Origin of the sequence: Kribbella sp. NPDC049584, from assembly GCF_040675555.1 — a bacterium.
GTDB lineage: Bacteria > Actinomycetota > Actinomycetes > Propionibacteriales > Kribbellaceae > Kribbella.
Map to the genome: position 1 here is coordinate 115,344 of NZ_JBFAPF010000017.1, position 55,566 is coordinate 170,909.

General features: G+C 68.8%; 56 protein-coding genes and 1 tRNA gene (2 of these 57 running past the window's edge). 25 read left to right on the plus strand and 32 right to left on the minus strand.

Features of this window, described 5'->3' with window-relative positions; genetic code table 11:
• Together acs and AB0J62_RS39490 are read right to left on the minus strand one after the other, a co-directional pair.
• On the minus strand, window positions 1–1,751 hold the 5' portion of the coding sequence (gene acs / locus AB0J62_RS39485; RefSeq protein ID WP_363882889.1) for an acetate--CoA ligase. It extends 184 nt beyond the left edge of the window; the window shows 1,751 of its 1,935 coding nt (coding positions 1–1,751); the start codon lies at window positions 1,749–1,751; its stop codon lies off the left edge, out of view.
• A 405-nt stretch (window positions 1,752–2,156) separates the two neighbouring features.
• Window positions 2,157–2,600, minus strand: coding sequence for a MarR family transcriptional regulator (locus AB0J62_RS39490; protein ID WP_363882672.1), 444 nt, complete (start codon window positions 2,598–2,600; stop codon window positions 2,157–2,159).
• Between the two features lie 166 nt (window positions 2,601–2,766).
• Here AB0J62_RS39490 and AB0J62_RS39495 point away from each other — a divergent pair, with 166 nt between their 5' ends.
• On the plus strand, window positions 2,767–3,441 hold the full coding sequence (locus AB0J62_RS39495) for an SIS domain-containing protein (RefSeq protein ID WP_363882675.1): 675 nt from the start codon (window positions 2,767–2,769) through the stop codon (window positions 3,439–3,441).
• A gap of 6 nt (window positions 3,442–3,447) precedes the next feature.
• The gene (locus tag AB0J62_RS39500) at window positions 3,448–3,999 is read left to right on the plus strand and encodes an ATP-binding protein (protein WP_363882678.1); all 552 of its coding nucleotides are present in this window, start codon (window positions 3,448–3,450) and stop codon (window positions 3,997–3,999) included.
• An 82-nt stretch (window positions 4,000–4,081) separates the two neighbouring features.
• Here the strand turns inward: AB0J62_RS39500 and AB0J62_RS39505 are convergent, their stop codons facing one another.
• Entirely contained in the window at window positions 4,082–4,840 is a 759-nt protein-coding gene (locus AB0J62_RS39505) for a GntR family transcriptional regulator (protein ID WP_350853015.1), read from the minus strand.
• 200 nt (window positions 4,841–5,040) lie between these two features.
• Here AB0J62_RS39505 and AB0J62_RS39510 point away from each other — a divergent pair, with 200 nt between their 5' ends.
• On the plus strand, window positions 5,041–5,988 hold the full coding sequence (locus AB0J62_RS39510) for a glutathione S-transferase C-terminal domain-containing protein (protein WP_363882682.1): 948 nt from the start codon (window positions 5,041–5,043) through the stop codon (window positions 5,986–5,988).
• On the opposite strand, the gene AB0J62_RS39515 is transcribed toward AB0J62_RS39510, so the two are convergent.
• Window positions 5,981–6,562 carry a helix-turn-helix domain-containing protein gene (locus AB0J62_RS39515; RefSeq protein ID WP_363882685.1) on the minus strand — a complete coding sequence of 194 codons (582 nt, stop codon included), beginning with the start codon at window positions 6,560–6,562 and terminating at the stop codon, window positions 5,981–5,983. The two genes, AB0J62_RS39510 and AB0J62_RS39515, sit on opposite strands and share 8 nt — an antisense overlap.
• Window positions 6,563–6,611: 49 nt before the next feature.
• Between AB0J62_RS39515 and AB0J62_RS39520 the strand changes: the two genes are divergently transcribed.
• From AB0J62_RS39520 to AB0J62_RS39535, 4 genes are all read left to right on the plus strand, one after another.
• Window positions 6,612–7,292: a haloacid dehalogenase type II gene (locus tag AB0J62_RS39520; RefSeq protein ID WP_363882688.1), complete on the plus strand. Its 681-nt coding sequence runs from the start codon at window positions 6,612–6,614 to the stop codon at window positions 7,290–7,292.
• Between the two features lie 68 nt (window positions 7,293–7,360).
• On the plus strand, window positions 7,361–8,575 hold the full coding sequence (nhaA, locus tag AB0J62_RS39525; protein ID WP_363882691.1) for a Na+/H+ antiporter NhaA: 1,215 nt from the start codon (window positions 7,361–7,363) through the stop codon (window positions 8,573–8,575).
• A gap of 54 nt (window positions 8,576–8,629) precedes the next feature.
• Window positions 8,630–9,073, plus strand: coding sequence for a phage holin family protein (locus tag AB0J62_RS39530; protein ID WP_363882694.1), 444 nt, complete (start codon window positions 8,630–8,632; stop codon window positions 9,071–9,073).
• 80 nt (window positions 9,074–9,153) lie between these two features.
• Complete coding sequence (locus AB0J62_RS39535) at window positions 9,154–9,978, plus strand: alpha/beta hydrolase (protein ID WP_363882697.1); 825 nt, start codon at window positions 9,154–9,156, stop codon at window positions 9,976–9,978.
• On the opposite strand, the gene AB0J62_RS39540 is transcribed toward AB0J62_RS39535, so the two are convergent.
• From AB0J62_RS39540 to nth, 6 genes are read right to left on the minus strand one after another with little or no spacing between them, the layout of a single operon-like run.
• Window positions 9,935–10,630, minus strand: coding sequence for a hypothetical protein (locus tag AB0J62_RS39540; protein WP_363882700.1), 696 nt, complete (start codon window positions 10,628–10,630; stop codon window positions 9,935–9,937). The two genes, AB0J62_RS39535 and AB0J62_RS39540, sit on opposite strands and share 44 nt — an antisense overlap.
• Before the next feature lies 1 nt (window position 10,631).
• Complete coding sequence (locus tag AB0J62_RS39545; RefSeq protein ID WP_363882703.1) at window positions 10,632–11,126, minus strand: SigE family RNA polymerase sigma factor; 495 nt, start codon at window positions 11,124–11,126, stop codon at window positions 10,632–10,634.
• 42 nt (window positions 11,127–11,168) lie between these two features.
• Entirely contained in the window at window positions 11,169–12,341 is a 1,173-nt protein-coding gene (locus AB0J62_RS39550) for a MarP family serine protease (protein ID WP_363882707.1), read from the minus strand.
• Window positions 12,338–13,042, minus strand: coding sequence for a CoA pyrophosphatase (locus tag AB0J62_RS39555; protein ID WP_363882710.1), 705 nt, complete (start codon window positions 13,040–13,042; stop codon window positions 12,338–12,340). Before AB0J62_RS39555 ends, AB0J62_RS39550 begins: the two co-directional genes overlap by 4 nt.
• Entirely contained in the window at window positions 13,039–13,638 is a 600-nt protein-coding gene (locus tag AB0J62_RS39560; RefSeq protein ID WP_363882713.1) for a TlpA disulfide reductase family protein, read from the minus strand. The genes AB0J62_RS39555 and AB0J62_RS39560 overlap by 4 nt, the downstream gene beginning before the upstream one ends.
• Window positions 13,635–14,411 (minus strand): endonuclease III, encoded by a 777-nt coding sequence (gene nth, locus AB0J62_RS39565; RefSeq protein WP_363882716.1) that lies wholly within the window; start codon window positions 14,409–14,411, stop codon window positions 13,635–13,637. Before nth ends, AB0J62_RS39560 begins: the two co-directional genes overlap by 4 nt.
• Window positions 14,412–14,545: 134 nt before the next feature.
• Between nth and AB0J62_RS39570 the strand changes: the two genes are divergently transcribed.
• On the plus strand, window positions 14,546–15,223 hold the full coding sequence (locus AB0J62_RS39570) for a Crp/Fnr family transcriptional regulator (protein ID WP_130445909.1): 678 nt from the start codon (window positions 14,546–14,548) through the stop codon (window positions 15,221–15,223).
• Here AB0J62_RS39570 and AB0J62_RS39575 read toward each other — a convergent pair whose 3' ends face one another.
• From AB0J62_RS39575 to AB0J62_RS39590, 4 genes are read right to left on the minus strand one after another with little or no spacing between them, the layout of a single operon-like run.
• Complete coding sequence (locus tag AB0J62_RS39575) at window positions 15,224–15,985, minus strand: MBL fold metallo-hydrolase (protein WP_363882719.1); 762 nt, start codon at window positions 15,983–15,985, stop codon at window positions 15,224–15,226. It lies immediately after the preceding gene.
• On the minus strand, window positions 15,982–16,821 hold the full coding sequence (locus AB0J62_RS39580) for an NUDIX hydrolase (RefSeq protein WP_363882722.1): 840 nt from the start codon (window positions 16,819–16,821) through the stop codon (window positions 15,982–15,984). The genes AB0J62_RS39575 and AB0J62_RS39580 overlap by 4 nt, the downstream gene beginning before the upstream one ends.
• Window positions 16,822–16,828: 7 nt before the next feature.
• Window positions 16,829–17,290 carry a RidA family protein gene (locus tag AB0J62_RS39585; RefSeq protein ID WP_134106008.1) on the minus strand — a complete coding sequence of 154 codons (462 nt, stop codon included), beginning with the start codon at window positions 17,288–17,290 and terminating at the stop codon, window positions 16,829–16,831.
• Entirely contained in the window at window positions 17,287–17,448 is a 162-nt protein-coding gene (locus AB0J62_RS39590) for a hypothetical protein (protein WP_165553378.1), read from the minus strand. The genes AB0J62_RS39585 and AB0J62_RS39590 overlap by 4 nt, the downstream gene beginning before the upstream one ends.
• Before the next feature lie 49 nt (window positions 17,449–17,497).
• Here AB0J62_RS39590 and AB0J62_RS39595 point away from each other — a divergent pair, with 49 nt between their 5' ends.
• The 4 genes from AB0J62_RS39595 to AB0J62_RS39610 all read left to right on the plus strand — a co-directional run bounded on the left by AB0J62_RS39595 (window position 17,498) and on the right by AB0J62_RS39610 (window position 24,552).
• The gene (locus AB0J62_RS39595) at window positions 17,498–18,448 is read left to right on the plus strand and encodes an ArsA-related P-loop ATPase (protein ID WP_363882726.1); all 951 of its coding nucleotides are present in this window, start codon (window positions 17,498–17,500) and stop codon (window positions 18,446–18,448) included.
• Window positions 18,445–19,566 carry an ArsA family ATPase gene (locus tag AB0J62_RS39600; protein ID WP_363882729.1) on the plus strand — a complete coding sequence of 374 codons (1,122 nt, stop codon included), beginning with the start codon at window positions 18,445–18,447 and terminating at the stop codon, window positions 19,564–19,566. Before AB0J62_RS39595 ends, AB0J62_RS39600 begins: the two co-directional genes overlap by 4 nt.
• A gap of 103 nt (window positions 19,567–19,669) precedes the next feature.
• On the plus strand, window positions 19,670–22,021 hold the full coding sequence (gene lon / locus AB0J62_RS39605) for an endopeptidase La (protein WP_363882732.1): 2,352 nt from the start codon (window positions 19,670–19,672) through the stop codon (window positions 22,019–22,021).
• Between the two features lie 191 nt (window positions 22,022–22,212).
• Entirely contained in the window at window positions 22,213–24,552 is a 2,340-nt protein-coding gene (locus AB0J62_RS39610) for a transglycosylase domain-containing protein (RefSeq protein WP_363882735.1), read from the plus strand.
• A 152-nt stretch (window positions 24,553–24,704) separates the two neighbouring features.
• Here AB0J62_RS39610 and AB0J62_RS39615 read toward each other — a convergent pair whose 3' ends face one another.
• Window positions 24,705–25,172, minus strand: coding sequence for a GatB/YqeY domain-containing protein (locus AB0J62_RS39615; RefSeq protein ID WP_363882738.1), 468 nt, complete (start codon window positions 25,170–25,172; stop codon window positions 24,705–24,707).
• Window positions 25,173–25,198: 26 nt separating this feature from the next.
• Here AB0J62_RS39615 and AB0J62_RS39620 point away from each other — a divergent pair, with 26 nt between their 5' ends.
• The 10 genes from AB0J62_RS39620 (at window position 25,199) to AB0J62_RS39665 (ending at window position 32,954) form a co-directional block, all read left to right on the plus strand.
• Window positions 25,199–26,158: a metallophosphoesterase gene (locus tag AB0J62_RS39620; protein WP_363882741.1), complete on the plus strand. Its 960-nt coding sequence runs from the start codon at window positions 25,199–25,201 to the stop codon at window positions 26,156–26,158.
• Window positions 26,159–26,167: 9 nt separating this feature from the next.
• Window positions 26,168–26,244: transfer RNA gene (locus AB0J62_RS39625), tRNA-Pro, on the plus strand.
• 70 nt (window positions 26,245–26,314) lie between these two features.
• Window positions 26,315–27,610, plus strand: coding sequence for a J domain-containing protein (locus AB0J62_RS39630; protein WP_363882744.1), 1,296 nt, complete (start codon window positions 26,315–26,317; stop codon window positions 27,608–27,610).
• A gap of 9 nt (window positions 27,611–27,619) precedes the next feature.
• Window positions 27,620–28,240, plus strand: a complete 621-nt coding sequence (lipB, locus tag AB0J62_RS39635; RefSeq protein ID WP_363882747.1) for a lipoyl(octanoyl) transferase LipB — start codon at window positions 27,620–27,622, stop codon at window positions 28,238–28,240.
• A gap of 9 nt (window positions 28,241–28,249) precedes the next feature.
• Window positions 28,250–28,729: a hypothetical protein gene (locus AB0J62_RS39640; RefSeq protein WP_134106016.1), complete on the plus strand. Its 480-nt coding sequence runs from the start codon at window positions 28,250–28,252 to the stop codon at window positions 28,727–28,729.
• Window positions 28,722–29,420, plus strand: coding sequence for a carbohydrate-binding family 9-like protein (locus AB0J62_RS39645; protein ID WP_363882751.1), 699 nt, complete (start codon window positions 28,722–28,724; stop codon window positions 29,418–29,420). Before AB0J62_RS39640 ends, AB0J62_RS39645 begins: the two co-directional genes overlap by 8 nt.
• A gap of 52 nt (window positions 29,421–29,472) precedes the next feature.
• Window positions 29,473–30,408 (plus strand): tetratricopeptide repeat protein, encoded by a 936-nt coding sequence (locus AB0J62_RS39650; RefSeq protein WP_363882754.1) that lies wholly within the window; start codon window positions 29,473–29,475, stop codon window positions 30,406–30,408.
• A gap of 109 nt (window positions 30,409–30,517) precedes the next feature.
• Entirely contained in the window at window positions 30,518–31,276 is a 759-nt protein-coding gene (locus AB0J62_RS39655) for a CoA transferase subunit A (RefSeq protein WP_363882757.1), read from the plus strand.
• A 1-nt stretch (window position 31,277) separates the two neighbouring features.
• Window positions 31,278–31,907, plus strand: coding sequence for a CoA transferase subunit B (locus tag AB0J62_RS39660; protein WP_363882760.1), 630 nt, complete (start codon window positions 31,278–31,280; stop codon window positions 31,905–31,907).
• Window positions 31,908–32,036: 129 nt separating this feature from the next.
• Entirely contained in the window at window positions 32,037–32,954 is a 918-nt protein-coding gene (locus AB0J62_RS39665) for a carbohydrate kinase family protein (protein ID WP_363882763.1), read from the plus strand.
• 22 nt (window positions 32,955–32,976) lie between these two features.
• On the opposite strand, the gene AB0J62_RS39670 is transcribed toward AB0J62_RS39665, so the two are convergent.
• Window positions 32,977–33,654 (minus strand): NUDIX hydrolase, encoded by a 678-nt coding sequence (locus AB0J62_RS39670; RefSeq protein ID WP_363882766.1) that lies wholly within the window; start codon window positions 33,652–33,654, stop codon window positions 32,977–32,979.
• Window positions 33,655–33,733: 79 nt separating this feature from the next.
• Here AB0J62_RS39670 and AB0J62_RS39675 point away from each other — a divergent pair, with 79 nt between their 5' ends.
• Entirely contained in the window at window positions 33,734–34,726 is a 993-nt protein-coding gene (locus AB0J62_RS39675; protein WP_363882768.1) for an SPFH domain-containing protein, read from the plus strand.
• The gene (locus AB0J62_RS39680) at window positions 34,723–35,598 is read left to right on the plus strand and encodes a hypothetical protein (protein WP_363882771.1); all 876 of its coding nucleotides are present in this window, start codon (window positions 34,723–34,725) and stop codon (window positions 35,596–35,598) included. Before AB0J62_RS39675 ends, AB0J62_RS39680 begins: the two co-directional genes overlap by 4 nt.
• A 14-nt stretch (window positions 35,599–35,612) precedes the next feature.
• Here AB0J62_RS39680 and AB0J62_RS39685 read toward each other — a convergent pair whose 3' ends face one another.
• The 16 genes from AB0J62_RS39685 to AB0J62_RS39760 all read right to left on the minus strand — a co-directional run bounded on the left by AB0J62_RS39685 (window position 35,613) and on the right by AB0J62_RS39760 (window position 54,218).
• Entirely contained in the window at window positions 35,613–36,584 is a 972-nt protein-coding gene (locus tag AB0J62_RS39685; RefSeq protein ID WP_363882774.1) for a hypothetical protein, read from the minus strand.
• A 59-nt stretch (window positions 36,585–36,643) separates the two neighbouring features.
• A complete protein-coding gene (locus AB0J62_RS39690; protein ID WP_363882777.1) occupies window positions 36,644–37,996 on the minus strand; it encodes a hypothetical protein in 1,353 nt (450 codons plus the stop codon).
• 113 nt (window positions 37,997–38,109) lie between these two features.
• Complete coding sequence (locus AB0J62_RS39695) at window positions 38,110–39,249, minus strand: glycosyltransferase (RefSeq protein ID WP_363882780.1); 1,140 nt, start codon at window positions 39,247–39,249, stop codon at window positions 38,110–38,112.
• 12 nt (window positions 39,250–39,261) lie between these two features.
• Window positions 39,262–41,886: a glycosyltransferase gene (locus tag AB0J62_RS39700; protein WP_363882783.1), complete on the minus strand. Its 2,625-nt coding sequence runs from the start codon at window positions 41,884–41,886 to the stop codon at window positions 39,262–39,264.
• The gene (locus AB0J62_RS39705) at window positions 41,883–43,184 is read right to left on the minus strand and encodes a nucleotide sugar dehydrogenase (protein ID WP_363882786.1); all 1,302 of its coding nucleotides are present in this window, start codon (window positions 43,182–43,184) and stop codon (window positions 41,883–41,885) included. The genes AB0J62_RS39700 and AB0J62_RS39705 overlap by 4 nt, the downstream gene beginning before the upstream one ends.
• 25 nt (window positions 43,185–43,209) lie before the next feature.
• Window positions 43,210–44,418, minus strand: a complete 1,209-nt coding sequence (locus AB0J62_RS39710; RefSeq protein ID WP_363882790.1) for an acyltransferase — start codon at window positions 44,416–44,418, stop codon at window positions 43,210–43,212.
• Window positions 44,419–44,422: 4 nt separating this feature from the next.
• Window positions 44,423–45,487, minus strand: a complete 1,065-nt coding sequence (gene wecB / locus AB0J62_RS39715) for a UDP-N-acetylglucosamine 2-epimerase (non-hydrolyzing) (RefSeq protein ID WP_363882792.1) — start codon at window positions 45,485–45,487, stop codon at window positions 44,423–44,425.
• 1 nt (window position 45,488) lies between these two features.
• On the minus strand, window positions 45,489–46,490 hold the full coding sequence (locus AB0J62_RS39720) for a Gfo/Idh/MocA family oxidoreductase (protein WP_363882795.1): 1,002 nt from the start codon (window positions 46,488–46,490) through the stop codon (window positions 45,489–45,491).
• A gap of 2 nt (window positions 46,491–46,492) precedes the next feature.
• A complete protein-coding gene (locus AB0J62_RS39725) occupies window positions 46,493–47,584 on the minus strand; it encodes a DegT/DnrJ/EryC1/StrS family aminotransferase (RefSeq protein WP_363882892.1) in 1,092 nt (363 codons plus the stop codon).
• Window positions 47,581–48,225 carry an acyltransferase gene (locus AB0J62_RS39730; protein WP_363882894.1) on the minus strand — a complete coding sequence of 215 codons (645 nt, stop codon included), beginning with the start codon at window positions 48,223–48,225 and terminating at the stop codon, window positions 47,581–47,583. Before AB0J62_RS39730 ends, AB0J62_RS39725 begins: the two co-directional genes overlap by 4 nt.
• Window positions 48,198–49,391: a hypothetical protein gene (locus AB0J62_RS39735; RefSeq protein WP_363882798.1), complete on the minus strand. Its 1,194-nt coding sequence runs from the start codon at window positions 49,389–49,391 to the stop codon at window positions 48,198–48,200. The genes AB0J62_RS39730 and AB0J62_RS39735 overlap by 28 nt, the downstream gene beginning before the upstream one ends.
• On the minus strand, window positions 49,384–50,115 hold the full coding sequence (locus AB0J62_RS39740) for a hypothetical protein (RefSeq protein WP_363882801.1): 732 nt from the start codon (window positions 50,113–50,115) through the stop codon (window positions 49,384–49,386). Before AB0J62_RS39740 ends, AB0J62_RS39735 begins: the two co-directional genes overlap by 8 nt.
• Window positions 50,112–51,434, minus strand: coding sequence for a glycosyltransferase (locus AB0J62_RS39745; RefSeq protein WP_238160048.1), 1,323 nt, complete (start codon window positions 51,432–51,434; stop codon window positions 50,112–50,114). Before AB0J62_RS39745 ends, AB0J62_RS39740 begins: the two co-directional genes overlap by 4 nt.
• Window positions 51,431–52,543 carry a glycosyltransferase gene (locus tag AB0J62_RS39750; protein WP_363882804.1) on the minus strand — a complete coding sequence of 371 codons (1,113 nt, stop codon included), beginning with the start codon at window positions 52,541–52,543 and terminating at the stop codon, window positions 51,431–51,433. Before AB0J62_RS39750 ends, AB0J62_RS39745 begins: the two co-directional genes overlap by 4 nt.
• Before the next feature lie 3 nt (window positions 52,544–52,546).
• Window positions 52,547–53,335 carry an ABC transporter ATP-binding protein gene (locus tag AB0J62_RS39755; protein ID WP_363882807.1) on the minus strand — a complete coding sequence of 263 codons (789 nt, stop codon included), beginning with the start codon at window positions 53,333–53,335 and terminating at the stop codon, window positions 52,547–52,549.
• A 16-nt stretch (window positions 53,336–53,351) separates the two neighbouring features.
• The gene (locus tag AB0J62_RS39760; protein WP_363882810.1) at window positions 53,352–54,218 is read right to left on the minus strand and encodes an ABC transporter permease; all 867 of its coding nucleotides are present in this window, start codon (window positions 54,216–54,218) and stop codon (window positions 53,352–53,354) included.
• 1,201 nt (window positions 54,219–55,419) lie between these two features.
• On the opposite strand from AB0J62_RS39760, the gene AB0J62_RS39765 reads away from it, so the two are divergent.
• On the plus strand, window positions 55,420–55,566 hold the beginning of the coding sequence (locus tag AB0J62_RS39765) for a helix-turn-helix domain-containing protein (RefSeq protein ID WP_363882813.1). 843 nt of this gene lie beyond the right edge of the window; the window shows 147 of its 990 coding nt (coding positions 1–147); the start codon lies at window positions 55,420–55,422; its stop codon lies off the right edge, out of view.

Consider the following 55,566-nt stretch of genomic DNA (forward strand, 5'->3'; position numbering starts at 1 on the left):
GCGATCGGGCCGATTTCCTTGGCTACGTGGTTGCGGAGTTCCTGGACCACGTCGGGGCCGCCGTCGCCGGCTTCGGAGCGCAGGATGACGAAGGCCGCGATCGCCTGACCTGTGGTCGGGTCGGACGCTCCGACGACGGCGGCCTCAGCCACCTTCGGGTGCGAGACGAGGGCGGACTCGATCTCGGTCGTGGACAGGCGGTGACCCGACACGTTCATCACGTCGTCGACCCGGCCGAGCAGCCACAGGTCGCCGTCCTCGTCCTTCTTCGCGCCGTCGCCCGCGAAGTACACGCCCGGCCAGCGGGACCAGTACGTGTCGATGAAGCGTTGGTCGTCGCCCCACAGCGTCCGGAGCATCGCCGGCCACGGCTTGGTGATCACGAGGTACCCGCCGGACCCATCAGGCACCGAGTTTCCCGCGTCGTCCACCACGTCGACCGACACACCCGGAATCGCCCGCATCGCGGCGCCCGGCTTGCCGGCGGTCACGCCCGGCAGCGGCGAGATCATGTGCATACCGGTCTCGGTCTGCCACCACGTGTCGACGACCGGCGCCTTGTTCCCGCCGATGTTCTCGCGGTACCAGATGTATGCCTCCGGGTTGATCGGCTCGCCGACCGACCCGATCACCCGCAGCGTCGACAGGTCGAACTTCGCCGGGATGTCCGCGCCCCACTTCATGAAGGTCCGGATCGCGGTCGGAGCGCAGTACAGGATCGACACCTTGTACTTCTGCACGATCTCCCACCAGCGGCCCTGGTGCGGGGTGTCCGGGGTGCCTTCGTACAGCACGGAGGTGGTCGCGTTCGCAAGGGCGCCGTACACAATGTAGCTGTGGCCGGTGACCCAGCCGATGTCCGCGGCTGTCCAGTACACGTCGGTGTCCGGCTTGAGGTCGAAGACACCCCACTGCGTGTACGACGTACCGACCAGGTAGCCGCCGGTCGTGTGCAGGATGCCCTTCGGCTTGCCCGTGCTGCCCGAGGTGTACATCACGTACAGCGGGTGCTCGGCGTCGAAGGCCTCCGGCGTGTGGTCCGCGGACTGCTTGCCGACGAAGTCCTCCCACCACAGGTCGCGGCCCTCGACCATCGCGGTCTCCTGGCCGGTGCGCTTCACCACAAGCACGTTGCGTACGTCGGGGCAGTCCTCCAGCGCGGCATCCACGGCGGGCTTCAGCGCCGCCGGCGCGCCCCGGCGGTAGCCGCCGTCCGACGTGATCACGACGCGGGCGTCACAGTCCAGGATCCGGTCCTTCAGCGCCTCGGAGGAGAAGCCGCCGAAGATGACCGTGTGCGGGGCGCCGATCCGGGCGCAGGCCAGCATCGCGACCACGGTCTCGGGGATCATCGGCATGTAGATCGCGACGATCTCACCGGCCTGGACGTTCAGCTCGAGCAGCGCGTTGGCGGCCTTGCTGACCTCGTCCTTGAGCTGCGCGTAGGTGATCTCGCGGGTGTCACCGGGCTCACCCTCGAAGTAGTACGCGACCTTGTCGCCGAGACCGTTCTCGACGTGGCGGTCGACGCAGTTGTACGCCGCGTTCAGCTTGCCGTCGGCGTACCACTTGGCGAACGGCGGGTTGCTCCAGTCCAGCGTCTCCGTCGGCTCGGTGGCCCAGGTGATCCGCTTGGCCTGCTCGGCCCAGAACCCCTCCGGGTCGGCCGCGGCCCGCTCGTACGCGTCCGCCTTGAGGTTCGCGTTCGCGGCGAGCTCGGCGGGCGGCTCGAAGCGGCGCTCCTCGTGCATCAGGTTCGACAGCGCGTCGGACTGCGCCTCGGGCTTGGGTGACTCTGCATTCGTCACGTCGACGACTCCTCATCGCTGGCTTCGGCGCGCCGGCGCGCCCGGTTACCTTTCTACCAACGCTGACCCTGCCACGGAACCGGTGTATCGCCGAGTCGTTTCGAATCTGCGCCGAACAGGACCAATTCCGGGCCCGGCGGGGCAGAAATCCGGCGTACGGCGGAACCATCGCGCCGGACCGTGCATCGGACAACATGTGAATGCGATCCAGACCGACTCCCAGCCGACCCCCGTGACCGAGGAACGCCGGAAGATCTCGCGAGCCGCTCGCCGGCGCGTTCACGCTCGCGAACTGCGCGTACGCCGTACCCAGCAGGCGGCTCGCGCCCAGCTGCCGAACAGGTAGTCCTACAGGTCCTGGTGATAGCCCAGGATCTTGGTGAGGATCGTGGTCAGCCGGGCACGGTCGGTGGCCGACAGGGGCGCGAAGATCTCCTCCTGCGCCTTGCCGACCAGGTTCGTGAGCCGCTTGTAGTGCCGCTTGCCGGCCGTGGTGATCGTGATGATGTTGCGTCGGGCATCGGTCGGGTCCGGGCTGCGCTCGACGTACCCGTCGCCCTCTAGCTCGTTGAGCGCGGCAACTACGTCGCTGCGGTCGATGCAACTGCGCCGCCCGAGCGTCGCCTGACTGGCCGCACCGAACTCCACCAGGGTCGCCAGCAGCCGGAAGTGGTACGCCCGCGCACCCCCGGCAGCGAACGACTCGGTGACGATCCGGTGCGCCTGGGCCGCGCTCTGGGTCAGCAGCCAGCTCGGCAACTGAGTCAGGGCGGTCGGAGTCTGCTCGTCCACCCGGGCAGTGTAAGCGGAGACAGGTTCGCCATCCGTGACCCCAGCGTTGGCAGCACCTACGATTCGCGCGCGGCCGTTGTTGCGGTGAGCAAGATTCCGGCCCCGGAGAATAGTGGTCTAGTCGGGGTGCTCGCGGGCCGGCGAGCGTGGGCGATAGGTTCGGCGTATGGCTGGGGCTGAGGAGTACTTCGGTAAGGCGTTGGCGATTGCGCACCAGGCGGCCGAGACGCAACTGGGGGCGATCCGGGTGGCGGCGGGACTGGTCGCGGAGGCGCTTGCCGGCGGGAAGCGGTTCTGGGTGTTCGGGACCGGCCACAGCCACGCGCTGGCCGAGGAGCTGTACGGACGCGCCGGCGGGCTGGCCGACGTACGGGCGATTCTCGAACCCGGGCTGATGCTGCACGAGGGGTTGCAGAAGAGTTCGCTGCTCGAGCGGCTGCCCGGGCTGGCCGCCGTACTGCTGGAGGTCAATCAACTGGCGTCCGGCGATGTCGTACTCATCGCGTCGAACTCGGGGCGGAACGCCGTACCGGTCGAGTTCGCTCTGGGTGCACGCGAGCGGGGCGCGCAGGTGATCGCGCTGACGTCTCTTGCGCACACGACCTCCACCACGTCCCGAGCGCCAGGTGGTCAGCGGTTGTTCGAGACCGCCGACGTGGTGATCGACAACTGCGGCGTACCGGGTGATGCCTTGATCGAGGTCCCGGGCTCGCCGGAACTCACCGGTGCCACGTCGACGACGGTCGGCGCGATGCTCGTGCAGGCGCTGACCGTCGAGATCGTGACGCGCCTGGCGGAGCGCGGCGAAACCCCGAACGTTCTCCGCAGTTTGAACGTCTAGGCAGCCATGAAGCAGTTTCTTCTGCAGATGTCCGGCCTTCCAGGATCCGGGAAATCCACGATCGCGCGTCACGTCGGCTCACGGTACGGCGCGGCCGTGGTGGATCTCGATGTCATCAGGAGCGCGGTTCTCGACGGCGGCGTCTCGATCGAGGCGAGCGGCCGGGTCGCGTATCCCGTCATGTATGAGCAGACGCGAAGTTTGTTGGCCCAAGGGTTCAGCGTGGTGATCGACAGCCCGTGCGGGTACGACGAGATTGTCGCGACGGGTCGGGCGATGGCGGATGAGCGGGGTGTCGCCTACAAGTACGTCGAGTTGGTCACGGACGATCTCGCGCTGATCGACGGCCGGCTGAAGGCCCGGGTCCCGCTACGAAGCCAACGCCGAGCCATCGGCCTGCACGCAATCGACGCAGGCGACACAGACCTTGACGGCGACCAGCTGTTCCAAACCTGGCTCCAACGAACCAAACGCCCACCCGAGGACTACCTACAAGTCGACGCCGCAAACCCAATAGCCCTAATCCTGACCGAGCTCGACACCTACCTCAATCTCTAGCCTCCGCGTACCTGGAGAAGTCGCCCCCGCGTGCTCTGCAGCCGGGGGCGGCTACCTCCCGTGTCCCGACGAGCTCCGGAGCTCAGGTGGCGCGGTAGGCGACCGTGATGTCGTAGCGGTCTGAGCGGTAGACCGAGCGGCCGAATTCGATGACCTGGTCGGTGGCGGTGCGGGGGGCGACGGTGATGATCAGGCAGGGGGTGGAGTTGTCGATCTCGAGGAGTTCGGCGTCGCCGGGTTCGGGCGGGGCGGCGACGATCGAGGCGGAGACCATGCCGAGCGTCACGCCGTACCGGGTGGAGAGTTCGGTGTAGAGCGACTTCTCGGCGAAGTCGATTTCGTCGAGGCCGGGGTAGCGCTGCAGGGACAAGGCGGTGCGTTCGATCGCCATCGGGTCGCCGTCGGCGGTGCGGAGGCGGACGAGGTGCAGGACGGGGGTGCCGATCGGCTCTTCGAGCTCGCGGGCGAGGTCCTCGTCGGCGGCGCCGACGCGGTGTTCGAGGACCTTGGCGCCGGGCTGGATGCCTCGGTTGATCATGTCCTGGCTGAACGACGAGGCGAGCATGCGCGACGGGCGCGGCTCGGCGACGAACGTGCCGCCGCCGGGTCGGCGGTTGGCCAGACCCTCGGCCACGACCCGGTCCACTTCCTGCCGGACCGTCATCCGGGCCACGCCGAAGCGCTCGGCCAGGACGCGCTCGGACGGCAGCACGGTGCCGACGGCCAGCGAGCGGGTCAGGTTCTCCAGAATCTCGCGAATCTGGTCACCCTTCGGACGATCGGGCCGGAGCTCGGTAGGGAGCTCGGCGAGATCGCCGGGGTTGTTCCGTGGGCGGGCCATGAGCTCAAGTATCCCTGGGAATCTGCCCGGCAAACCGGTTGCCGGGGTACGCGGGCCGCGGTCAGTCGTACCGCGCAAGACGCTCGCGACTACTTTGTCGCGAACGACCTTGTCAGCCCGACTGTAACGTCCAGTGCCGTCTCACGGCCAGTGACGATCCGCAGCCTCAGCCAATTGCCAGCAGGGGTAGTTTTACCGTTATGACCCCGGGACAGTTCGTGCAGGAGACGTCATCGGCCGGCGAATGGAAGCGGCAGGGCAACAGATTCACCGGCCGGATCACGCGGGACTCGAGCGCCGCACCCGGCGAGGGCCCGGACGACCAGGGCCGTTGGCCGGTCGAGCCGGGGCGGTACCGGCTGGTCGTCAGCCTGGCCTGCCCATGGGCGCATCGGTCCGTCATCGTCCGCCGGCTGCTCGGCCTGGAGGACGCGATCAGCCTGGCGATCGTCGACCCGATCCGCGACGAGCGCGGCTGGCGGTTCACCCTCGACGCGGATGACACCGACCCCGTCCTCGGCATCAAGTTCCTGTCCGAGGCCTACCTGCGCACAGACCCGACGTACGACGGACGCGTGACCGTCCCCGCGATCGTCGACACGTTGACCGGCGACGTGGTCACGAACGACTACCCGCAGATCACGCTCGACCTGTCGACCGAGTGGACCGACTTCCACAAGCCCGGTGCCCCGCAGCTGATCCCGCCGGATCGCGCGGAGATGGACGTTCTGATCGACGAGATCTACCGCGATGTGAACAACGGCGTGTACCGCTGCGGTTTCGCGACCAGCCAGGAGGCGTACGAGGAGGCGTACGACGCCCTGTTCGCCCGTCTCGACGAACTCGAGGAACGGCTCGCAGACCGTGAGTACCTACTCGGCGACACGCTTCGCGAGGTGGACATCCGGCTGTTCACGACGCTGGTCCGCTTCGACGCGGTGTACCACGGCCACTTCAAGTGCAATCGGCAGAAGCTGACCGAGTTCCCGAATCTGTGGGCGTACGCGCGTCGCCTGTACCAGCGGCCTGGCTTCGGCGAGACGGTCGACTTCGACCAGATCAAGCGGCACTACTACGTCACCCATCACAACATCAACCCGACGGGCATCGTCCCGAAGGGCCCCGATCCGCGCGTCTGGATCAGCTAACCAGCGCAGCCAGCGCCGCGGTGACCGCCGATCTGAGCTGCGCCCGCGTCGCACCAGCTCGTGACCGCAGGTTCACGGCGTACGCGAGCAGCGTCAGCAACTCCGCCGCGCCCTCGACCTCGACCCCGGACCGCAACTCCTCGTTGCTCTGAGCAACCGTCAACGCGGCCGCCAGCGAATCCCGCAGTACGGCATGATGCTCCGCGAGCACCGACCGTACGGCGTCGGGCGGGTTCTCTGCGTTCGCATTCGCCATCATGCAGCCCCACCCGGCGTACTCCCCCGACAGCCGCAGCCGCAGCAACCGGTCGAAGAACGCGCGTACTGCGGCCAGCCCACGACCGTCCGCAGCCAGCTGGTCGAACATCGGCCGCGACCGGTGCTCGAGGTAGCGCCGAGCCGCCGCCGCATACAGGTCGTCCTTGCCGCCGAAGGCGTTGTAGAGACTCGACCGGCTCAGCCCTGTCGCCGCGACCACGTCCTGGATCCCGGTGGCCGCGCTCCCACGACGCCAGAACAGCTGCTCGACGGTGGCCAGCGCCTCCGCCTCGTCGAAGTGTTTGACATCCGCCATACCCGGCATCATATCTTGGACCGACCGATCCAAGATATGAGGAGTCGTGATGATCGACGTACTGGTGCTCGACGTCAACGAGACCCTGACGGACATGGAGCCGCTGCGGGACGGGTTCGAGGCGGCGGGCCTGCCCAGGCACAGCCTCGACGCATGCTTCGCGGCGACGCTGCGGGACGGGTTCGCGCTGACCGCTGTCGATGCGTACGCCGACTTCCGCCAGCTCGCCGCCGAACTCCTGGAGGCACAGCTCATCGCCGCCGGGATCGAGCCGAACGACGAGACGGTCACGCGCGTGCTGTCCGGCTTCACCCGCCTGCCGCTGCACCCCGATGTCGCACCGGGACTGCGCCGGATCCACGACGCCGGCATCCGCATCATCACGCTGACGAACGGGTCGGCGGCGATGTCGAAGGAGGTCTTCGAGAAGGGTGGGATCATGCCGTTCCTCGAGCACCGCCTCGAGGTCGCCACCCCTCAGCGCTGGAAGCCGCATCCGGCCGCCTACCGCTACGCCGCCGAGGTGTGCGGGGTGCCCGTGGATCGGATGGCGCTCGCCGCAGTCCACCCGTGGGACATCGACGGAGCCCGCCGGGCCGGCCTCCAGGGGTTGTACATCGACCGGCGGAAGACGCCGTACCCGAAGTCATTCCTCGCACCGGACGTCGTCGCGGCCGACTTCGAAGCGCTGGCGACCGAGCTCACCGCGGGGGCAGACACCACCCGTTAGAATGTGGGCTGGTGCGCCGGGAAGTCTGGTCGGCAGTCGTCCGACCGACCCCGAACGAAGGGCCGTCCATGAGCGAGCACCCACGGATCCGGCAGCGAAAGCGCGCCTTCCCGCGCATTCTCGGCCGCGAGCGGGCCTTCCTCGCCGACACGTTGCGCGCCGAGACGACCGGCGGGTTGCTGCTGCTCGGGGCGGCCGTGATCGCGCTGGTCTGGGCGAACTCGCCGTGGCAGGACGCGTACCACCACCTGCGTGACGCCCAGCTCGGCCCACTGACGGTCGAGGCCTGGGCGTCGGACGGCGCGCTGGCGTTGTTCTTCTACCTGGCCGGTGTCGAGCTGAAGCGTGAGCTGGTGGTCGGCACGCTGTCGAAGCTCGCCGAGGCCGTCGTGCCGGTGGTCGCCGCCGTCGCCGGAATGATGCTTCCGGCAATCATTTACCTGATCACCAACCTGATCGCGAACGACGGCAAGCCCCACGGCTGGGCGGTGCCGACTGCGACCGACATCGCCTTCGCGCTGGCCGTTCTGGCGATCGTCGGATCGTCGCTGCCGAGCGCGCTGCGCGCGTTCCTGCTCACGCTGGCCGTGGTGGACGACTTCGGCGCGATCCTCGTCATCGCGGTGTTCTTCTCACACGGTTTCCATCTCCTCTGGCTGCTCGCCGCGATCGCCTTGATCGCGCTCTGGTACTTGCTCCAGCGACGTCGCGTCCGTACGCCGTTCCTCTACGTGCCGATCGCCGTGGCGGCGTGGTGGTTCATGCACGAGTCCGGGATCCACGCGACGATCGCCGGTGTCGCGCTGGGCCTCGTCACCCGCGTGGTCGCCGATCCCGGTGAGGAGCACGCGCCGGCCGAGCGGATCGAGCACCGGTTGCGCCCCTGGTCCGCGGGCGTCGCCGTACCGGTGTTCGCGCTCTTTGCCGCGGGCGTGACGCTGAGCGGCACCGCCGTACGACAGATGCTGACCGACCCGGTCGCGATCGGCGTGGTTGCCGGGCTGCTGGTCGGCAAGGCTGTCGGGGTGTTCGGCGGCTCCTGGCTGACCGCGCGCTTCACGCGGGCCGAGCTGAACTCCGACCTGGCCTGGCGAGATGTCGCCGCGGTGTCGGTGCTGGCCGGCATCGGCTTCACGGTCGCGCTGCTGATCGCACAGCTCGCCTTCGAGACCGATGCCGCCCAGGTCGAGCGCGCCAAAGCCGCCGTACTGGTCGCCTCGGTGCTGGCCGCGTTGATCGCCGCGCTCCTGCTGGCTCGCCGAAACCGCGCGTACGCCGATTGACGGCGGGTACGGACTGTAGTGTCAGGCTACGGACACGTGGGAAGGAGTTTTGCGATGTCGATGGGGCAGAACGGGAACGAGCCCACGGTCGGCCAGCTTGTCGCGAATGCCAGCAAGGAACTGTCCAGCCTGGTCCGCAGCGAGGTCGAGCTCGCCAAGACCGAGCTGAAGAAGACCGCGGTCGCGGCCGGCACCGGAGCCGGGATGTTCTCGGCGGCCGGATTCCTGGCGCTGCTCGCGGTCATCCTGCTGAGCATCTCCGCGGCGTACGGACTGACGGCGGCCGGCCTGCACCCGGCCATCGCGTTCCTGATCGTGGCCGGAGCCTTCCTGCTGATCGCCGCGATCCTGGTGTTGATCGGGAGGCGGGCGCTGAAGAGCGCCAAGGGTCCGGAGCGGACGATCGAGACCTCGAAGCAGTCGGTCGAGGTGTTCAAGGCGATCGGCAAGGGCGACGAGGAGCACGCGGCCTTGCCAGAGTCGGGCGTACGGCGCTGAGCCCGGCGGGAGTCGTCGACCTGCTGGTCGACGGCCCCTGGTCGCACTCGCTGGTCGCGGCCAACGGGGCCCGGTTCCATGTGGCCGAGTGCGGCGCGGCCGACGACCCACTCGTCCTGTTCCTGCACGGCTTTCCCGAGTTCTGGTGGGCCTGGCGCCACCAGCTGCCGGTCGTCGCGGCCGCCGGCTACCGCGCGGTGGCGATGGACCTGCGCGGGTACGGCGCCAGCGACAAGACACCCCGCGGCTACGACCCGTACACGGCTGCAGCTGACGTCTCGGGCGTGATCCGCTCCCTCGGTGCGACCGACGCGGCGGTCGTCGGGCACGGCTGGGGCGGCTTCATCGGCTGGTCAGCCGCAGTACTGGCCCCCCGACAGGTCCGTGGGCTGGCCGCCGTCTCGGCGCCGCATCCGCTCGTGCTGGCCCGCGCCGGCCGGGCCAAGGCGTTGCGCCGGACGGCCTGGTTCCAGCTGCCGATCTTTCCGGAGCGCCGATTGCTGGCGCAGGACGGCATCCACATCGAGGGCCTCCTCCGCGCCTGGGCCGCGCCAGCCAGCAGCTTCCCCGACGCGGAGGCGTCTCGCCGCTACCGGGCAGCGCTTCAGGTGTGGCCAGCGCCGCATTGCGCCCTCGAGTACCACCGCTGGTTCGTCCGCTCGCGACTCCGTCCGGACGGCCGCAAGTACTCGACCAGGATGCGTACGCCGGTCGCCGTACCCGTGCTGCAGGTCCACGGCGCGCAGGACTCCGCCGTCTCCCCCACCGCGACCACTCCGGCGCAGCTGGTCGCCGCACCCCTGCGCCACGAGCTGATCGCCCCGGCCGGCCACTTCCCCCACGAGGAGACGCCGGACCTGTTCAACAGCCTGGTCGTGGACTGGCTGAAGTCTTTACCGGCGTAGGACAGCCGCCGACAGGCTCGACACCCTCCGGATAGCCGATGGTCCCGGTGACCTTCCAGACCCCGTCGACCTTCTCGATGCGGTACTTCGGTAGGTAGCCGCGACCGCAGTCGTAGAAGATGCTGACGGCAACCTCCTGGTGATCTCCCTTGTCGACGATCGGACCGACCGTGACGCTCGCTACCCGCCGGCCGTCGCAGGAGTTTCCGGAGTCCCGGCCGTTCCAGACGACCGGCGCGACCGGCGTGACCACCTGCTCGATCCGCTTCCGGTCCTGGGCAGTCATCTGCACGACCGGGGTCGGGGTCGCGTCCGGCGGAAGGGACAGCGGGCGATCCCCCGGACCGTACACCTCGATCGACTGCCATCCACCGGCCGGAGCGAACTGCCGCGCGATGGTGACGATCGCGGCGCCCCAGATGTCGCCCGGCTCCGGTGCGGTCGCCACGGGTGGCGCGGGATCTGGCCGGTCGGCACGGTGCACGCCGTACAGAACGCCCGCGAGTACGGCGAGGATCACGGCCGCGGCGAGCAGGACCGGGGCAGGGTTGCGGCGTTTCGTCACCTCGGGCAACTGATCGGCCAGCGTCTCGCGGTCCGCGAAGGTTTCCCGGAGGAGGTCGCCGAGCTGTTCGTCGGTCAGCTTGGGCATGTCAGGCCTCCTCTTCGGGCAGACGATCGCGGAGCGTTGCCAGGGCTCGGGCGGCGTTGGAGCGGACGGTGCCGGGCGTGATGCCGAGAACCTCGGCGATCTCGCTGTCCGGTAGGTCCTCGTAGTACCGCAGAACCAGGACTGCGCGCTGTTTGCGGGGCAGGCCGGACAGGAGTTGCCAGGTGGCGTCGCGTTGGGCCTGACGGGCGCTGATGTCTTCGGTGGCCGGCTGCTCGATGGGCTCGGCGAGCGGGACCTCGCGGTTCTTAAGCAGGCGGCGCCAGCCGAGGTACTCGTTGACCACCATCCTGCGCAGGTAGGCCTCAGGGTGTTCGAGGGCACCGATCTGGTCCCAGCGGCAATGTGCGCGTGTGAGAACCGTCTGGACCAGGTCCTCTGCGCTGTGCACACTGCCGCTCAGCATCAGCCCGAGCCGCAGCAGCCGGCGTTCGCTCGACCGCACCAGCTCATCGAAGGGGAGCGACCTCGTCGTCACCGTCACGACCTTTCAATGCGGCGTACGACGGATTCCGCTGCATCACGTGCAGGATTGGGTGGAGACCTCTTGGGTGGCGGTGGTGCCGGTGCGGGCGTCGGCGGAGACCTGTTCGGCGGTCAGGACGTAGCCGGTGCGGTTGTCCTCGACGGAGGCGGCGAAGACCACGCCGTACACCGTGCCCTTGGCCGACAGCAGCGGTCCGCCGGAGTTGCCGGGGCGGACCGAGGCCCAGATCGAGAACGCGTCGCGGGTGACGGTCTTGTCGCCGTAGATGTCGGGGCCGCGGAGCCGTTCCTCGGAGCGGATCCGGGCCGGCTCGGAGTCGAACGGACCGTTCTCCGGGTAGCCGAGCACGACCGCCGAGTCGTCGGCCTTACCGGCGAAGTCGAAGGTCAGCGGCTGCTCTTTCAGGTTCGGCACGTACAGCACCGCGATGTCGGTCTCGGGGTCGAACACGACGACCCTGGCTTCGTACTTCTTCCCGTTCACCTCGACCTGCGGCGAGCTGACGCCGGCCACGACGTGTGCGTTCGTCATCACCCGCTGCGGCGCATACACGAACCCGCTGCCCTCGAGACCGCGCGAGCAGCTGGCGACCCCGGTCACCTTCGCGATCCGCGTGTACGCCGATCGCACCGGCAGCTGGCGCGCGATCGCGCTGTCCGGCGGCTGCGTGTCGCGGATCCGCTCCGGCACGAACGGGTCGAGGAACCGTGGGAACAGATCGGTGTTGACCACGTCGTTGAACGACTGCAGCGCGCGATCCGCGCTGCTCGGCAGGACCTCGTCGACCTTCGCCAGCACCTGCGAGCCGCGGACCGCCGACGTCACGCTGGGGATGCGAGCCCCACTCACGGCGACGCCGAGCACCCACGCGACGATCAGCACCGAGGCGGCCGCCAGCGCGGCACCACCGAGCGCGTCGAGGAACCGGATCGGTTTCCAGGACAGCCGGTTGCGCACCCTGGTACCGACCATCGCCCCGAGCATTCGGCCGAGCGCGGCCAGTCCCACCACCAGCACCAGCGCGGCGAACGACACCGTCACGCTCGGTGAGAAATGGTCGAGGATCCTCGGGACGCCCCAGACGCCGACCGCGGCGCCGCCGAGCAGGCCGAGCGTGGCGCAGGCGCCGAGCACGAACCCTTCGACGTACCCCGAGATCGCCACCAGTGCCGCGGTGCCGAGCACCGCCCAGTCGAGCCAGCTCATTCCACGCCTTCCGACTTGTCCCCATGCCTCCGCCAGGCCGCCTCGACCAGTCGGTCGGGCAACGGTACGACGACCGAGGGGTCCCAGTCGCGGCGCCATCCGCCGAGAAGGAGCACTTTATCCAGCAACCCCGCCGTGAAGCCCCAGATGTAGAGGTCGTCGACGACGAACGCCGGACCGGTGAAGCCGGACGGGTGCAGGCAGCTGATCCGGTTCGCCGGGTCGGCGAGCGCGCTGATCGGCACCTCGTGCACCGACGCGACCTCGGCCGGGTCGACCACCGCGACCGCCGACGGCTTCCGCCACCAGGCGAGCACCGGCGACACGCCGAAGTTGCTCACCGGCACCCAGAGCGCCGGCCAGATCGCGAACGGTACGACGCCGGCCGGGTCCAGCCCGGTCTCTTCCTCGGCTTCGCGCAATGCGGTCCGGACCAGACCCTCGTCACCGGTCCCGTCCTCGGGATCGGCGCCGCCGCCGGGGAACGCCATCTGCCCGGCATGGCTGCGCAGCGTCCAGGCCCGCTCGGTCAGCAGCACCTCGGGACCGTCGTTGCCCTCAGCAAGCAAGATGAGGACGGCGGACTTCCGCACCGACGGATCGTCCGGCGGCAGGAAGCGGGACAACTGGTTCGGGTCCACATCATCGGAGGCTTTCGCCAACGGACGCAGCCAGTCCGGGATCTCCACATCGAACGTCATCGCGCGTGCTCCTCCACCAGCTGATCGAGCTGGTGCTGCGAGGTGAGCACGCCGCGGTGCACGAAGGCGACCGCGCCGTCCTTGTCGATGAAAGCGGTCAGCGGCGGGCCGCCGATCTTCAACGCACGCTGGATCGCCTTGTCCCGGTCGACGACGTGCGGATACGTCAGCCCTTCGTCGGTCGCGAACTTCACCGCCAGCTCCGGCCGCGGGTCGTCGTAGTCGATCCCGAGCATCTTGACCGTCCCCGCCTTCGCCAGATTGGCCAGGTACGGCGCTTCGTCGCGGCACGGACCGCACCACTGCGCCCACACATTGATCACGAGCGGACCGCGGAGGTCGGCGAGCCGGATGTCCGGACCGCTGCCCAGACACGGAAGCGTGACGTCCGGCAATGCGCCGGTGGTGGGTGGTCTCGACGGCGTCGAGGGGCAGGCCGCCAGCTTGTCCGCACCCGCGACCGGAGTGGGCGTTGACGTGGCTCCCGGCTTCTCAGTGCCGCAGGCAGCCAGCAGGATCGCGAGCGCGACAGCCGTCACCGCACGGACCAGTGGCCGGCGGCGGGACGTCGTACGCGATCGTGCTGGACGGTTCACGCCGGGACCTTCACCAGCTTCGCGGCGACCTCGGGGTCGGTCGGGCCGGTGCCGAACGACGGGCACCACTGGGCGATCGGGCAGGCGCCGCAGGCCGGCTTCTTGGCGTGGCAGCGGCGGCGGCCGTGGAAGATCAGCCGGTGCGACAGCATCGTCCAGTCCTTCTTCGGGAAGAGCGCGCCGATGATGTGCTCGACCTTGACCGGGTCCTCTTCGGCGGTCCAGCCGAACCGGCGGACCAGGCGGCCGACATGCGTGTCGACCGTGATCCCGGGGATGCCGAAGGCGTTGCCGAGGACCACGTTGGCCGTCTTCCGGCCGGTGCCCGGGAGCTTCACCAGCTCGGTCAGCTTGTTCGGCACGACGCCGTCGTACTCGTCGACGAGAGCCTGGCCGAGCTTCATCACGCTGTTGGTCTTGGCCCGGAAGAAGCCGGTCGGCTTGAGGATGGCCTCCATCTCGTCCCGGTCGGCCTCGGCGTACGCCTGGGCGGTCGGGTACTTCGCGAAGAGCGTGGGCGTCACCTTGTTCACCGTGACGTCGGTGGTCTGGGCCGACAGGATGGTGGCCACCAGCAACTCGAGCGGAGTGGTGAAGTCCAGCTCGCAGTGGGCGTCCGGGTAGGTGTCGGTGAGCACCTTGTGCATCTTGCGGGCCCGGCGGACGAGCTGGGTGTGGGTCTCGTCGACGACCACGGGGGCCTTGCGGGGGAGGTTCAGCGAGACCGTCGGGAGGGCTCCCGGGACTGGTTCCGCGACACGCGGGGATGGCATGGAGGCAAGCCTACGTGGCGGTGCCGACACCGGAGGGGCTACGGTTTTGTGGCGACCGGGTGTACACATATCGGTCGACGGACGTGGCGGATCCCACGTGCGCAGTCGTGGTCGAAGGTCCTAGGAGGCCCAAAGTGGATGCCGCAGTGCTCCGACAGGCACCGCTGTTCAGTCAGCTCGATGACGAGGCGGCCGACGCCCTGGCCGCATCGATGTCCGAGAGCCGGCTGCGGCGCGGCCAGGTGCTGTTCCACGAGGGCGACTCCGGTGATCGGCTGTTCGTCGTGGTCGAGGGCAAGGTCAAGCTCGGGCGTACGTCGGCCGACGGCCGGGAGAACCTGATCGCCGTGCTCGGCCCGGGCCAGATGTTCGGCGAGCTGTCGCTGTTCGACCCGGGACCGCGGTCCGCGACCGTCACCGCCGTCACCGACGCCCAGCTGATGTCGCTGACCCACGACGAGCTGCTCCGCTGGCTGGACGGGCGCCCCGCGGTGGCCCGCGGCCTGCTGCTGCAGCTGGCCGGGCGGCTGCGCAAGGTCTCCGACGTGGTGGCCGACCTGGTCTTCTCCGACGTGCCGGGCCGGGTCGCCAAGGCCCTGCTCGACCTGGCCAGCCGGTTCGGGCGCACCGCCGACGACGGCGTACACGTCCACCACGACCTCACCCAGGAGGAGCTGGCCCAGCTGGTCGGCGCTTCCCGCGAGACCGTGAACAAGGCGCTGGCCGACTTCGCCTCCCGGGGCTGGGTCCGCCTGGAGCCGCGCTCCGTCGTACTCCTCGACGTCGACCGCCTGCAGCGCCGGGCGCGCTAGCTAGCCGTTCAGGTAGTCCAACTGGGCCCGCACCGAGCGTTCGGCGGCGGGCCAGAGGGCTTTGTCCACGTCGGCGTAGACGTGTTCGACGATCGCCTCGGGCGTGGTGTGGCCCTCCGCGATGGCCCCGCGGACCTGATTCAGGCGTTCCTCGCGGTGTTTGAGGTAGTAGGTGAGCACGGCGGCGGGGTCGTCGATGACGGGGCCGTGGCCGGGCAGCAGGCGCGCGACGCCGGCCGGTGAGTTGGCGAAGGCGCGGAGGCTGTTCAGGGAGTCCAGGTAGGGGCCCAGGGCACCATCCGGGTGCGCGACGACCGACGTACCGCGGCCGAGGACCGTGTCGCCGGTCAGCAGCGAGCCGTCCTGCGGGAGCCAGAAGCAGACCGAGTCGAGGGTGTGGCCGGGCGTCGGCAGGACCTCGATCCGCAGGCCGTCGGCGGTGATCACGTCACCTTCGGACAGCCCGTGGGCGTGATCGGTGGGGATCCGGAAGGCGGGATCCACCGCCCGTACGCCGCAGCCGGCCCGGTTGGCGAACCAGGCGGCACCCTCGGAGTGGTCCGGGTGTTTGTGCGTCAGCAGTACGACGGCCACCGGGCCGGCCGCCTCCAGGACCGCGGTGAGGTGCTCCTCGAGCAGCGGGCCGGGGTCGACGACGACCGAGCGCTCGCCGTCCGGCGCCTTCAGGATCCAAGTGTTGGTCCCGTCCAGCGTCATCACGCCGGGGTTGTCCGCCCGCACGAGCGTCGCGTACTCGGTCATGTCGTCTCCAGATAAGCCTGATCGCCGTCGATCCGCACGGTCGGCATGATCGTCCGGATCTCGCGGTCGCCGGCACCGGCCAGTACCGCGGCGACGTCGTCGTACTGCGTGAGGTCGCGGCAGCACAGGTACGTCGGGGGCAGCATGAGCGTCTCGCCCGCATCGACCGCGGCCACCGCGGCTCCCGGTCTGACCCACGCGACCTGATCGGACTCGCTCGTCACGTCCCGGGTCAGCTGACCGGCTGGGAGCGCGGCGACGAAGAAGGCGGTGTCGTACCGCTTGGGCTCGAACTCCGGCGTGATCCAGTGCGCCCACGCGCGGAGCAGATCCGCTCGGAGCAGGAGCCCGCGGCGCTGGAGGAAGTCGGCGAACGTCAGCTGTCCGGCTTCCAACGCGACCCGGTCCGCCTCCCAGTCCGCGCCGGTGGTGTCGCCGACGACCGTCTCGCTGGACGGGCCGGCGAGCAGGACGCCCGACTCCTCGAACGTCTCACGGACGGCGGCGGCGACATACGCCGCCGCCAGTTCCGCAGAGCACCCGAGCCGGGCGGCGAAGTCCTCCGGCGGCGGACCCGACCAGGAGCCGGCGATCGCCGAGTCGGCCGGATCGACCCGGCCGCCCGGAAAGACCGTCATCCCGGCGGCGAACGCCATGGTCCGCTGCCGTCGCAACAAGTAGACCTCAGGCCCGCCGGCCATTCCGGCCGGTGCGTCACGGAGGAGGATGACCGTCGACGCCGGTCGCGCCTCGACCGGCGTACGGCCACTCCGGACGTGCTCGAGGGCAGTCGCGGCCATCCGGCCGGTCATCAGTTCGGACTTCAGGTCCCGCACGATCGGGTTAACCGACCTCGACGATGAGCTCGACCTCGACCGGAGCGTCCAGTGGCAGAACCGGTACGCCGACCGCGCTGCGGGCGTGCTGCCCCGCGTCGCCGAAGACCTGGCCGAACAGCTCGGAGGCGCCGTTGGCGACCTGCGGCTGGCCGGTGAAGTCCGGCGTGGACGCGATGAACGCGACCGCCTTGACGATGCGCTTCACGTTCGCCAGGTCGCCGATCTCGGCCTTGACCGCGGCCAGCGCGTTCAGCGCGCACTGCTGGGCGCACTCGCTGGCGACCTCGGCGCTGACCTCGCCACCGACCTTGCCGGTGGCGATCAGCGTGCCCTCGCGAAGCGGCAGCTGCCCGGACGTGTAGACCAGGTCACCTGTCCGGACCGCCGGGACGTACGCGGCGACCGGCTTGGCCACGTCGGGCAGCTTCAGGCCGAGCCCGGCGAGCTTCTCCTCGGGGTGGCTCATTTGTCCTCGATCTCCCGCTTGAAGTAGGCGACCAGGTTCTCCGGGTTCAGCCCCGGGACGACCTGGACCAGCTCCCAGCCGTCCTGGCCGAAGTTGTCCAGGATCTCCTTGGTCGAGTGGACCAGCAGCGGCGCGGTGAAGTACTCGAACTTCTTCATGAAGGGGACTCTACTGATGTGTCTCAGGACACGTCCTACCCTGGGACCTATGGCGCGACTGCACGTGGTCACCGGTAAGGGAGGCACCGGTAAGACAACCGTTGCGGCCGCTATGGCTCTTTCGCTGGCCGAGGAAGGCAAGCGGGTCCTGCTCTGCGAGGTCGAGGGCCGCCAAGGACTCGCCCAGCTCTTCGACGTACCTCCCCTGCCGTACGTCGAACGCCGCATCGCGCAGGGTCCCGGCGGCGGTGAGGTGTTCGCGCTGGCCGTGGACGCCGAGGCGGCGCTGCTCGAGTACCTCGACATGTACTACCACCTCGGCCGCGCCGGGAAAGCGCTGGAGAAGGTCGGCGCCATCGACTTCGTCACCACGATCGCGCCGGGGCTCCGCGACGTACTGCTCACCGGCAAGGTCTACGAGGCGACCCGCCGCAAGGCGCACGGCCGGCTCGCGTACGACGCCGTGGTGCTGGACGCGCCGCCGACCGGGCGGATCGGCCGCTTCCTGAACGTGAACCACGAGGTCGCCGGCCTGGCCAAGGTCGGACCGATCCGCAACCAGGCGGACGCGATCATGGGCATGCTGCGCTCGGACGTCACCCGGGTCCACCTGGTCACGCTGCTCGAGGAGATGCCGGTCCAGGAGACGCTGGACGCGGTCGAGCAGTTGGAGAAGATCGACTTGCGGATCGGCTCGATCGTGGTGAACATGGTCCGCAACAGCCCGCTCGACGATGACGCGCTCGCCCTTGCGGTGAAGGAGAAACTGCCCGCCGCCGAGCTGACCAGGGGCCTCAAGGCGGCCGGGATCACGATCGGCGCCGACCTGGTCGAGACGCTCGCGAGCGAGGCACACGACCACGCCATCCGGGTCGGGCTCGAACGCGAGAACCGCGACCGGATAGATGCCCTGGGCAAGAAAGTCGTCGAGCTGGAGCTGCAGCCCGAGGGGATCGACCACGGCGCCCTGTTCGACCTGGCCGAGGAGCTGCGCGCATGACGGAGCTGGATCTGGATGCGCTCATCGACGACGCGGGGACGCGGATCATCGTCACCTGCGGTGCGGGCGGGGTCGGCAAGACGACGACGGCCGCGGCGCTGGGACTGCGGGCCGCCGAGCGCGGGCGGAAGGTCGTCGTACTGACGATCGACCCGGCCCGGCGGTTGGCGCAGTCGCTCGGGCTGACCGAACTCGACAACACGCCGCGCGCGGTGGCCGATGTGGAGGCCGCGAACGGCGGTCGGCTGGACGCGATGATGCTCGACATGAAGCGGACGTTCGACGATGTCGTGCTGCAGCACGCGACGCCGGACAAGGCCGAGCAGATCCTCGCGAATCCCTTTTACCAGGCGCTTTCCTCGTCGTTCGCCGGCACGCAGGAGTACATGGCGATGGAGAAGCTCGGGCAGCTGCACAAGCAGGCCGAGCAGACCGGCGACTGGGACCTGATCATCGTCGACACCCCGCCGTCGCGATCCGCGCTGGACTTCCTGGACGCGCCGGAGCGGTTGGCATCGCTGCTCGAGGGCCGGTTCCTCCGGTTGCTGCTGGCGCCGGCACGCGGGCCGTTCAAGCTGATGTCGGCCGGCGTGAACATGGCGATGTCGGTGCTGAACAAGGTGCTCGGTGCCCAGGTGCTGACCGACGTACAAACGTTTGTCGCTGCGTTCGACACGTTGTTCGGCGGGTTCCGGCAGCGGGCCGAGCAGACGGTCGCGCTGCTGCGGGAGCCGCACACCGCATTCCTCGTCGTGGCAGCCCCGCAGAACGATGCGCTCCGCGAAGCGTCGTACTTCGCCGAGCGGCTGCGCGCCGAGGGAATGCCGCTGGCCGGTGTCGTGCTGAACCGGGTGACGAACTCGCAGGCCACGGAATTGTCGGCGGAGCGGTCACTCGCCGCAGCCGAGAAGCTCGGGGAAGCGGACAAGTCGCCGTTGACGGCCGCAGTACTGCGGTTGCACGCGGACAAGATGCAACAGGTCGTGGGCGACCACCGCCGCGCCGACCGCTTCCGCCGCGGCCACCGCGCCATCCGGACCGTCGAGGTGCCGGCCCTGGCCGACGACGTCCACGACCTGACGGGCCTACGCCAGATCGGCGAACTGCTGACCGCATGATTACTTGATTTCACCGTCAGCGAACACCCGAAGGCCCCGGGAATGACCTGGTGGCACCGACGGTTGAGCCTGTCAGACTCAACTTGGAAAAGGGTGTGACAGCGTGACCGATACGTTGAATCTTCCGGTACTGCCGCTGGACGACGTCGTGGTCCTGCCGGGAATGGTCGTGCCGGTCCGACTCGCCGACAGCGAGGCCCGGGCGGCCATCGACGCCGCGCAGGCCGCGGGTCAGGACCAGGTGCTCCTGGTGCCGCGGCTGGACGGTAAATATGCCAAGGCCGGAACGCTCGGTGAGATCGAGCAGATCGGCCGGCTGCCGGGCGGTGCCCAGGCGGCCGTGATCCGCGGGGCCCAGCGGGTCCGCATCGGCGCCGGGACGACCGGGCCGGGTGCGGCGCTCTGGGTGGGCGCGACGGTGATGCACGAGATCACCGACGACCGCTCCGTCGAGCTGGCCCGTGAGTACAAGACTCTGACGACCTCCGTGCTGCAGCGCCGCGGCGCGTACCAGGTCATCGACTCCATCAAGCAGGTGGACGACCCCTCCGAGCTGTCCGACCTGGCCGGCTACGCGTCGTACCTGAACAACGAGCAGAAATCCTGGCTGGTCGAGAACGCGAATGTTTCCGAGCGGCTGGAGAAGCTGATCGGCTGGGTGAAGGATCACCTCGCCGAGCTCGAGGTCTCCGAGACGATCCAGAAGGACGTCCAGGAGGGTATGGAGAAGCAGCAGCGGGAGTTCCTGCTGCGCCAGCAGATGGCCGCGATCCGCAAGGAGCTGGCCGAGCTGGACGGCAAGGCCGAGTCCGAGGAAGAGGACTACCGGGCCCGCGTCGAGGCGGCCGACCTGCCGGAGCACGTCCGCAAGGCCGCGCTCACCGAGGTCGACAAGCTCGAGCGGACCGCCGAGCAGTCCCCCGAGGTCGGCTGGATCCGTACCTGGCTGGACACCGTTCTCGAGCTGCCGTGGAACGAGCGGACCGAGGACAGCTACGACATCCGCGAGGCGCGGGCCGTGCTGGACGCGGACCACGCCGGTCTGGATGACGTGAAGCAGCGCATCACCGAGTACCTGGCCGTACGGCGTCGCCGCGCGGACCGTGGTCTCGGAGTGGTCGGCGGACGCCGCAGTGGCGCCGTACTGGCCCTGGTCGGTCCTCCTGGTGTGGGTAAGACCTCGCTGGGTGAGTCCGTGGCCCGTGCGATGGGACGGAAGTTCGTCCGGGTCGCCCTGGGTGGCGTGCGGGACGAGGCTGAGATCCGCGGTCACCGGCGTACGTACGTCGGTGCGCTGCCGGGCCGGATCGTCCGGGCGATCACCGAGGCGGGTTCGATGAACCCCGTCGTACTGCTGGACGAGATCGACAAGGTGGGTGCGGACTACCGGGGCGACCCGACGGCCGCGCTGCTGGAGGTCCTGGACCCGGCGCAAAACCACACCTTCCGGGATCACTACCTGGAGGTCGAGCTGGACCTGTCCGACGTGGTCTTCCTGGCCACGGCGAACGTGCTGGACTCCATCCCGGCGCCGCTGCTGGACCGGATGGAACTGGTGCAGCTGGACGGCTACACCGAGGACGAGAAGGTCATCATCGCCCGTGACCACCTGCTCCCGCGTCAGCTGGAGCGGGCGGGCCTGACGGCGGACGAGGTGTCCATCGAGGACTCGGCCCTGCGGGCGCTCGCGGGTGAGTACACCCGGGAGGCCGGCGTACGGCAGCTCGAGCGGTCGATCTCCCGCGTACTGCGGAAGGTCACGGCGAAGCTGGCCCTGGGCGAGGAGCTCGGCGCGCTGACCATCGGCGGCGACAGCCTGAAGGAGTACCTGGGTTCGCCGAAGTTCACTCCGGAGTCGGTCGAGCGTACGGCGCTTCCGGGTGTGGCGACCGGACTGGCGGTGACCGGTGCGGGTGGTGACGTGCTCTTCGTCGAGGCGTCGCTGGCCGACAAGGAGACCGGCCCGACCGGAGTCACGCTGACCGGACAGCTCGGTGACGTGATGAAGGAGTCGGCGCAGATCGCCCTGTCGTACCTGCGCTCGCACGGCGCGGAGCTGGGGCTGCCGGTAGGCGACCTGGCCGAGCGGAACGCTCACATCCACGTACCGGCCGGTGCTGTCCCGAAGGACGGACCGTCGGCGGGTGTGACGATGACGACCGCGCTGGCGTCGCTGCTGTCCGGACGGCCGGTCCGTTCGGAGGTCGCGATGACCGGTGAGGTGTCGCTGACCGGACGGGTGCTCCCGATCGGTGGGGTGAAGCAGAAGCTGCTCGCCGCACACCGGGCCGGGCTGACCACGATCCTGATCCCGAAGCGGAACGAGCCGGACCTGGAGGACGTGCCCGCGTCCGTGCTCGCGGAGCTGACCGTTCACCCGGTGAGCGACGTCCGCGAGGTGCTGGAGCTGGCCCTGGAGCCGGCCGAGGTACAGGCACACCAGTACGCCGCGTGACGAAGTAACAGTGAGGGCCCGAGCGAGATGCTCGGGCCCTCATTCTTTTGGATGAACTTTGTCCAGCCAGTGTGACTGAAGTCATAAGCGCAGCGGTAACCCAAACAACGCATCCCGTAGTCTCTATAACCATGCGCGTCAGGGAAAAGGGTGACCGGGGAGTCGTCCAATCTGTGGTTCTGTTCCTTGGGGTGAGCGTGCTTTCGGGGGCTTTGGCCGCCGGTCTCGCCATCCCGTTCGCCGGCCTCGCCGGGTTCACGACACAGAAGACATCGACCACCCTGCAAGACCTGCCGCAGCAGTTCGACGAGGTTCCGCTCAAGCAGAAGAGCACGATCCTGGCCGCCGACGGCTCCGTGATCGCCACGCTGGCCGAGCAGAACCGGGTGCCGGTCAAGCTGGCCCAGGTCGCGCCGATCATGCAGAAGGCGATCGTCGCGATCGAGGACGACCGGTTCTACGAGCACGGCGCGCTGGACCTCAAGGGCACGCTGCGCGCGCTGCTGCAGAACCAGTCCGCCGGTTCGGTGCAGCAGGGCGGTTCGAGCATCACCCAGCAGTACGTGAAGATCAGCCTGGTCGAGAAGGCGAAGACGCCCGAGGAGGTCGCGGCCGCGACCGCCGACAACTACCAGCGCAAGGTCGCCGAGCTGCGGTACGCGATCGCGGTCGAGAAGCAGTACTCGAAGCAGGAGATCCTGGAGAAGTACCTCAACCTCGCCAACTTCGGCGACGGCGCGTGGGGCATCCAGGCCGCGGCCCAGCACTACTTCTCGGTGAACGCCTCCCAGCTGACGCTTCCGCAGGCTGCGATGCTGGCCGGCCTGGTGAAGAACCCGACCGGCTACGACCCGACCAACAACGCCAAGCGCGCCAAGGACCGCCGCGACGTGGTCATCAAGCGGATGCTCGAGCTGCACGTCATCTCGGTCGCCCAGGCCAACTCGGCGCTGAAGACGCCGGTCATCGACCCGGCCAAGGTCCGCTCGAACAAGCTCGGCTGCGGCAACGGGCCGTACCCGTTCTACTGCGAGTACGTCGTCTCCGAGCTCGAGAACAACCCGGCGTTCGGGAAGACGAAGACCGACCGGGCCAACTACCTGAAGACCGCCGGCCTGACGATCCGGACGTCGCTCGACCCGAAGATCCAGGCAGACGCACAGCGCTCGATCGACACCCACTCGAAGCCGACCGACCAGGCGATCGCAGCGATCACGATCGTCGAGCCGGGCACCGGCCTGGTGAAGGCGATGGCGCAGAGCCGCGGGTACGGCAGCAAGCGCGGGCAGACGGCGTACAACTACAACGCCCCGAAGACCTACCCGGGCGGGTACGGCGGGTTCCAGAACGGCTCGACGATGAAGGCCTTTACCATCGCGGCAGCGATCCAGAAGGGCATCCCCCTTACGTACAAGATCAACTCGCCGAGCCCGCTGCCGATGGGCGGCATGAAGTACAGCGACTGCAAGGGCACGCACGAGATCCCCGCCGGCTACTCGCCGAAGAACTCGACGCAGAATGTCGCCGACCCAACCATGGTCCAGGCCGCGCAGAAGTCGACCAACACGTACTTCCTGCAACTGTCGCTGCGGACCGGTCTGTGCCCGATCGCAAAGATCGCGGCCTCCCTGGGCATGTACGACGCGCAGTCCCTCGGACCACTCGACCAGGTCGCGTCGATGACACTGGGCGTCGGTTACATCAGCCCGCTCCAGCTGGCCGGGGCGTACGCCGCTTTCGCCGCTCGCGGCATGTACTGCAGCCCGTGGGTGGTCACCTCGGTCAGGGACTCCGCAGGCAAGCCGATGAGCAACCGCGGCGCGGACTGCAAGCAGGCCCTGGAGCCGCAGGTCGCCGACGGCGTCAACGCGGTCCTGCACCAGGTCATGGAGCCGAACGGCACCGGCGGCAAGCTCAAGTTCGGCAACAGCGACCTGGCCGGCAAGACCGGAACGATCCAGCAGGCCAAGGCCGTCTGGTACGCCGGCTACTCGACCAAGCTCGCTGCCGCCGCGACGGTGGCCGACGCATCCCTGCCGTACGACCCGCTGCAGGGCCAGACCCTGAACGGCCACGGCATCCACGACCCGACAGGTTCCGGCACCGCCGGGCCGATTTGGGAGGCCGCGATGAAGGCCGCCCTGCAGGGCTACCCGACCACGCACTTCGTCGCGCCGTCGGACAAGATCCAGCGCGGCGACGTCAAGAGCCTCCCGTTCGTCAACGGCATGAACCCCGACGACGCCGCGAACAAGCTCCGCCAGGCCGGCTTCGACGTCGCGATCGCCTCCGGCACGGTCAACTCCGACGAAACCGCCGGCACCGTCGCCTACACCGACCCCCGCCAACGCGACGGCGCCCCCGAAGGCTCCTTGGTGACGATCTACGTCTCCAACGGCAACAACAAGAACCAGCCGAACAAGCCCCAGAACACGACAAAACCCCCGGGCGGTCCCACCACCATCAACCCCAACTGCCCACCCTGGAACCCCAAATACCCCAACTGCGGCGGCGGCCGCGGCCACGGCTAACGCGAAGGGCCTCGTCCACCCGGACGAGGCCCCGTCGGCCTGCATCATCCGCAACCTCGCCGAGTCGTGACGAACGGTTCCGACCCCGAACGCCGAGTCGTGGATCACGGCAGATTTTCTGAACCACTCCCCACGACTCGACGGACCGGCCCTCAGGCGCCGAGTTGGCGTTTTACCTCGGCGGAGACAACGGAGCCGTCGGCCTTGCCTTTGATCTTGGGTTGGAGGGCGCCCATGACCTTGCCGATGCCGCGGGGGCCGAGGTCGGCGGCGCCGGTGGTGGTGATGGCTTCGGTGACGAGGGTTTTGATCTCGTCCTCGGTGAGTTGTTCGGGGAGGTACTCGGCCAGGATGTCCGCCTCGGCCTGTTCCTTGTCGGCGAGTTCGGCGCGGCCGGCCTCACGGTAGGCGACGACGGACTCGCGGCGCTTCTTCGCCTCGGAGCCGAGCACGTCGACGATCTCGGCGTCGCTGAGCTCGCGGGCCTCCTTGCCGGCCACCTCCGCCTTGGTGATCGCGGTGAGCGCCATCCGCAGGGTCGACTTGCGGATCTCGTCGCGTGCCTTCAGGGCCGCGGTCATGTCGTCGTGCAGGCGCTGCTTCATTCCGGAGTTGGCCATGACCATGATTGTGGCAGGCTGGAGGAATGAGCTTGCGCGGGATCGCCAGTACCACCCTGAAGACCACAGCCGTCGTGGGCGCCGTGGGTGCTGCGTGCGTCGCGTACGCGGCCGCGATCGAGGTGCGCTGGTTCACACTGCGCAGAGTCACTGTGCCGGTGCTGCCCGCGGGCAGCGATCCCTTGAAGGTGCTGCATCTGTCCGACCTGCACCTGTGGCCGACGCAGGAGAAGAAGATCCGCTGGGTCAACGAACTGGCCGCGCTCGAGCCCGACCTGATCGTGAACACCGGCGACAACCTCTCGCACGAGGATTCGGTCCGCCCACTGCTGCGTGCGTACGGCGATCTGCTCGACCTGCCCGGCGTGTTCGTGTTCGGCTCCAACGACTACTGGAAGCCGCACTTCAAGAACCCGGGCAAGTACTTGCTGCCGGCCCACAAGCAGCGCCACAAGCCGCACGGCCCCGACCTGCCGTACGAGGAGATGCGCCGCGCGTTCACCGGCGCCGGCTGGACCGACCTGAACAACGCCAAGGCGACCCTCAAGGTCAACGGCCTGCGGCTGGACTTCGCGGGCACCGACGACCCGCACATCAAACGCGATCGGTACGACGAGGTCGCGGGCGAGATCGACCCGACGGCGGACCTGTCCGTCGGCGTCACCCACGCGCCGTACCAGCGGGTCCTGAACGGGTTCGTCGGCGACGGATACCCCCTGGTCCTCGCCGGTCACACCCACGGCGGCCAGCTCGCGGTGCCGTTGTACGGCGCGCTGGTGACCAACTGCGACCTCGACACGTCCCGCGTGAAGGGCCTGTCCACCTGGGGGTACGACGGCCGCCAGGCGGCCCTGCACGTGTCGGCCGGCCTCGGCACTTCGCCGTACGCGCCGGTGCGCTTCGCGTGCCGGCCGGAGGCGACACTGCTCACGCTCGTCCCACGGATTAACCCGATTTCGTCCGGGCGCTCGGCCCATGTAAGCTAACCGCGACTTCGGGCTGTGGCGCAGCTTGGTAGCGCGCTTCGTTCGGGACGAAGAGGTCGCAGGTTCAAATCCTGTCAGCCCGACCAACACTCAGGGCCAGTCACTTAGGTGGCTGGCCCTGAGTGCGCTTCAGGCCTGTCGTGGAGGTGCGCTGGGGTGTCCGACCACTACGAGGTGCTGAACGTCGAGCGAACCGCCACGACGGCGGAGATCAAGTCGGCGTACCGGCGCCTGGTCCGTCAGGTCCATCCGGACCAGGGCGGCAACGCGGCGCTGTTCCGGCTCGTGCAGGAGGCGTGGACGACGCTCGGCGATCCGGCGAAGCGCGCGGCGTACGACCGCACGCTCGACAGTCGGACGAGCACGCCGACGTACGAAGAGCCCACGTACACGCAGCAGCCCGAGCCGGAGCCCGAGCCTGAGCCGGATCCCTTCACCTGGACGCAGACGCAGACCTCGTCGCAGCCGCAAGCGCCGGCACCGCCGCCGCTCGCCGGCGGCATCGAGGTCCGGCCGCCGTTCGGACGCTGGAAGGTCCCCGCCCTCGTGTCCTGGGTGGTCTGGAGCCTCGTGATCCTCGGGGTGTTTCTCAGCTCGGGGATCCACGACACCTGGGACATCGTGCTGGCTGTCGGCATCGTCGGGATGATCGTGTTCGCGATGCCGCCGCACTGGAGCCGCCGGATCCCGCTCCGCGGCGTGATCAAGGCGTTCGGCATCCTGATCGGGATCGCCTTCCTGGTGGTGCTGTTCCCGTCCTCGAAGAGCGGGATCACCCCGCTCGAGCGGGTCGCGATCATCGGGCTCCTCGTCGGCCTGGTGGTCGTCCGTGTCCTCACCGGCCGCTGGTCGAATGTCCACAAGCTGGACCGTGCGATCGACGCCACCGCAGCGTACGACTTCAACCTGTGGGGCCGCCCCGGCGAGCCGCTGGTCGACGACGGCCGTACGGCGTGGCTCGCACCGGCCGACGTACTGCGGCATCGGCGCACCGCCCGGTTGCTGGACTCGGTCGTCAACGCGCTCCCGGCGTCGAAGCTGGTGCACGGCGCGCGGATCGGCGACGTGGCGGTCAGCCACCTACTCCTCAACGGCCACCGCGTCGCCCTGATCTCGTCGGTCGTCGGACCGCCGGGGCACTACGCACTGGACGTGTACGGCGCCCTGCAGCTGAACGGCGTACCCCTCGACAGCCCGGTCGGGGGTCTGGAGGCCGCCGTCGCCGCCTGGCGGAGGCGGCTCGACCCGGTCGAGGTTCGCGGCTTCCTGATCGTCCACCCGCCGGTCGACGGCCAGGGCGGCATCACAGCCGCGCTGGAATCCGAGGCCGCCATCACCTGCCTGCCCGCCCAGACCGCGGCCAGCCAGCTCCAGGCGTGGCTGCAGCCGGAGGGCCTCCTGCTCGACCGCCTGACGCTGTACGACATCCTGCACCGCGCACCGTATGCCTAGGCTGAACGCATGCAGCGAGTTGAGCTGGGTGAGGTGGAGTACGACGTCGCCGCGAAGGACATGCGCGGCTGGGTCGAGGAGCGGATCGAGGGCAAGGCCGAGGACCGCCTGTTCCTGCTGAGCCATCCGGCGGTGATCACCTACGGCCCGCGGACCTCCCCGGACGATCTGCCCGCCGGTACGCCGGCTATCGCGGTGGATCGCGGCGGCTTCGCGACGTACCACGGGCCGGGTCAGCTGGTCGGGTACCTGGTCATCGACCTGAAGCAGCGCGGCCCGGTCGACATCGTCCGCTGGGTCGAGAACGGCCTGATCGACGCGCTCGGCTCGCTCGGCTTCCCGCTGGTACGCCGGGACACGCCGAAGGGCGCGAGCAGCCTGGTCGGGGTGTGGACCGAGGACGGCCGGAAGCTCTGTTCGATCGGGATGCGGATCCGGCGCGGCGTGACCAGTCACGGCTTCTCGGTCAACGTCGATCCCGCCATGACCGTGTTTCACACATTCACGAGTTGTGGGCTGCACGACGTCACGATGACCTCGCTGGCCGAGCTCGCGGCCGAACGCGGCGTACCCACGCCGACCGACGCGGAGGTGCGTGACGCGATCGCGAACTCCCTGGGAGCCCGATAGCCTTCGGGAATGAGTCAGGACGACGACCGGATGCCGGACGACCTGGAAGCCGTTCTGGAGGCCGCGGACGAGGAAGAGGACGAGGCCCGCGCGGGACGGTACGACGCCCCGCCGCTGCCGCCGGCGCTGATCCTGGCCGTTGTCGGCCTGCTCTGCGGGTTCGCGACGATCGCCTTCGTCTGGCTGAGTGAGCGCAGCTGCGACCGGTTCCGGGACACCACGAACTGCGGTGCGCTCGGGCTCCCGCTGCTGGTGGTCATCGTGGTCGTGACGATGGTGCTCGGCGGCCTCGCGCTCAGCCGGCTGGCGATGCCGCACCCGCGACTGGTCCCGTTCCTCGGGGTCGCGTTCATGGTGGCGCTCGTCGTCGCGTTCCTGACCGGTCATCTCGACTCGCCGTGGATCATCGCCGTCGTACCGGCGCTGACCGCGATCACCTTCCTGCTCGCCAATCTCGTCGCCCGACTGCTGGAGCGTGCCGATGCCTGACCTGCCCGTCTACGAGTGCCCGCGGACCGCGACCGCCCCGAATCTCGACGGCACCCTGACCGATCCCGCCTGGGAGGCCGCGCCCTGGACCACGGACTTCGTCCCGATCCACGACGGCCCCGCGCCGCGGTTCCGGACCCGGGCGAAGCTGATGTACGACGACCAGTACCTGTACGTCGGCGGCCTGCTCGAGGAGCCGCACGTCTGGTCGACGATGACCGAGAAGAACAGCAAGCTCTTCCACGAGAACAACTTCGAGCTGTTCCTGGACCCGGACGGCGACGGGCTGAACTACTACGAGTTCGAGATCAACCCGCTCGGCACGATCTGGGAGCTGACGCTGCCGAAGCCGTACGTCGACGGCGGCCTGCCGATCGACCCGACGAACCTGCCCGGTCTGCGGACCGCGATCCACGTCGACGGCACGGTCAACGACCCGTCCGACACCGACACCGCGTGGTCGGTCGAACTGGCTTTACCGTGGGCGGACCTCGCGCCGTACAACGAGGGCCGGGCGACGCCGCCGAACCCGGGTGACGAGTGGCGGATGAACCTGATGCGCTGCGAGTGGCCGCACGAGATCGTCGACGGTGCGTACGTGAAGGGTGAGCAGATCGAGTTCTGGGTCTGGTCCCCGCAGTACATCGAGGACATGCACCGGCCGGACCGCTGGGGCGTCCTGAGATTCTGACGCCGTGACCCCTGTGACACGGCGTTAACACGGCCGCGCAACAATGAGGTACGTGAACTTGGGGGGCTCCGGCGAACCACACAGTCTGGAGGCGGACCAGGTCGTCAGCGCGATCGAGCGCGCGTGCGAGAGCGACCTACGGACCGCCTTGCGGCTCGTTGCGCGCTACTCGGCGTACTGGTGGTCCAACGGGCTCCAGGACGAGGCAGCGGCCGCGGCTGAGCGGGTGCTGAGCATGCTCGGCCGGACCGTCCCGGTCGGGCTCGACGAGGAGTACCTGCTCGCCGTCATCCACGGCGCGGGGTCGGCCGAGCAGGAGCAACTGGAGCTCGCCCAGCAGATCGTCCTGACGACGACCGGCCCCTTCCGGTACTCCGTGACCGTGCTGCTGTGGTCACTGGTCTTCGGACCGTTCGAACCCGCCGCTGTGGTCGAGGACGTGCTGGAGCGCAACGAGGCCGGCGACGCCTGGGCGCGAGCCGCTGTGGAGCTCTGCCGGGGCTATCCCGGCCTGACGACCGCGGCTGCGCCAGGCGATGCCACGCAGGCCCTGCGTACGGCGCTGGGCCGCTTCCGGATGCTCGAGGACCGCTGGGGCATGTTCCTGGCCCTGTGCGCGCTCCGTCAGGTCGTCGACGAGCCGCTGGACATCACAACCGAGGCGCTGGAGCTCGCGGAGCAGCTGTGCCTCGCAGAGGAGACGGCGCTGCTGCTGTGTGATCGCGCTGACCTCTACCGACGGCTGGGCAAGCTGGAGGACGCTCACGCGGACTACAGCCGCGCCCTGTCCATCGGTGAGCACGCAGAACTCACCGAAACCGTCGCGGCGGCGCGGTTGGGGCTGGCGCGTACCGCCCGGCACTCCGGCAACGCTCCAGCCGCTCGGACCCACCTTTCGGCCGTGCTCGACCTCCCCAACCTCGAGGACGCCCACTTCGAGGCCCTGCACGAGCTCCGCGTGCTGAACGCGTCCGAGGAGTCGGCCTAGGTGTGGGCCCGGGTGTGGCTGAGGTGTGGTGCCAGCCACATCGCGGCCGGCCGTGCTGCTGGTTAGAGTCGGGAGCGAATCCGCACCGACGACTGCAACGGAGCAGCTGATGGACAAGACGTACGGGTCGCCGCAGGAAGCGGTGGCGGACATCGGGGACGGGGCGAGCCTCGCGGTCGGGGGCTTCGGGTTGTGCGGCAACCCGATGCAGCTGATCAGCGCTCTGCACGACAAGGGCGTGAGCGGGCTCAGCGTGGTGTCGAACAACTGCGGCGTCGACGACTGGGGCCTGGGCATCCTGCTCGCGGACAAGCGCATCGCCAAGATGACCTCGTCGTACGTCGGGGAGAACAAGGAGTTCGCCCGCCAGTTCCTGTCCGGGGAGCTGGAGGTCGAGCTGACGCCGCAGGGCACGCTGGCCGAGAAGCTGCGCGCCGGCGGTTGCGGCATCGCGGCGTTCTACACGCCGGCCGGAGTCGGCACCCAGGTCGCGGAGGGCGGACTGCCCCAGAAGTACAACCCGGACGGCTCGGTCGCGAAGGCCTCGGAGCCGAAGGAGACGCGGGAGATCAACGGCACGACGTACGTGCTGGAGGACTCGATCACCACAGACTTCGGCCTGGTTCACGCGCTGAAGGGCGACACCCACGGCAACCTGGTCTTCGACCGGAGCGCGCGCAACTTCAACCCGCTGGCCGCGATGGCCGGCCGGGTGACGATCGCGCAGGTCGAGGAGCTGGTCCAGCCTGGTGAGCTGGACCCGGACTCGATCCATCTGCCCGGGGTGTACGTGCAGCGTGTTGTTGCTGTTGGCAAGGATATTGAGAAACGGATCGAGAAGCGCACCGTGCAGATGAAGGAGGCCTGAGATGCCACTCACCCGTGAGCAGATGGCGGCGCGGGCAGCCGCCGAGCTGGAGGACGGCTCGTACGTCAACCTCGGTATCGGCCTGCCCACGCTGGTACCGAACTACATCCCGGACGGCGTCACCGTCGTACTGCAGTCCGAGAACGGGATCCTCGGCGTCGGGCCGTACCCGGTCGCGGGCGAGGAGGACCCGGATCTGATCAACGCCGGCAAGGAGACCGTCACGACGCTGCCCGGCGCGTCGTTCTTCGACTCGTCGCTGTCGTTCGGGATGATCCGCGGCGGTGCGATCGACGCGGCGATCCTCGGCGCGATGCAGGTGTCGGCCAAGGGCGATCTGTCGAACTGGATGATCCCCGGCAAGATGGTCAAGGGCATGGGCGGCGCGATGGACCTCGTGCACGGCGCCAAGCGGGTGATCGTGCTGATGGAGCATGTCGCCAAGGACGGCTCGCACAAGATCCTCGAGGAGTGCGACCTGCCCTACACGGGCCGCGGCGTCGTCAACCGGATCATCACCGACCTCGCCGTCCTCGACATCACCGACGACGGCCTGCAGCTGGTCGAGCTGGCCGACGGCGTCACCTTCGACGAGCTCCAGGAGAAGACCGGCGCCCCGATCAAGCAATGAACGCGGTCTCCGGCAGCGCCTGACCGAGGTCGGGAGCTGTCGGCGATCAGGCATGGACTGACGGTGCACGGAGACCAACTGTGCGTTCAGCTTCCGGAAGACACCTGTGATCGTCGGCGAAAGTCGGGTATGACGGGACCCGTGGAGCTGGATGTGCTGGTGATCGGTGGAGTGGGGATCGACACGATCGTGCGGGTGCCGAGCCTGCCGTTGGCTGACGCCGACTCGATCGCGGTCGATCCGATCGAGTCGTACTTGGGGCACACCGGGCACGGTGTCGCGCTCGGCTGCCACCTGCTCGGATTGAATGCCGGGCTGGTGGACGTGATCGGCGACGACCCCGAGGGCGCCCGCATCCGGCGTACGTACCAGGAGCTCGGCCTCCCGCTGCGCGTCGCGGTGCACCGGAGCGGCACCCGTCGGTCGGTGAACCTGGTCAGCCCGGACGGTCGGCGGCTCTCGATGTACGACGGACGCCACCCGGCCGGGCTCCGCGTCGACCCGGGCCTGTGGCGACCGGTGATGCGCCAGGCGCAGCACGTCCACGTCTCGATCATGGACTACGCCCGCGACGCCCTCGGCGACGCGATCGCCGCCGACCGCTCGATCTCCACCGACCTGCACGACTGGGACGGCCGCAACGACCACCACAAGGACTTCGCGACGGCCTCGGACATCGTCTTCGTCTCGACCAGCTCCCTCCCTTCCGACGGCGTCGAGTGGATCCTCGCCAACGGCCGCGCCGAGGTCGTCGTCGCCATGGCCGGCGCCGACGGCAGCTACCTTCACGTCCGCGGCGAGCCCGCCCGCCACTTCCCTGCGGTCACCTTCCCCGACCGCCCTGTCGTCGACACCAACGGCGCGGGCGACGCCTACGTAGCCGCCTTCCTGGCCCGCTACCTCGACGGCGCCCCCTGGCAGGACGCCGCCCAAGCCGGCACCATCGCCGGCGCCTGGGCCTGCGGCTCCCCCGGCACCCACACCAACCTCATCACCGCCGAGGAACTAGCTGTCCGAAGCCGAAAGTACGGACGAAGCAGCACGTAAACACTCCCAGGCCGCGCCGAGGTCAGCCCCGGGTCATCGGCGGGTGCAGCGTGGTGGCGGTGCCTCGGTGGAAGAGCTGTGCGGGGCGGCCGCCGTCGCGGGTCGTCGTACCGCCGGTGGGTACGACGAAATCGGCGGTCTTGGTGACCTTGCGGTGGAAGTTGCGCGGGTCGAGCGGCGTACCCCAGACCGCCTCGTAGACCCCGCGCAGCTCGGAGATGGTGAACTCCGGCGGGCAGAATGCCGTCGCGAGCGGCGAGTACTCGAGCTTCGCGCGGGCCCGCTCGACCGCGTCCGCCAGGATCCGGTGATGGTCGAACGCCAATCGCCCGGCATCGACGTCGGCTACCTCGATCCAGTGCGCCGACCCCGCGTCCGACCCGGCGACCGGCGTGGGCAGGTCCGGGACCAGGGCCAGGTACGCCACGCTGACCACCCGGCCGCGCGGGTCGCGATCGGGAGCGCCGTACGTCGCGACCTGTTCGAGGTGGATCCGCTCCGAGGACAGCCCGGTCTCCTCCGCGAGTTCGCGGCGTGCGGTCGTCTCCAGGTCCTCGTCCGGCCGGACGAACCCGCCGGGCAGCGCCCAGCGACCCTGGTACGGCGCGATGCCCCGGCGGATCAGCAGCACCTGGAGGCGACCGTCGCGCACGGTCAGGATGACCAGGTCGGTGGCCAGGCCGAGCGGCTCGAAGTCCATGGAACCCACTCTAATCGTCACCTTGACGAGAAGTCATCTCGGGACTTATCGTCATAGTGACGACAAGGAGAACGAAGAGATGGCAGACATCACAAGGTTCCGCTTCATCAGCCACCTGCGCGCGAACCCCACCACCCACGTGCGGCACGTGCGCAACGGCAAGCTCGCGCACGACGGCGCCGGCCAGGCGTTCTGGTTCCGGGCGCTGAACTCGTCGCTGAGTGAGATCCCGATCGACGACCGCGAGCAGCCGCTGCTGTTCCACGGCCGCACGCAGGACTTCCAGGACGTCGCCGTACAGGCGAGCGTGACCTACCGCGTCACGGACCCGGCCCTGGCATCCAGCCGCCTCGACTTCGGGATCGACCCGGACACCGGCCTGTGGCGAGCCACTCCGCTCGAGCAGCTCGGCGGTTTGCTGACTGAGCTCGCACAGCAGACCGCACTGGACCTGCTGGCCCGCATGACGCTGACCGAGGCGCTGTCCGAGGGCATGACCGGTCTGCGTACGGCGGTCGGCAGCGGGCTGCGCAACGACCAGCGCCTGACCGGTCTCGGCATCGGCGTCGAGGACGTGCGGGTGGTCGCCGTACGAGCGGAACGCGATGTCGAGAAGGCGCTGCAGACTCCGACGCGTGAGATGGTGCAGCAGGCCGCGGACAAGGCGACGTACGAACGTCGGGCGATGGCCGTCGAGCGGGAGCGTTCGATCGCGGAGAACGAACTGCAGAACCAGATCGAGCTCGCCCGCCGCGAGGAGCAGCTCGTGAACCAGCGCGGGCAGAACGAGCGTCTGCGCGCGACCGAAGCCGTGGCGGCGGAGGCGATCACGACCGAGGCGGCCGCGAGCCAGCGGCGAACGCTGAGCCAGGCCGAGGCCGACGCGAAGCGGGTCATCGGCGCTGCCGAGGCCGCTGCTGAGCAGGCCCTGCTGGAGGCGTACGCCGACCTGGACCAGGGCACGATCCTCGCGCTCGCGATCAAGCAGGGCGCCCTTCCGGAGATCGGCACGCTGAACCTGACCCCGGACCTGCTCACCCCACTACTGACGAAGCTGGCCGAAACACGATGAGCCTGCCCCCAAGAGCGGTGATCGTGCATCGGGCGACCGAGCTGACCGAGTTGGTCGCCCGGCACGGGACGCGACAGCAGGCCGGGTTCTTCCTGGCCGGACGCGGGCGCGACCTGGCCGAGCTCGACGCGCGGCACCAGGCTCAGCAAGACGCGCTCGCCACGGTGTCCGCGGCGATCCCGCTGGACTGGCGCCGAGCCGTTGCCGAGCGCAACGACCTCGACCGGTTCGGGTTCGGGCCGGAGGACGTCGTGATCGCGGTCGGCCAGGACGGCCTGGTCGCCAACGTCGCGAAGTACCTCGACGGTCAGCCGGTGATCGGCATCAACCCCGAGCCCGCCCGCAACCCCGGCGTACTCGTGCCGCACGAGCCGGACGCGATCGCGGACCTCCTCATCACCCGGACCTTCGCCGAACGGACGATGGTTGCCGCGAGCACCGATGACGGACAGCAACTGCTGGCGTTGAACGAGGTGTACGTCGGCCACCGTACGCACCAGTCCGCCCGCTACCGCCTCAGCTCGCCCGACGGGTTCCCCGAGCGGCAGTCGTCCTCGGGGATCCTGGTCGGCACCGGCACCGGATCGACCGGCTGGTGCCGATCCGCTTGGCAGGAACGACGCAGTCCACTCGGGCTGCCGTCGCCGACCGATCCGATGCTGTGCTGGTTCGTCCGCGAGGCGTGGCCGTCACCGGCAACCGGCACCACCAACACCGAAGGGTTGCTGAAGGCCCCCGATTCCCTGACGATCACAGCCGAGTCCGACCTGGTCGTCTTCGGCGACGGCATCGAGTCCGACACCCTCACCGCAACCTGGGGCCAACGCGTCGAGGTCAGCGTCGCCGCAGTGAAGCTACACCTCGTCATCTGAACCGGCCCGGCGTGCTACTCGCCGTTCGCGGTGTCGTAGACCGGGATGGTTACCCAGCGGAAGTTGACCGGGTCGCTGAAGTTGCCGGCTACTTCGCCGCGGGACTGGATGACCGTGGACAGGCCGTTCGCGTGGCCTACGGCGTACAGGTAGTTCTTCTTGGTGTCCTTGTCGATGGCGAGCAGCAGCGTGCCGTACTGACCGCAGCCCATCGCGGACAGCGTCTCGAAGCCCTGCCAGGTGCGCGTGCGGACCTGCTTGACGACCGGCTTCATCGGGGAAGCAACGGGGATGTGAATCGTGTACAGCGCTCCGCCGCGGGTGTTCGCGAGGAAGGTGTCGTACGTCGGGGTCTTGGCGATCAGCGTCATCGTCTTGACCGACGAGAAGCCCGGGTACGAGCCGCTGGCGCGCCAGCCCTTCTCGCTGATGTTCCAGCGGTACAGCACGCCGTCGTTGCGCAGCGCGTACGACGTCGACCGGTAGATCTTCTTGGTTCCGTTGTCCGGGCTCTCGTAGTCGGACGTCTCCAGGAACGTGAAGCTGCCCCAGCCGCCGCCGACGCGGCTCAGCGACCGGTTGTCGATGGTCCCGTCGCCGTACACCTGGTAATAGCTGGAGTAGAGCGCGTCGCCGATCACGACGTACCCGTAGCGATCGGTGCCGGAGATATCCGGCTCGATGGTCTGCCGCGCGCTCAGCCGGACCTGCCCGGGCGTGTACACGCCGGCAGTGGTCCAGTCGTCCGGCACCGACGGCGGGATCGTCGCGGTCGGGTCGGCGAAGTGGTGTCCGCCGCTCGCGGTCACCCCGCCCTGCCACACGAAGCAGGCGTTGGCCTGCTCCGCGGTGATCTTCCGGTTCGTCCCCGGCACCGTCGCGCCGGGCTTGGTCGGGTCAGGTTTCGCGGCGTGTGCAGCCGCCGGCATCAAAGCGGTCAGCGCGAGCGCCGCGCAGCCCGCCAAAGCAGTCAGTCGTCGATTCATATCCACCCCTTTCACACCATCTGATACAGGGCGGAAACGAAAGGTTGCAGACGACTCTGTCAGGGCGTTGCGGCGGCGACCTTGACCGAAGCACTCACCGCGGTCTGGAACTGCTGTGCCTGGCCGGGGTAGTAGGCTCGCCACAGACCACCGGCCTGCTCGTCAACAGTTGCGGAGAACCCGTAACCGGTGCCGTCCCAGTTGGCGTTGTCGATATCTGCCACCGTCACCCAGGAACTCGAGCCACCGGGCGCCCGGTACTGGACCTGCACCGGGATGAACGCCGGCGTATAGTTGTCGAAAGTCAGATGGCCACTCGCGACCACCTGGCCCGATTCGTTCCGCGCAGCGGTGAAATCGCTGAACCGTGCGGGCTGCAGCACCGCCACCGGCGCCGTGGACAGCACCTGCGACAGGAACGGGTCCGGCTGGCCGCTCTCGTCCTGGCCGACGAATCCGACCTGGTAGTAGCCGGTGGCGTAGGGCACCGAGGTGACCGAGAACCGCCCGTCGGCGTCGGTCGCCGGCACGTCGACGATGACCGGGCACTGATCGGGGCCATCGCACTCCAGCAGTCCGAACCTCCGGTTCGGCAGCGGCCGCCAGCCGTCCGGGGATCTCCAGGTCAGCCGGCCACTGATCGTGACCGGCTGCCCGAGCTTGACCTGCCGCGGGGTGACGTCGATCGTGAATCGGGTCGGCGACGGCTGCACCGAGATGTGCTGGAACTGCGAATCGGCGGATGCGTAGTCACTGTCGCCCAGGAACCGGGCGTACAGGTCATCTTCCTGGTTGAGCGTCACCGCGCCGGCGAAGCGTCCGTCCGTGCCGGTCTGGACATCCACGAACGATTCGAAAATGGTGCTCACTCGAACCGGCATCCGCGAGATCGGCCGGAGCAGGCCGTCCGTCGGCCACTTGCCGCTCACCGTACCTTTGACCTTCACCGTGCGCCGGCTGTAGGTGATCGTCGTGCGGTCGAAGGACAGCGCGCTGAAGATCGGTTGGATCACGTAGTTGAGCACGCCGGCGGACGGCTGTGAGGTTCGCTGACCCAGCGAATCCACGGCATCGACATCGATCTGGTAGGTGCCGAGCTGATCGAGCCGAACCCGGGTGTCCGCTTCGAACAAGCCGTTCTGGCTCGTGCCGCTGACCAGGCTGAACGACGTGACGGTGGCGACTTCCGCGCCGGTGGCATATGACCGGATGTGCGCGGTCAGTCCGGCGATCCCCGCCTCGGCACTCGCCCCGATCCGCACGATCCCGAAATCATCGTCGGAACTAGCGGCAAACGTGACGTTCGGCGCGGTCGCTGCGGTCGCCACTGACGGAACAGCTCCGATCAGCGCGACGGCCCCGGCAACTACCACGATCAGCGCACGCAACTTCGCGGCAGAACGACGCCTCATCGGCTACTCCCCCAGGTCCCCAGCGGCCCGACTGGCGCGCGCAGGCGAAATTACACACCCACAACCCGTGCTACGCAAGAGACCAACCGCAGTCCGCCGACGGCGGCGAACCCTCAGAGGTCCTGGTAGGCAGCCGTCAGGATGGCGGCGTCGCGCTCCCAGTTGAGTTCTGCGGCGGCGTTGCGGATGCCGTCGGTGTAGGTGCTGTAGTTGTCGATCACCGAGCGGACCGCATCGGTCAGCGACTTGGCATTGCCGGGCTCGTACAAACCGCCGAGCTTGTACTGCGTGACGACCGCGCGCAGCTCGGGGAGGTCGGCCGCGACAACCGGAACGCCGGCGCGGACCGCATGGAACAGCTTATTGGGAAGGGCAAGGCGGTGGTTCTCGCAAGTGTTCGTCAGCGTGACGAGCGAGATGCCGTACATGCGGAGCGTGTCGTCGACCTCGTCGATCGAGCGTTCCGCCACCGTCTCCACCGGGCCTAGATCCAAGCGATAGTTGGGATCCACCGACCCCATCAGCACCGTCCGGAACGGCAACAGTTGCCGCGCCGCAGCAACTACCGTCGGCAGATCCCGTCCGGCCCCCACGCGCCCGGCATACAGCAAACCCTCCGGCCGGTCCGGCGCCGGCGGTACGTCGTCCGCCCGCGGGAACGTGTTCCGTACGACGCGCACATCCCGCAACCCGCGGGACCGCAACCGCTCCGCGATCCCGTCGGACACCGTGAACACCACCCGAGCCTTCGAGGCAAGGGAAACCTCGTACCGCCGCCCACGCGCCCGCCACAACGGCGTCGGCCGGCCCGGCAGCGCCCGGTCGAACCACAGCTCGTGACTGTCGTAGACGAGCGACGCCGACCACTTCTCGGCGTACTCCGCCGCAAGCTCCAGCGTGTTGAAGTCATGCGCATGTACGACGTCAACGGGTCCCGCCGCGGCCACAACCGGGGCCGCGGCGGCACGCCAATGCTTCTCGGTGCGGTTTCGGTGCTCCGGCAGCAGCAGCCACCGGCCGAAGCGCTGCACGAGCACCTTGAGGCCGTTCCGCCCATGGCCGACCGCCAGACCGCCGTTCCCGCTCCGTAGACCGGAGGAGCGGGAGACCGACTCGACCGTGATCCCCGGTCCGATCTCGAAGCCGTCCGGGACGTCGCGGCCGATCACGTGCAGCGTGTGACCGGCCGCGGCCAGCGCCGTGGCCTCCCGCAGGATCCGCGAGTCCCCGGCGATCGGGGACTGCGCGATCATCAGAATCCGCACTTACTCGCCGGCCTCACGTGGGGTGAGCTCGTTGTTGAGGAACGGCAGCAGCACCTCGACCGACCGGTGACCGTCGTGCAGATCCCGGACGTACCCGGGGCCCGCGTCGGCGATCTTCCGGGCCGAGTCGCGCTCGGTGACCAGCCGCTCGATCACCTCGGACAGGTCGTCCGGCGTCGCCTCGGCGATCGGCAGCTCGCTCGGCAGCAGGTCCCGGACCGGGTCCGCGATGTGGCCGACGGTGACCCGGCCGGCGGCCATCGCCTCACAGGCGAAGACGCCGTACGAGCCGAGCAGCATCTGGTCGACGACGATGTCGGCGTCCTTCACCATCTCGGCCAGCTCCGAATGCGGCACACCCTGCACCCGCTGGTACGTGATCAGGCCGCGGGCGTCCAGATCGGTCAGCACCGGGTCGACGTACGCCGAGCCCTTGAGCGCGCTGGCCGACGGCGCGTGCAGTACCACCGGAACCTCGCGCTCGAGCACCGGCCGGTTCGACGCGAAGCCCTCGACGTCGACGGCCAGCGGGATCCAGATGCCGTTCTCGACGAACTCCAGCAGGTCCGGCGTGGTCACATAGACCGGGCCGTCGTACCCCTGCAGGTGCCGGCGCATGTTGTCGTTGCCGGACTGCAGCCGCTGGGTCAGCTCGTCCTCGGGGTTGCGGAACGGGGAGTACCGGTAGCGCGCCCGGTGCATGGCCGGGTCGCGGATCTCCGAGCCGTGGAACAGCACACCGTGCTTGATCCCGGCCTGCTCGACGATCGGTACGTCGGTGGTCCACATCTGGCCGCGCTGCTGACCGAACATCGGCCGGCCCGCCTCGAACAGGACGTGGGTGACCTCACGCAACGCGTACGCGGTCAGCTCGAGCTGCCAGCGCAGGTCGGTCCGGTACTGCTTGTAGGTCCCGGTGCGGTGCACCTTGAAGTCGAAGGTGCCGCTGCCCGTGGTCAGCGACTCGACCTTGACGTTCGGCACCTCACGCTCGACCGCGGTCGCCCACAGCCAGGCCTGGCCGGCGCTGTTGACCGGACCGATCAGCAGGTGCGGCTGCCGCTTCTCGACAGACCCGCGCCGGCGGACGACGTCCAGCTGACGCCCGGTGAGCTCGCCGTACAGCGCGCGCAGGTTGGCAGCCTGGCCGGACCAGGACACCTCCTGCTGGTACATCGGGTCCGCGACCCGCTCCCGGTAGCTGTCGAGGTCCCCGAGGACCGTCCGTACCTTCGCCGCGAGGCCCTTGGTGTCCTCGGCGGTGAACACCTCGCCGATGCGCGTGCGCTCGACGAACTCCTTCATGCTCGGCATGTCGCTGACCACCACCGGCAGACCGGCGAAGGCGTACTCGAACAGCTTGTTCGGCAGCGCCATCTCGTGGCTCGGGTAGCGCAGGATCGGGATCAGCCCGATGTCCGCGGTACGCAGGAACGCGACCACCTCGTCCGGCTTCACCGGGTCCAGGCAGTGCAGACGGTCGTCAACCCGCAGCTGCGCAGCCTGCGTCTGCAGCTCGCGTACGGCGTCCGTCGCCACCCCGGGCACGCACACAACGGCCAGGTGCACGTCCGGCAGGTCGACCAGCGCCTGTACGGCGGTGTGGACGCCACGCGCCCGCGTCACGCCACCGCTGTAAACCAGCAGCGGTACGTCGGAGGCCAGGCCGATCTGGCTGCGGATGTCGGACACCTCGACCGACACGTCAGCGGGGTTCGGCGTGTTCATCACGACGGTCGGCTTGAGCTTGAGCTTGTGCTCGGCCTGCAGCCGAGTGGCGATCGCCGGGCTGACCGTGATCACCCGGTCCACGTCGCCGATGTACTCGCGCTCGTGGTTGGCCCAGGCCGCGATCGAACGCCGGGTGCGCGCGCCGTACTGCGAGAGGCCGGCGACGTACTCGTGCGCGTCGTAGACCACCTTGAGCGTGCGGCCACGCAGCTTCGCGCGGCCGGCGGCGCGGGTCGCGACACCGATCACGTGCATGTCGTGCGCGTGCACCACGTCCGGCTCGAGGCGGTCGATCAGGTCGCCGAACGCGAGCTCCAGGTCCAGCGCCTCGGGGTGCAGCTTGCGCCACGGCGCCGGCCAGGGCAGCCGGTGCAGCACACCGTCGTACGCCCGCCAGCTGAACTTGAAGGGCGCATCGGCCTTGTTGCCGACGCCCTTGCGGACCCAGGTGACCCGCTCGGCGGCCTTCCAGCGCGCCCGGCGGAGCAGGCGGGTGCCGACGCCGGCCTTGAACTTGAGTGGATTCCCCTGGCCCGCTTTCGCCCGCGCGATCGCGTGCCCGGAGTCGGCCTTGAGCTCCTTCAGCTCGGCCTGGATCCGCTCGCTGCGCGCCACGTAGGTCGTGCGGTGCTTGTACCCCACCAACGGCGGCCGCCAGTTGCGTCGCGCCGTACGGCTTCGTTTCCGTTCCTCACGCAGTGCGAACGGCACTGCCACCCGGACGATCAGCGCACCGTCGAGCATCTCCCTCGACGGCAGGCCGCTGGCCGAGACCCCGAGCACAGTTACCTCTGCTCCGGTCTCGGCCAGTGCTGCGGCCTCCTTGCGGACCCTACTGTCGTTGGTGACGTCGTTCGCGACCATCATCACGACCCGCAGGTCGGCAGTTGTCACTGGCTGACCGACCTTCCGATCACAATCCGACGCACGCCGGCCCAGCGGGCCGGGTCGGTGCGGTCGCGACCGTCGACGAGCACCTTCACACCCGGCAGGTCGGCCGGGCTCAGCTGTGCGTAGTCCGCGTGGTCCGCCTGCAGCACGGCCGCGTCGACCGGAGTACCCAGCGTGTACGGCGTGAAGCCGAGACCCTGGAGCTCCTCGTCGGTGTACAGCGGGTCGTGCACGGACACCTCGGCGCCGCGCGCCTTCAGCGCCTCGACGGCCGGGAAGACACCGGAGAACGCCGTCTCCTTCACACCACCACGGTACGCCGCGCCGAGCACGACCACCTTCGCGCCTTTCAGGTCGCCGAAAGCGCCCTCGAGCAGGCCGATGGTGTAGTCGGGCATACCGGCGTTCGCCTCGCGGGCGGCCCGGACAACGGTTGCCTCCGGGTCGGTCCACAGGTACAGCCGCGGGTAGACCGGGATGCAGTGGCCGCCGACCGCGATACCTGGCCGGTGGATGTGGCTGTACGGCTGCGAGTTCGACGCCTCGATCACGGCGTGGACGTCGATGCCGTTCTGGCCGGCGAACCGGGCGAACTGGTTCGCCAGGCCGATGTTGACGTCGCGGTAGGTGGTCTCGGCCAGCTTCGCCAGCTCCGACGCCTCGGCCGAGCCGAGGTCCCAGACGCCGTTCGCGCGCGGCAGGTCGGGACGCTCGTCGAAGTCCAGCACCGCCTCGTAGAAGGCGATGGCGCGCTTCGCGCCCTCCTCGGACAGACCGCCGACCAGCTTCGGGTACTTGCGCAGGTCCGCGAAGACCCGACCGGTGAGGACCCGCTCCGGCGAGAACACCAGGTGGAAGTCGGTGCCCTCGGTCAGGCCGGAGATCTCCTCGATCATCGGCTTCCAGCGGTTCCGGGTGGTGCCGACCGGGAGCGTGGTCTCGTAGCTGACCAGGGTGCCGGGGCTCAGGTGCTCGGACAGCGAACGGGTCGCGTTCTCCATCCAGCCGAACTCGGGCTCGCCGGTCTTCTCGTCGACGAACAGCGGCACCACCACGACGATCGCGTCGCTGTTCGGGATGGCGTCCGCGTAGTCCGTGGTCGCCCGCAGACGGCCGTCGGCCACGGTCTCGGCGAGCAGCTCCTGCAGGTGGGCCTCACCCGGGAACGGCTCCTTGCCGGCGTTCACCATCTCGACGAACTTCTCGTTGATGTCCACGCCGACGACCTGATGGCCCTTGGCCGCGAACTGGACCGCCAACGGCAGTCCGATCTTGCCTAAGGCAACAACACTGACACGCACAGGTTCTCCACTAGGTAGTGATTCTTCATCGGGGGCCCCGGAGCTTCCGTTCCAGCGGGTGCTCGACGAACTTGTAGAGCAGCCACGAGGCAATGATCGAGAGGACGAGGACACCGGCGTACCACGTCAGGTTGGCCCAGCCGATCGGGCCGGCGACACCGTGGTGCTCCTTGATCGCGTACAGGATCGTGGCGTGCACCAGGTAGAAGGCGTAGGACCATTGGCCGAGCGCGACCATCGGCTTGCTGCGCAGCAGCGACCGGCCGCCGCGGGTGTCGCGGGCCGCGACCGCGAGGATCAGGAAGCCGTACAGGAACGTGAGGATCTCCTTCTGGCACAGACCCATGGTGACCGCGCCCGGGAAGTTCGCCGGGTGCGCACCGGAGTACCAGAGGATGTACAGGCCGCCGCCGGTGACCAGGAACGCGAACCACACCGGGATCCGCGGCTTCCAGCCGGACCGCAGCGAGATGGCCAGGCCGATACCGAACAGGAACGCCACCGAATGCAGGATCGGCTGCGGCAGGATCGGTACGACGTCCTTGTAGTGGAACAGCGCCAATCGGTACGCGCCGCCCGCCACGAGCACCGCGACGCAGAGGATCAGGCCGCCGGTCGTCTTCAGCCGCTGCGTGGCCCGCCAGACGAACGGGAAGTACGCGTAGAAGAACGCCTCCACCGACAAGGTCCAGCCCGCCGGGTTCCCGCCGTACAGGATGGTCGGGTTGTTCGACCAGCCGTGCACCAGGAACAGCGACAGCACCATCACGGTCACGGAGATCGGCTTGATCCAGGACATCCCGGCCGGCGGGTCGGCCCGGTAGAAGACGAAGAACGCCGCGACCAGCGTGAGGAAGTACAGCGGGAAGATCCGGGCGAACCGGCGCCGGTAGAACGTCCGGATCTTCGTGCCCTTCTGGGCAGACCAGGTGAGCACGAAACCGGACAGGACGAAGAAGAACGTGACGCCGGAGGTGCCGTACTTCAGGAAGTCGAAGATCGGCAGCGGCGCCAGGTTGGTCATGTGGTGGCAGAACACGAAGAAGGCCGCCCACCAGCGAAGGCCGGTGAGCGACTCGACTCGTGGCAGTCGTCCGCTGCGAGCGGCCGGCGGTGTGCCGGACTCGCCGGGGAAGACACTGACGGGCGCGCCGGGCGGCGGGGTCCCCACATCTGTCGACCCAGGCAGCTCCTGGGTCGACGGTGTCTGGTTCTCTTCGGCGGCCTTCGTCATGTAGTTACTCCGCGAGAGTGGCGACGACACGCTCAGCAGCGTGGCCGTCGCCGTAGGGCATCGGGCGTTCCCCCGTGGGAGCCGGCCGTGCGGCCAACTCGGGCAGCTTACTCACGTCGGATGTCAACACGTTCCACCCGTCCTCCAGCGTCTCCACCCACTCGGTCTCGGTGCGCAGCGTGGTGCACACGCGGCCGAGCAGGAAGGCCTCCTTCTGGAGACCGCCGGAATCCGTCACCACACCGTCCGAGCCGAGGACGGCCGCGACCATCTCCGGGTAGGCCAGCGGCTCGCGGACATGCAGCGAACCGTCCGGACGCTCCAGCTTGATGCCGTGCTCCGCACACTTCGCGACCAGGCGCGGGTGGGCCAGCAGCAGCACCGGCGAACCGGCCGCCGCCAGACCGTCGACGATCGCGGCCAGTCGCGCCGGGTCGTCGGTGTTCTCGGCCCGGTGGATGGTCGAGACGACGTACTCGCCCTGCTTGAACGGGAGGTCCAGCGGCTTGTCCCCGACCGCGTCGCGGACCCGGAAGCAGACGTCGGTCATGACGTCGCCGACCAGCCGGGACTTGTCCGTCAGGCCCTCGTTCGCCAGGTGGTCCATCGCCACCTGGGTCGGCGCGAGCAGCAGGTCGGCCGCGTGGTCGGTCAGCACCCGGTTGTGCTCCTCCGGCATCAGCCGGTTGAACGAGCGCAGGCCGGCCTCGAGGTGCGCGACCGGCAGGTGCATCTTCACCGCGGACAGGGCGCCGGCGAGCGTCGAGTTCGTGTCGCCGTACACCAGCACCCAGTCGGGTTTGTGCTCGTCCAGTACGGCGTCCATCGCGGCCAGCATCGCGCCGGTCTGGACGCCGTGGCTGCCGGACCCGACGCCCAGGTGGACGTCCGGGTCCGGGATCCGCAGGTCGGCGAAGAACACGTCGGACATGTTCTTGTCGTAGTGCTGCCCGGTGTGCACGATCACGTGCTGGTGCCCATGTTCCTCTTGAGCCGCGGCGAATGCCTCCGCGACCGGCGCCAGCTTCACGAACTGTGGGCGAGCCCCGACAACACTCAGAACCTTCATGCTAGGCAGACTCCCCAGCGACCTTGATGGTTCGATCCTCGGCGGCGGACTGGATCACGGCCTCGGCCACCGCGACGGTGGTCAGACCCTGCTGCAGCGTGACGATGTCGGCTTCCTTGCCCAGCACGGCGTCGCGGAACGCCTCGTGCTCGGTCTTCAGCGGCTCGGGCTTGCTGATCGCGTACCGGATCATGTCGCCCTCGCTGACACCGCGGAAGTGCGCGACGTCGTCCCACGCGGTCTGCACCGTGCCGTTCGCGTGGAACGACAGGTCGGCCGTCAGGGTGTCGGCGATGAACGCGCCCTTCTCACCCGTGACGACGGTGAGACGCTCCTTCATCGGGGACAGCCAGTTGACCAGGTGGCTGGTCACGGTGCCGTCGGCCAGCTTGCCGGTCACCGCGATCAGGTCCTCGTACTGCCGGCCCGACTTGTGGGCGCTCTGCGCGGACACCGTGACGAACGGCGACTGCGTCACCCACGCGGTCAGGTCGATGTCGTGGGTGGCCAGGTCGAGCACCACACCGACGTCGGCGATCCGGGCCGGGAACGGGCCCTGACGACGCGTGGTGATCTGGTACGTCTCACCCAGCTCGCCGGCCTCCAGCCGCACCCGCAGCGCCTGCAGCGCCGGGTTGTACCGCTCGATGTGACCGACCGCGCCGACCAGCCCGGCCGCCTCGAACGCCTTCGCGATCTCGGTCGCCTCGGCCGAGGAGCCGGCCAGCGGCTTCTCGATCATCGCGTGCACGCCGGCCTCGGCCAGCGCCTTCGCGATCTCGGCGTGGTACTGCGTCGGCACCGCGACCATGCAGTAGTCGAGCTTCTCGGCGATCAACTGCTCGATCGTCTCGTGCACCGGACGACCGCCGGCCACGTTGAACTTGTCACCGCCCGGGTCGGCGACCGCGACCAGGTCGACGCCCTCGAGGGAGGCCAGCACGCGAGCGTGGTGCCGTCCCATCATGCCCAGGCCGATCAGGCCCGCACGCAGGTTCGCCATGATCACGCACCCGCCTTCGCCACGGTGTTCACCGCGGCCACGATCCGGTTCAGGTCATCCTCGGACAGCGAGGGGTGGACCGGCAGCGAGAGCACCTCGGCCGCGGCCTTCTCGGTCTCCGGCAGGTCCAGCTCGCGCTGGAACGACGGAAGCCGGTGGTTCGGGATCGGGTAGTACACGCCGCAGCCGACGCCGTACTCCGTCCGCAGCGCGTTCGCGAAGCCGTCGCGGTCCTCGGTCACGCGGATCGTGTACTGGTGGTACACGTGGCTGGCCTCGGCGGCCACGGCCGGGATGCCGACACCGGCGAGGTTCGCGTCCAGGAAGGCCGCGTTCTCCTGCCGCTGCTTGGTCCAGCCGCCGACCTTGGTCAGCTGCACCCGGCCGATGGCCGCGTGCAGGTCGGTCATCCGGTTGTTCAGACCGACGACCTCGTTCTCGTACTGCTTGAGCATGCCCTGGTTGCGGAACAGCCGCATCCGGCGCTCGATCTCGGCGTTCGCGACGGAGTTCATACCGCCCTCACCGGACGTCATGTTCTTGGTCGGGTACAGGCTGAACATCGCGAACTCGCCGAAGGTGCCGACCGGCGCGCCGTTCCAGGTGGCGCCATGGGCCTGCGCGGCGTCCTCGTAGATCTGGATGCCGTGCTTGTCCGCGATCGCCTGCAGCGCGGTCATGTTGGCCGGGTGACCGAACAGGTGCACCGGCATGACGGCCTTGGTCTTCTCGGTGATCGCTGCCTCGACCGCCTTCGGGTCCAGGCAGAAGTACGTCGGCTCGATGTCGGCGAACACCGGGGTGGCGCCGGTCAGCGCGACGCTGTTCGCGGTGGCGGCGAAGGTGAACGACGGGACGATGACCTCGTCACCGGGTCCGATGCCCGCGGCCAGCAGGCCGAGGTGGAGACCCGACGTGCCCGAGTTCGTCGCGACGCACGCACGGCCGGAGACCAGCGCTGCGCCGAACTCCTGCTCGAACGCCGCTACCTCGGGGCCCTGGGCCAGCATGCCGGACTGCATGACACGGTCGACGGCCTCGCGCTCCTCCTTCCCGATGATCGGCTTCGCGGCCGGAATCGGCTGCACCATCAGTTCTCCTCCATGTTGTCAGCGTTTTCTTCGGCCGGCCGCAGCCGCCCGTCGGTTTCGATGTACATCTCGCCCGTGTTCGGGCACTTCCACTCGCCGTTCCCGACGTCGAGCAGCGGAACTCCGGCCTTGCCGACCCACTTGAGCCGACGAGCCGGAACCCCGGCGACCAGCGCGAAGTCTGGCACGTCCTTGGTCACCACCGCACCGGCGGCGACAGTCGCCCAGCGGCCGATGGTGACCGGGGCCACGCAGACGCTGCGCGCACCGAGCGAGCAGCCTTCCTTCATCGTCACCCCGACCGGTTCCCAGTCGTGCCCGCTCTTCGGCGAACCGTCCGGGTTCACCGCGCGCGGGAAGTAGTCGTTGGTGAGTACGACGGCCGGTCCGATGAACACACCGTCCTCGAGCGAGGCGGGCTCGTACACCAGCGCGTAGTTCTGGATCTTGCAGTTGTCGCCCATCCGGACCCCGGTCCCGACGTACGCGCCGCGGCCGACGATGCAGTTCTTGCCGAGGACGGCGTTCTCGCGGATCTGCGCGAGGTGCCAGACCGACGAACCGTCGCCGATCTGGGCGCTGTCGTCGACGTCGGCGGATGGCGCGATGCGGGACGTCACAGGGTCTCCTTCTGGGTCAGCCAGGGTTTCAGTACTTCGGCCGAGCGGCGTCCGTCATGCAGCTCCGTGACGAAGCCCGGACCGGCAACCGCCCGCTCGGCGGCGGCGTCGCGATCGGCGATCAGACCGGTGACGACGTCACCCAGCGTGTGGGGATCCGCCTCCACGATCGGCACCTCTCGCCCGGCCAGACTACGCACACGGTCACGCACGCCGTCACCGACGTACGAAACGACGATCCGCCCGGCGGCCAGCGCTTCCGCGGCCGCCACGCCGTACAGGCCGATCCGGAGTTGGTCGACAACGATGTCGGCGTCGCCGATCACCGCTGGCATGCCGCTGTGCGGTACGCCGGTGATGCGCCGGTACTCGATCTGTCCGCTGTCGTGCAGCGCGGTGAGGACGGAGTCGATCTCCGCGGTGCCCTTGAGCTTCGCGTTCGACGGAACGTGAGCGACGACGGGCTTGGCGTGGCCGAACAGCGGCCGCGCCGCCTGCTGCCAGGGCGCCGGGTCGATCGCGACCGGCAGCCACTGCGCGTTCGGTACGTCGTCCAGCAGGTCGACCGTGGAGACGAAAACCGGAAGCTTCAGCGACTCGACCAGCTCGGCGTGCCGCCGGGCCTGCGCCTCCAGCCGCTCGGTCAGCTCGTCACCTGGGGTGAACGGCGACCAGTGCTCGCGCTTGGCGTGCCGGCTTGGCAGGCGGATGTCCGAGCCGTGGAAGAGCAGCGAGACGGTGATGCCCTTCTCGAGCATCGCCTCGATGTCCGGGGTCGCGTCCGCGTACCCGCGGGAGCCGAAGACCGGGCGCAGCGACTCGATCATCACGTGCGTGTAGTTCGACAGGATGTGCTGCTGCTGGGCGCGCTGCCAGCGCGGCTGGCCGAACCACGCCAGCGGTACGCCGTAGTCGTTGGTGAATTCGAACTGGCCCTTGCGTTGCAGGGTGAACGAGACGGCGTCGACATCCGGCAGGGTCTGCGCGGCCCGTGCCCAGGCGTGGCCCTGACCAGCGGAGTTGGTCGGTCCGACCCACATCCGCACCGGCGTCGTCGCTGCCGGCGGGAACGCCGGCAGCTGCGCGAACGAGTACCGCAAGCCCCGTAGGCGCCGCCGGACCGCTCCCGCGGTCCGGGCCAGCGGCGCCGGCAGGTGCTCGCGGATCGTCATCGTCGTCGTGTCACCCATTACCTGCCGGTGCCTTCAACTGGTCGAACTCACGGCGGGCGGCCGGCAGACCGAGCACCACCGGGGTGCTCGCCTTCCGCTGGCCGAGGTTCCAGCCGGCCCAGATCGCACCGGCATCCAGGGCCACGACCACGTCGGCCTTGTCGATGGTCTCCATCACGTCGCGGCGGCTGAGCACGCGCTCCCAGTAGTTCTTCCCGAGATCGTTCGTCGCCCGCTGCCCGCGCAGATACTTCACCGGCGCCGACGTCTTAATTGCCTTAGGCAACATCCGCCCAGCAACCTTCTTGGCCCGGCGCGCCCGCCACTCAACCGCCTTGACCACCCGCTTGGCCCCGGTCGGCTTCGGCTTCGGCGCCGGCTTCGACTGGGGTGCCGGCTGAGGTGCCGGCTCGGCTGCGGCGACGTCGGCGGCAGCCGGGGCGATCTTTGCCTCGTCGGCGACGACGGTTTCCGGGTCGGCGACGGCCTCCGGCGCGATGACGGCGTCGGGAGCTTCCTCCGACACCTCCGCGGCCGGCTCCGGCTCCGGGGCCGGTTGGGCGGGCATGCGGCCGGGGCCGATGAGGGTGAACGTGTTGACCTTGTCGGCGACCCACGCCGACGGGGCTACCCAGCCGACGACGTCGATGACGATGTTCTGGTCACCGAGGTCCTCGCGGACCTGGTCGAAGTACGTCGGCGGAAGCCGCCGCGTGGACAGCAGTACGACGGTGTTGTTCACGCCGCAACCCCCTTCACAGACGCAGCCAGCGACTCGATCCGCGGATCCAGCTGCAGGTCCCGCCGGTACGACGCACCGAACTCACGCGCCTTCGCCCGGATCCCCTCGTCCGCGGTCCGCGCCGCGTGCGCCGCCTCGATCAGCGCCGCCGCGATCGCCTCCGGCGTCACGTCCGACACCGGGAACCACAACGGATGACCCCGCAGTACGTCGGACGCCGCGTTCTCCGGGTCGTGCACCGACACCACCGGCAACCCGGTCGCGAGGTACTCGAACACCTTGCCGCTGGTCACGTACCGCCCCTTGCCCAGCATCAGCAGCTGCACGTCGAACTCGTCGTACGCCTTGGCGATCTCGGCCTTGCCGACCGGCCCTTCGTAGCTGACCCCGGCCTCGGACGCGCTGTTGATCGTCGCGAGCATGTCGGCCCGCGGCTGCGCGTAGTACCCGAGGTAGCCGTGGATCTTCGCCTTCGCGCCGGCCAGCTCCTCCGACTGCTCCTTGGCGAGCTTCCAGCCCTCGACGAACTCGGTCAGCGGCACCTTCGGCGACACCGTGCCGACGTACCCGAAAACCAGCGGGCGATCCGTGACCGCGCCGCGGTCGGCGGTGTCCGGCACCAGGTCGGGGTCGAAGCCGTTGGCGACCGTGTGCATCTTCGAGGCGTGCGCCGGGTAGAGCTTCTCGTGCCACTCCTTGATCGGGTCGTTGACGAACCAGACCTCGCGAGCGGACTCGACCAGCTTCTTCTCCCACTTGGCCGCGCGGCTGTTCGGCTCGTGCAGCCGGTCGCCGGTGAACACGTCCAGCAGCCACGCGTCGCGGTAGTCCATCACATACGGCACCTGGAACTTCTTGTGCAGGTGGTACGCCGCGGTGAACGCGACATGCGGGTTCGCGGTGGCGACGGTCAGGTCGACCTTGTGCGCCTTGTGGATCCGCTCCGCGGCCTTCTCGATCACCGAGCGCCACGGCCCGTACCCGGTCTCCGGGAACGGGATCTGGTCCTGCTTGGTGCGCCACTTGCTCCACAGCTTCGGGTTCTGCGCCCGGCGCTTGGACCACTTGCGCAGATCGGCTTCGAGGATCGGCCACTCGAACGGCACCCGGACGACCTCGACGGACGGGTCGACCCGCTCCTCGAGAGTCAGGTCCGCACCGGTGAACCGGAAGAACGTGTCGCGGTCGGCCGTCAGCACGGTCACCTTCCAGCCGAGCGCGGCGAACCGGTTGGCCGTGGCCAGTGCCCGGTAGACACCGCCGCCCCGGCAGGGCGGGAAGCCCCAGGCGACGTACAACAGGTGAGGGCGGTCGGTCATGCCCGTCCTTCCATAAAAGATGGGCCCTTTAGCAGTTTGAGAATCGCGTCGGCCAGGTCGTCGTACGGCGTGGTCGTGGGCAGATGTTCGGCCGCCCACTGCAGTGCATGGTCGTGCAACTTCTCCAGCTCACCGGGGTCCGCGGACCAGCGCCGCAGGGTCTCGGCAGCCTCCGCCACCGAGTCCACCAGGACTCCGCCACCGGACTCCTCGATCACCCTGGTCTGCCGGGGCAGCCGGGTGGAGAGCACGGGAAGACCGCTGGCGAGGTACTCGTAGATCTTGGACGGCATCGCTTCGATGAACGCCGGGGTCGGCTGCAGCATGGCCAGGCTCGCCCAGGCACCCTGTGCGATCCGCCAGGCGTCCGCGGGTGGCTGGCGCCCATGCAGCCGGACGCGGCCGGCCAGCTCGGGCTCCTCGATCCGGGCTTCGAGCTTGTCCCGGTCCGACGGTGCGACCGGGCCGACCAGGTCGAGGGACCACTCCGGCGCCGCAGCGACGGTCTCGACCATGTCGAAGAGTCCACGGCTTTCCCGGAGGTCACCGACGTACACAGCGCGCGGAGCGCCGGTCGCGGGGGCCGGAGCCAGGAAGCCGTGGTCAGGAAGGTTCTGAACCACCAGGCGGTGCTTGGCCTGGTGCGGCGCCAGATGCGAGTCGGCGACAACGGTGAGATCGGCGCCCGCGGCCAGCTTCGAACCGGCGCGAACGATCAGCCGGGCCGGCAGACCGGCCGGACCCTTGGCCCACGCGCGGTCCGCGAGCAGCCGCTCGTAGTCCTCGTGAACGTCGACGACCAGCTTCCGCCGCCGCAGGCCGGTGACGAGACGGGCGATCGGGATCATGTCCGGATCGACCGTCATCACGACCTTCGCGTTGGTCCGCCACGGCAGCACGGCGGTCCGGGCCAGCCGGTGCACCATCGTGCCCCGGGGTCCGGCGTGCACGACCGCACCCGCCGGCCCGCCGACGGCCTCACCGAGGCCCCAGAGCTCGACCGTGAGGTCGCGGTTCTGCAGGGCCGCGGTGATCTTGTGCAGGCGCGCGTCGGCCACGTCGTGACCGGTCGTGATGATTCCCACGTCCGGCGCCGAGCTGCGTGACATCGGTCAGAGGTCCTCGAGTGAGACGGCTTCTTCTTCCCCGACCTGCAGGAACTTGGTGTAGGCCTGGATGACCTCGTTGGGCTCGCCGCGCATCATCAGCTTGCCCTTGTGCAGCCAGATGCAGTCGTTGCACATCTCGCGGACGCTGCTCATCGCGTGGCTGACCAGGAACATCGTCCGGCTGTTCGAGACCAGCTCGCCCATCTTGGCCGCGGCCTTGGTCTTGAAGGACGCGTCACCGGCGGACAACGCCTCGTCGATCAGCAGGATGTCCGGGTCCATGTGCACCGCGACGGAGAACGCCAGCCGGCTGAACATGCCGGACGAGTACGTCCGCATCGGCATCTCCATGAAGTCACCGAGCTCGGCGAACTCGGCGATCTCCTCGTACCGCGCCTCGATCTCCTTGCGGCTCAGGCCGGCCGCCAGGCCGCCCAGCACCACGTTCTCCTTGCCGGACAGCGCGGCGTTGAAGCCGACACCCAGCGACAGCAGCGTGGAGACCCGGCCGTGCACCTCGATCCGGCCCGACGTCGGCGGCAGGATGCCGGCCACCGCGCGCATCAGCGTCGACTTGCCGGCGCCGTTCGCGCCGATGATGCCGATCGTGGTGCCGTGGTTGACGTCGAAGGACACGTTCTGGACGGCCTTGACCTCGCGTACGGCGCGCTCGCCGCGACCGAGCCGGATGATCGCGCTCTTGAAGGTCGGCACCCGCTCGAACGTGGTCCGGTAGGTGATCGACACGTCCTGGACCTTGACGGCGGGGATACCCGAGGGGGTCTTCTGCATCGGCTTCTTCTCGGTCTCAGAGACGGACAACGAACTCACGCTCCCTCGACATGAAGAACAACGAGCCGATCACGAACGCGGCTCCCGCGAACACCACGGCGCCCGCCCACATCTTCCACTCCGGGATGTGGCCCTTGACCAGCAGGTCGGTCCAGCCCCCCAGCAGCGAGTAGAGCGGGTTGTACTGGATGAAGCCCTTGAACTTCGCGGGAGCCTGCTCGGCGAACCAGAGCACCGGCGACATGTAGAGCCAGATGCGCACGAAGTACGGCAGGAAGCTGGTGGTGTCGCGGAAGTACACCTGCAGCGCGGCGAAGATCATCCCCATGCCGGCCGCGAAGATCGTCAGCAGCACCAGGAACACCGGCGCGAGCAACATCTGCCAGTGCAGCTTCAGCCCCACGATGACGTGGATCGCGACGTACACGACCAAGGTCGGCAGGAAGCGGAAGAACGCCGTCCGCACCGCGGACAGCGGGAGCAGCATCCGCGGGAACGACTGGTTCATCAGCAGCTTGCCGCCGCCGACCACGCTGGCCGCACCGGCCGTCATCGCACCCGAGAAGTAATAGAAGGCGAACAGGCCGCCGCACATGTGAGCGAACCGCAGACCGGCGTCCACCTTCGTGCTGCCACCGGCGATGATGTCGGTGAGCAGGTAATAGACCAAGGCGAGCAACAGCGGGTTCAGCACCAGCCACACCTGGCCGAAGAAGGTGTTCGTGTGCGCACCCCGGATGTTGGTCCGGGACATCTCCGCTGCGAACTCCCTGCGCTGCCACAGCGCCCGGAAGTACGGGCGCAGGGCCGGCAGGCCGACCTTGTGTGGTTCGTACACGTGCACCGACGGGTTGAACTCCTCGTCGACGCTAGTCGCGTTCATTCAGGCGACGCCTCTCTCTGCCGGAAAGTTGGATCCACGATGGCCGGGCACCTGGGTTTCGGCGACTGCCGCCCGGGGTAAGGCGGCGTGCCACGCAGACCGGGAAGCAGAGTAGCGGATCGGCTTCAACGCCGACGACACAGCGGTCCTCCTTAGTGAGCAACGACGTACAGACGGCTACGAAACCCCGTACGACACTGCATCAGTAACACCTGAGTCGTCCTTCGCCGATCGTTATCCGGAATATACATTTGACAGGCAGCGACGACCAAAACGCCTTGCAGCCAAGTCAAATCGCGGTCAATTCATGGGTACGACGCTACGCACCGACGCGAAGTTGACGTGACCTGCCACACCGGTCCCGTGACTGCTGTGGTCACAGGAGTCAGGTGTTATCGGCGGGACCCCGGAAGATGCTTCCTGGCCGGAGCGAGCCGGGCGGAGGACGTGACGCGCAACATCACATCCGCGCTCCCCATGGACAGCCTCACCATCCACGGAGCACCGGTCTGCACCTTCCGGGGTCCCACCGTCGACCCGGGGCAGCGTCCGCGCTGGGCGGAAGCGGACGCACGCCGTACCGGATCGGCCGGCACGATGACCAGGGCGGCGGTCATCGCACCTCGAATCCGCCTCCAGAAATGCTGCGGACGCCGGCAGGTGCGCGCAGCAGGTGTGGAGACGGACCGGAGGCCGGCGGAGGACAGCGGCGGCTGGAATCCCTGCAAAGATGCCAGCGCGCTGGGGACGGCAGCATCGACACGAGCGGCTGCGGCACACGGCGGAACCGGTCGCATCGGGCTTCTCCTCCTCATCGGCCTCACGATTGGAGATGCCACAGTTTGTACACCCTTCAGCACAGCCGGTGATGGCACGGAAGTGCGAGGGCACCGATGCGCCGGGATCGAGACCCAACCGAAACAGGCTCCGCTGACGAGACAGCGAACAGAGGCCAGAATTGGAACAGCAGCCCGGCGGCGCTCAGGTGGTCCGTCGCCGGGCTGCTGGACCTCAATTCTCGCTCACAACTGCGCGGAAATGGTGGCCAGATGGTGACACGGCACAAGAATGTTGATCGGACAACAAATCTCGCTGGACGCATACACGTCGACACGGACCGTGCCGACGGCGCTGGACCGCCCCATCTACGCTTGAGGGACGGTAGCGGACGGTGACAGCACTGGGAAGGGAGGGGAGCAACGTGAGCACATCCGACACGGAGCGTGCCGGCCATTTGAAGGTGCTCGGGCTCAACGACGACGAGATCGAGGTCTACCAGCACCTGCTGCGGACCGGACCGTCGTCGATCACCGAACTGGACGACGCGGTCCCTGACCGGGAACACCCG

What these genes read in the sequence shown, in the direction of transcription:
- nth (WP_363882716.1), bottom strand. Translation starts at nt 14,411, where the DNA reads ATGCCATCCCCGCGTGTCGCGGAACCAGTCCCGGGAGCCCTCCCGACG.
- AB0J62_RS39540 (WP_363882700.1), bottom strand. Translation starts at nt 10,630, where the DNA reads ATGCCCAAGCTGACCGACGAACAGCTCGGCGACCTCCTCCGGGAAACC.
- AB0J62_RS39515 (WP_363882685.1), bottom strand. Translation starts at nt 6,562, where the DNA reads ATGGCGGATGTCAAACACTTCGACGAGGCGGAGGCGCTGGCCACCGTC.
- AB0J62_RS39655 (WP_363882757.1), top strand. Translation starts at nt 30,518, where the DNA reads ATGGACAAGACGTACGGGTCGCCGCAGGAAGCGGTGGCGGACATCGGG.
- AB0J62_RS39745 (WP_238160048.1), bottom strand. Translation starts at nt 51,434, where the DNA reads ATGACCGACCGCCCTCACCTGTTGTACGTCGCCTGGGGCTTCCCGCCC.
- AB0J62_RS39690 (WP_363882777.1), bottom strand. Translation starts at nt 37,996, where the DNA reads ATGAGGCGTCGTTCTGCCGCGAAGTTGCGTGCGCTGATCGTGGTAGTT.
- AB0J62_RS39710 (WP_363882790.1), bottom strand. Translation starts at nt 44,418, where the DNA reads ATGACGAAGGCCGCCGAAGAGAACCAGACACCGTCGACCCAGGAGCTG.
- nhaA (WP_363882691.1), top strand. Translation starts at nt 7,361, where the DNA reads ATGAGCGAGCACCCACGGATCCGGCAGCGAAAGCGCGCCTTCCCGCGC.
- AB0J62_RS39640 (WP_134106016.1), top strand. Translation starts at nt 28,250, where the DNA reads ATGAGTCAGGACGACGACCGGATGCCGGACGACCTGGAAGCCGTTCTG.
- AB0J62_RS39670 (WP_363882766.1), bottom strand. Translation starts at nt 33,654, where the DNA reads ATGGACTTCGAGCCGCTCGGCCTGGCCACCGACCTGGTCATCCTGACC.
- AB0J62_RS39675 (WP_363882768.1), top strand. Translation starts at nt 33,734, where the DNA reads ATGGCAGACATCACAAGGTTCCGCTTCATCAGCCACCTGCGCGCGAAC.
- AB0J62_RS39590 (WP_165553378.1), bottom strand. Translation starts at nt 17,448, where the DNA reads ATGAAGAAGTTCGAGTACTTCACCGCGCCGCTGCTGGTCCACTCGACC.
- AB0J62_RS39760 (WP_363882810.1), bottom strand. Translation starts at nt 54,218, where the DNA reads ATGAACGCGACTAGCGTCGACGAGGAGTTCAACCCGTCGGTGCACGTG.
- AB0J62_RS39750 (WP_363882804.1), bottom strand. Translation starts at nt 52,543, where the DNA reads ATGTCACGCAGCTCGGCGCCGGACGTGGGAATCATCACGACCGGTCAC.
- AB0J62_RS39720 (WP_363882795.1), bottom strand. Translation starts at nt 46,490, where the DNA reads ATGGCGAACCTGCGTGCGGGCCTGATCGGCCTGGGCATGATGGGACGG.
- AB0J62_RS39505 (WP_350853015.1), bottom strand. Translation starts at nt 4,840, where the DNA reads ATGGCCCGCCCACGGAACAACCCCGGCGATCTCGCCGAGCTCCCTACC.
- lipB (WP_363882747.1), top strand. Translation starts at nt 27,620, where the DNA reads ATGCAGCGAGTTGAGCTGGGTGAGGTGGAGTACGACGTCGCCGCGAAG.
- AB0J62_RS39755 (WP_363882807.1), bottom strand. Translation starts at nt 53,335, where the DNA reads ATGCAGAAGACCCCCTCGGGTATCCCCGCCGTCAAGGTCCAGGACGTG.
- AB0J62_RS39615 (WP_363882738.1), bottom strand. Translation starts at nt 25,172, where the DNA reads ATGGCCAACTCCGGAATGAAGCAGCGCCTGCACGACGACATGACCGCG.
- AB0J62_RS39665 (WP_363882763.1), top strand. Translation starts at nt 32,037, where the DNA reads ATGACGGGACCCGTGGAGCTGGATGTGCTGGTGATCGGTGGAGTGGGG.
- AB0J62_RS39555 (WP_363882710.1), bottom strand. Translation starts at nt 13,042, where the DNA reads ATGACGTTCGATGTGGAGATCCCGGACTGGCTGCGTCCGTTGGCGAAA.
- AB0J62_RS39530 (WP_363882694.1), top strand. Translation starts at nt 8,630, where the DNA reads ATGTCGATGGGGCAGAACGGGAACGAGCCCACGGTCGGCCAGCTTGTC.
- AB0J62_RS39660 (WP_363882760.1), top strand. Translation starts at nt 31,278, where the DNA reads ATGCCACTCACCCGTGAGCAGATGGCGGCGCGGGCAGCCGCCGAGCTG.
- AB0J62_RS39685 (WP_363882774.1), bottom strand. Translation starts at nt 36,584, where the DNA reads ATGAATCGACGACTGACTGCTTTGGCGGGCTGCGCGGCGCTCGCGCTG.
- AB0J62_RS39585 (WP_134106008.1), bottom strand. Translation starts at nt 17,290, where the DNA reads ATGAGCCACCCCGAGGAGAAGCTCGCCGGGCTCGGCCTGAAGCTGCCC.
- AB0J62_RS39520 (WP_363882688.1), top strand. Translation starts at nt 6,612, where the DNA reads ATGATCGACGTACTGGTGCTCGACGTCAACGAGACCCTGACGGACATG.
- AB0J62_RS39620 (WP_363882741.1), top strand. Translation starts at nt 25,199, where the DNA reads ATGAGCTTGCGCGGGATCGCCAGTACCACCCTGAAGACCACAGCCGTC.
- AB0J62_RS39495 (WP_363882675.1), top strand. Translation starts at nt 2,767, where the DNA reads ATGGCTGGGGCTGAGGAGTACTTCGGTAAGGCGTTGGCGATTGCGCAC.
- wecB (WP_363882792.1), bottom strand. Translation starts at nt 45,487, where the DNA reads ATGAAGGTTCTGAGTGTTGTCGGGGCTCGCCCACAGTTCGTGAAGCTG.
- AB0J62_RS39695 (WP_363882780.1), bottom strand. Translation starts at nt 39,249, where the DNA reads ATGATCGCGCAGTCCCCGATCGCCGGGGACTCGCGGATCCTGCGGGAG.
- AB0J62_RS39735 (WP_363882798.1), bottom strand. Translation starts at nt 49,391, where the DNA reads ATGGGTGACACGACGACGATGACGATCCGCGAGCACCTGCCGGCGCCG.
- AB0J62_RS39595 (WP_363882726.1), top strand. Translation starts at nt 17,498, where the DNA reads ATGGCGCGACTGCACGTGGTCACCGGTAAGGGAGGCACCGGTAAGACA.
- AB0J62_RS39645 (WP_363882751.1), top strand. Translation starts at nt 28,722, where the DNA reads ATGCCTGACCTGCCCGTCTACGAGTGCCCGCGGACCGCGACCGCCCCG.
- AB0J62_RS39500 (WP_363882678.1), top strand. Translation starts at nt 3,448, where the DNA reads ATGAAGCAGTTTCTTCTGCAGATGTCCGGCCTTCCAGGATCCGGGAAA.
- AB0J62_RS39510 (WP_363882682.1), top strand. Translation starts at nt 5,041, where the DNA reads ATGACCCCGGGACAGTTCGTGCAGGAGACGTCATCGGCCGGCGAATGG.
- AB0J62_RS39550 (WP_363882707.1), bottom strand. Translation starts at nt 12,341, where the DNA reads ATGAGCTGGCTCGACTGGGCGGTGCTCGGCACCGCGGCACTGGTGGCG.
- AB0J62_RS39680 (WP_363882771.1), top strand. Translation starts at nt 34,723, where the DNA reads ATGAGCCTGCCCCCAAGAGCGGTGATCGTGCATCGGGCGACCGAGCTG.
- AB0J62_RS39575 (WP_363882719.1), bottom strand. Translation starts at nt 15,985, where the DNA reads ATGACCGAGTACGCGACGCTCGTGCGGGCGGACAACCCCGGCGTGATG.
- AB0J62_RS39600 (WP_363882729.1), top strand. Translation starts at nt 18,445, where the DNA reads ATGACGGAGCTGGATCTGGATGCGCTCATCGACGACGCGGGGACGCGG.